This is a genomic window from Micromonospora aridisoli (assembly GCF_056150025.1).
The window spans coordinates 57,672-115,342 of sequence record NZ_JAXCFK010000004.1 but is presented as its reverse complement, the minus strand read 5'-3'; the positions used below and the strand labels follow the sequence as shown (position 1 = coordinate 115,342).

Genomic DNA, 57,671 nt, shown 5'->3' with positions numbered 1-57,671 from the left:
CTCGCCGTCGCGGACGCCCTGGGCGAGCAGCGGCTGCGCACCGGCCAGCACCCTGCCGTCGGCCCGCCGGAGCAGCCAGCCGCCGTGCCGTTCTCCGTCGTCGGCGAGCCCGTCACCGGCGTGGCGCAGCACGTCGGGCAGCAGTTCGGCGAGCGGCACCTGCTCGGGCAGCGCCACGTCGACCCGCCGTCGGGGAGTGCTGACGGTGACCCGGGCGAGCGGGACTGCCATCGACTGATCTCCATCCCGAGCGGGCCGGCTGCTGCGCAGACGACAGGACTTTACCTACCATGAGCCAGGCTCGGGTCACCGTGCGCTGTCGGGAGGTCGAGTGTCCACTGTCGTCATTCGGCGGCCGGCGCGACGCCCGGCGCCCGAGATTCCTGTCGGTGACCTGCCGGTGCAGGCGCCCCCGGAGATCCCGGCCAGCACCGGTGCCCGCTGGCACCAGCTGCTGATGGTGCTGCCGATGCTGGGCGGCACGGTCGCGATGGCGATGATGTTCGGCCGGGGCGGCGGGGCCTACGCGTACGTGGTCGGTGGCATGTTCGGCCTCTCCTCCCTGGCGATGCTGGTGACCACCTGGGGCAGCACCTCGGGCAGTCCGAAGAAGTCCGAGATGATGACCGCCCGCCGGGAGTACCTGCGGCACCTGTCGACGCTGCGCCGCCAGGTTCGACAGACCGCGGCGAGGCAGCGCGCCGGCCTGTGCTACCGACACCCCGACCCGTCGCTGCTCTGGTCGACGGTGGAGAGCCACCGGGTGTGGGAGCGACGCCCCACCGATCCGGACTTCGCGGTGGTCCGGGTCGCCGTCGGGCCGCAGACCCTGGCCACGCCGCTGGTGCCGCCGGTCACCCGGCCGCTGGAGGAACTGGAGCCGATGACCGCGGGGGCGCTGCGCCGCTTCCTCGACGCGTACTCCGTGGTGCCCGACCTGCCGGTGGCCCTGTCGCTGCGCAGCTTCGCCCGGGTCTTCGTTCGCGCCACCCCGGCCGGCCCTACCGGATCCCCGGCCGCGCAGGCACTGGCCAGGGCCATGCTCACCCAGCTCGCGGTCTTCCACGCGCCGGACGAACTGCTGGTCGCCGTCTGCGCCGGGCCGGAACGGCGCGGCCTCTGGGAGTGGATCAAGTGGCTGCCGCACGCCCAGCATCCCACCGCCACCGACGCCGTCGGGCCGGTGCGACTGGTGGCCAGCTCCGCGGTGGAGCTGGAACGACTGCTCGACCGGGTGCTGGCCAACCGGTCCCGGTTCAGCCCGACCGGGCCGGCGACCGACGGGCCGCACCTGGTGGTGGTGCTCGACGGCGGTGACCTCACCGGTGCCACCGAACTGACCGGGGACGGCGGCATCGACGCGGTGACCCTGGTCGACCTGGACACACCGCCGCCGCGCCTGCTCGACCGGTTCGCGCTGCTGTTGGAGCTGCGGGACGGCCGCCTGCACTCCCACCTCCCGGACGGGCCGGCCGAGGTGGGCACCGCCGACGGGCTGGAGATCGCCGAGGCGGAGGCGGTGGCCCGCCGGCTGGCACCGCTGCGGCTGGCCGCCGCCCGGGGGGCCGACGCGTCCCCCGGCGCCGAGCCGGGGCTACCGGAGCTGCTCGGTCTGGGTGATCCGGAGGGTTTCACCGCCGAGCAGGGTTGGGCCCCACGGTCGGCGCGGGACCGGTTGCGGGTGCCGATCGGTGTCGGCGTGGACGGCGGCGCGATCGAGCTGGACCTGAAGGAGTCGGCGCAGGGTGGCATGGGCCCGCACGGGTTGCTGATCGGTGCCACCGGCTCCGGCAAGTCCGAGCTGCTCCGTACGCTGGTGCTCGGGCTGGCCGCCACCCATTCCGCCGAACAGCTCAACTTCGTGCTGGTCGACTTCAAGGGCGGTGCCACGTTCGCCTCCTTCGACCGGTTGCCGCACACCGCCGCCGTGATCACCAACCTGGCCGACGCCCTGCCGCTGGTCGACCGGATGGTCGACGCGGTCAACGGGGAGCTGGTCCGCCGGCAGGAGCTGTTGCGGCGGGCCGGCAACTTCGCCAGCCTGCGCGACTACGAGCGGGCCCGGGCGGCCGGCAGCGCGCTGGCCCCGCTGCCGTCGCTGCTGCTGATCTGCGACGAGTTCTCCGAACTGCTGTCCGCGAAGCCGGACTTCATCGACCTGTTCGTCCAGATCGGTCGGCTGGGCCGGTCCCTCGGGGTGCACCTGCTGCTGGCGAGCCAGCGGCTGGAGGAGGGACGACTGCGCGGGCTGGACACCCACCTGTCGTACCGGATCGGTCTGCGGACCTTCTCCTCGCTGGAGTCCCGCACGGTGCTCGGCGTGCCGGACGCGCACCAGCTGCCGCCGTCGCCGGGTCACGGCTACCTGCGCTTCGGCACGGAGCCGCTGCTGCGGTTCAAGACCGCGTACGTCTCCGGACCGGTGCGGCGGCCCGGCCGGACGGCCGACGCGGCCGGGCCGGACCGTCCCCGCCTGCTCGTCTTCTCCACCCACGTCACACCCGTGCCGCAGCCGCCTGCCCCGCCGGTCGTCGAGGATCAGACAGGCGCTACCGAAACCCTGCTGGACCTGCTGGTCGGTCGGCTGGCCGGCCAGGGCGCGCCGGCGCACCAGGTGTGGCTTCCGCCGCTGGACGCGCCCCCGACGATGGACGAGCTGGTCGGTCCGCTCACGGTCGACCCGGTTCGTGGGTTGACCGTCGGCAATCCCGAGCTGCACGGTGCCCTGCAGGTGCCGGTGGCCGTCGTCGACCGCCCGTACGAGCAGCGCCGCGATCTGCTGTGGTTGGCGCTGGACGGCGCGGCCGGCCACGTCGCGGTGGTCGGCGGTACGCAGAGCGGCAAGTCCACCGCACTACGTACGCTGATCTGCGCACTGGCCCTCACCCACACGCCGTCCGAGGTGCAGGTCTACTGCCTCGACTTCGGTGGCGGTGCGCTGGCCTCGGTGCGCGACCTGCCGCACGTCGGCGGGGTGACCGGCCGGGCCGACCCCACCGCCGTACGACGCACGGTCGGCGAGATGTCCACCCTGCTCGCCGATCGGGAGCGGCACTTCGCCGAACTCGGCGTGGAGTCGATGGCCGCCTGGCGGCGACGACGCGTCGACCAGGACTCCACCGATACCGACCGGTTCGGTGACGTGTTCCTCGTCGTCGACGGGTGGACGACCCTGCGTGCCGAGTACGACGACCTGGAGCCGCTGATCACCGATCTGGCGACCCGGGGGCTCTCCTACGGCGTGCACGTGGTGGCCACCGCGGTGCGCTGGCTGGATTTCCGACCTGCCATCCGCGACCTCTTCGGCTCGCGGCTGGAACTGCGCCTCGGTGATCCGTCCGACTCGCTGGTCGCCCGGCGGGCGGCGGCGCACGTGCCGGAGCAGACCCCGGGACGTGGCATCACCTCGGAGAGCCTGCACTTCCTCACCGCGCTGCCCCAGGTGGCCGGTACCGACACCGCCGGGCTGGTGACGCGGGTCGGCGACGCCTGGTCGGGTCCGGCCGCACCCCCGGTGCGGCTGCTCCCGGCCGTGCTGCCGTACGTCGACCTCGACCTGGACGCCACGACCGGCCTGCGGATCCCGATCGGTGTCGCCGAGGCGGATCTGCGTCCGGTGGTCCTCGACTTCGGCACCGAACCGCACTTCCTGGTCTACGGCGACGCCGAGAGCGGCAAGTCGTCGTTCCTGCGCGCCCTGGCCACCTCGATCGTCGCCCGGTTCACACCCGAGCAGGCACGGGTGATCATCGTGGACTACCGGCGCAGCCTGCTCGGCACCATCTCCACCGCCCACCTGATCGGGTACGGCACCGCGGCGGCGCACACCGCCGACCTGGTCGAGTCGGCCGCCGGTTACCTCCAGGACCGCACGCCCGGCCCGCAGGTCAGCGCCGCCCAGTTGCGTGAGCGGTCGTGGTGGTCCGGCCCGGAGCTGTTCGTGCTCGTCGACGACTACGACCTGGTGGCGAGCGGGCCGGCGAACCCGCTGCGGGCGCTGGAGGAGCATCTGCCGCACGCCCGCGACGTCGGGCTGCACCTGGTGCTGGCCCGACGCTCCGGTGGCGCCGCCCGGGCCCAGTACGAGCCGCTGGTGCAGCGGTTACGCGAACTGTCCACCTCGGGCCTGGTGATGTCGGGCAGCCCGGAGGAGGGTGTTCTGGTCGGTCCGGTACGCCCTGGACCGCTGCCGCCCGGACGCGGCCGGCTGTTCACCCGACGCGAGGGCGTACGCCTGGTCCAGCTGGCTCACCTGCCGCCACAGTGACGTCGACTCCACGGAACGTCCCTGTAGGCGGGGTGGAACCGGTAATCTCCGATCGTCATGTGTCCCGCGACGAATGGCTGAGGATGTGACCAGGGTGCGGCACAGCGGCCGGCCAAGGGCCGGACGGTTCGCCAACCGGGCGCTGCTCGCGGCGGCCGCCACCGCGCTGTCGGCCGCCGTCGCGGTCATGCCCGCCGCCGCCGTGCCGGTTCACGCTCCCGTAACCGGCGTCCCGGTGGCCCACACCCCTGATGCGACGCAACGCGCCGACCAGGTCCGCGACGAGCAGTGGCAGCTCGACAAGCTGGGTGCGCAGATCGCGTGGCGTACCTCGACCGGGCGGGGTGTGGTCGTGGCGGTCATCGACTCCGGGGTGGACGGTTCCCACCCGGACCTGACCGGCCAGGTGCTGCCCGGGCTCGACCTGGTCGCACCCAACGGAGCGGCCGAACCGGATCCGGTCGGGCACGGCACGACGGTGGCCGGCCTGATCGCCGGGCGCAGGGACGACCGTCAGGGCGTGGTGGGGCTGGCCCCGGACGCCCGGATCCTGCCCGTGCGGGTCCTCGATGCGGAGAACCGCTACGACGACGCGTTGATCGTCGCCAAGGGTGTGCGGTGGGCGGTCGACAACGGCGCCAAGGTGATCAACCTGTCACTCGGCGGCAACGGCGACAGCGCCGCACTGGCCGCGGCGATCGACTACGCCTTCGCCAAGGACGTGGTGGTGGTCGCCTGCACCGGAAATCTCGCCACCTCACCCGAGGCGAAGGTGTGGTATCCGGCCCGGGAGCCCGGAGTCATCGCGGTCTCCGGTCTGGAACGCAACAGCGACAACCTGTGGAGCGGCGCGATCACCGGTAGGGCCACGGTCCTCACCGCTCCGGCCAGCGGGCTCGTGGGTGCGCGGCCCCCCACTGGTTACTGGCGGGTCCAGGGCACGAGTTTCGCGGCACCGCTGGTGGCCGCCACCGCCGCCCTGGTGCGGTCGCGCTACCCGCAGATGTCCGCCGGGGACGTGGTGAACCGGCTGCTGGCCACCGCCAAGGACATCGGCCCCACCGGTCGGGACGAGCGGTTCGGGTACGGCCTGGTCGATCCGATCGCGGCGCTGACCGCTGACGTGCCGCTGGTGTACGAGAACCCGCTGGACGACAACGACCCGCCCGGGCTCACCGGCTTCGGCTCGGCACCGGGATCGGTGACGGCGGGTGACCCGGACGCCGGGCAGCTCGGCCTGACCGGGACGCGGCAGGAGGCCCAGTGGCGGGCCCGCGCCGCCGGGTCGCAGGACGACGCCGGCTCGGAGCGGCTCTGGGTCGGTTCGGCCATCTTCGTGGCGCTGCTCACCGGGGCGGCGCTGATGGTGCGCCGGTTCCGGCAGTCGCACCGCTGACCGGCCGGCACCGGTCTCCCAGGACACGAATTCCGCGGATTCCGGCTACGTCTTCCCGGCCCGCGGGGTAAACCATCGCCGTGGACACCTTCGGTCGAGTCGGCTCGTCCCCGCCTTCCGGGCGGGGCCGTCGCGGACGGCCGGACGACCCGCAGCGAGCCCGAACCACCGTATCCGGGGTGCTGCTGCTCGTGCCGTTCGCACTCCTCGCCACGCTGGTGCTGGGTGACTGGCCGCCGCTGCGCCGGCTCGACCTGGCGATCACCAGTGAGCTGAACGGGTACGCCCTGGAGCACCCGGTCTGGGTCCGGGCGATGAGCTTCTGGACCGACGCCTTCGCGCCGATGCCCCTTCGAGCCGCGGCGCTGGTCCTGGTGATCTGGCTGGTCCGCGACGGTGCCCGGCGACTCGCCGGCTGGGTCGCCACGACCATGGTGCTCGGCGGCCTGCTCGGGCCGCTGCTCAAGCTGCTCGTCGGCCGGCGACGACCGGACCTGCCCGAACCGGTGGCGCAGGCGCCCGGCCTGGCCTTCCCGTCGGGCCACGCGCTGAACGCGGTGCTCGCCGCCGGAGTCCTCCTGGTGGTGTTCCTGCCCCGGACCCGGCCGCGCTCCGCCGCTCGGGTCGCGGTCTGGCTCGCCGCCTTGTCGATCGCCCTGGTGACCGGGTTCAGCCGGATCGCGCTCGGCGTCCACTGGAGCAGCGACGTGGTGGCCGGCTGGCTGCTCGGGGCGGCGGTCATCGCCGCCACCACCGCCGCCTTCTCAGTCTGGTCGGGACCGCGGTCCGGCTGGCCGCACCGCTCCGGGTGAGCCTCGTCAGGTGCAGTCGCCGGTGTCGACGCCCCGGGTGCGTTCGGCGCCGGCCAGGGCCACCGGGCGGGCCTCGGCGGCGGTGACCGCGAAGCCGGTGTTCGGGTCGTCGGCCGCGGCCGCGAAGATCACCCCGAGCACCAGGCCGTTCGAGGAGACCAGTGGGCCGCCGGAGTTGCCGCTGCGGACCAGGGCCCGGATCGTGTAGATCTCCCGGGTGACGTTCCCCGACGAGTAGATGTCCGGCCCGGTGATCCGATCCACGTCGCGGATCCGCGCCGACTGGGCGTTGTACGGCCCGTCCAGCGGGAAACCGAGCACGATGGCGTCGGCGCCGGTGGAGGCGTTGCCGGCGGCGAACCGCATCGACGGGCCGGGCAGCCCGGGCACGTAGAGCACGGCCAGGTCCCGGTCCGGGTCGTAGACCACCACCTCACCCTCGTACCGGTCCCCGCGCAGTTCCACGGCGACCGAGCGGGTGCCGGCGACCACGTGCGCGTTGGTCATCACCCGGTCGTCGGCGTACACGAAGCCGGACCCCTCGATCCGGCGCGAGCAGCTCGGTGCCGAGCCGAGCACCTTCACCACCGAGCGCTGACCGTTGCTCACCACCTCGGAGCCGGCGAGCGCCGGGTCGGGCGGCTCGACCTGCCGGGCCTGGGTGCGGCGCAGCCCGTCGAAGACGTCCGGGAAGCCGTTGGTGTCGACGGTGTCGCGCAGCGCGGTGGAGAGTTGCTGCGCCTGGTCGGGCAGCACCCGGTCGACCACGTTGAGCAGCGCGCTGCTGCGTACCGAGGCGGCGAGCCAGGGCAGTGAGGAGGAGCCGAGCGGCACGGCGACCAGCCAGGCGACCAGGAGCACCGCGAAGAGCGAGACGAACGCGCCGCCGATGTCGTCGGCCCGCCGCCCCACATCGCTGGCGATCGTGCGGCGCAGGTGGGATCCGAGCCAGCCGGCCAGTGCCTGTCCCACCACGGCGAGGCCGAAGATGGCGACCAGTGAGACCAGCACCCGGGTGCCGCTGTCCACGAACTGCTGGGCGAACATCGGCCCGACCTGCAGACCGATCAGGGCGCCCAGGAAGAACCCGGAGAACGAGAGCACGCCGATGACGAACCCCTGTCGGTATCCGCTGATCGCGAACACGAGCATGAGCAACAGCAGGACGAGATCCACGGCCGACACGGCTCAAGCGTACGGGCCCGGGGCTCGCGCGAAGACGATCGCTTGCGGAAGGTGACGGTCAGATCAGCGCAGGGCGCTCTCGTCGACGTCGTCGGTGCCGGCCGACGGGGCGGGCGAGGCACCGGTCGGCGGCAGGTCGATCACCCGGTTGCGGGGCCACGGGCGGCTCCACCCGCCCATCTCCAGCAGCGCGGCCAGCACACCGGCCGTGAAGCCCCAGACCAGCATCCCGCGTACGGAGAAGGCCGGGCCGACCCAGCCGCTCGGATGGCGTACCTTCACCCGGTTGTCCGGGTCGACCAGCTCGGCGATCGGCAGGCGGGCGACGTGCGCCACCTCGGCCGGTTCCCGGGAGTGCACCGGATGCGGTGCGTGCCACCAGGCGAGCACCGGGGTCACCACGAAATCGCTGACCGGTATCCACAGTCTCGGCAGTTGGGCCAGGACGGTGACGCTGGCCGGGTCGAGCCCGACCTCCTCGTTCGCCTCACGCAGCGCGGTGGCGGCGGCGTCGGCGTCCTCCGGGTCGGCCGCGCCACCGGGAAACGCCGGCTGGCCGGCGTGGTTACGCAGCGTCGCGGCCCGCTGGAGCACCAGCACGTCCGGGCCGGTGGTGACGTCCTCGCCGAGCAGCACCAGCACGGCACTCTCCCGGCCGCCGCGGTCCGGTGTACGCAGCTGGGTGAAGTCCTCGGTACGCGCGGTGTCGAGCCGACCCAGCAACGGCCCCAACCAGCCGGGCGGCTGACGATCCACCGACTCGGGCACGTTCACGCCGACACCGTGAGACCGAGATGCCGCCGGACGAGTTCGGCCAGGCGGGCGTCGTCCAGCGCGCCGGAGCTGTCGATGTGCCGGATGCGACCCTGGGCGTCCACGAAGACGGTCAGCGGGACGGCGTTGCGGCGCAGCGCCCGCTGCACCGCCTCACCCTGGTCGACCAGCATCGGGAACCGTACGCCGAAGTCCTCGCCGATCGCCTGGGCACCGTCCCGGCTGTCCCGGCTGTTCACCCCGACGACCCGCAGCCGCCCCTCGGTACGCTCGTGCAGCCGTTGGAAGGCGGGGAGTTCCTTGCGGCAGGGCGGGCACCAGGAGGCCCAGATGTTGACCACGGCCGGCCCGCGAACGTCCCGCAGCGCGACGGGTGCTCCGCCGGTGAAGCAGGTGAGGGTCAGCTCGGGCAGCGGCTCGCCCGCCGCCTCGTCGCCGCCCGGGCCGCGCGGACCGTCGGTGAGGCCGGTGCAGTCCTCGAACGGGGACGGACGGGCGGCGGCCGGGTCCTGCGGGGTCGGCGCGGGGGATTCGGAACCGGCGGTGCAGGCGGTGGCGACCAGTAGCAGCGGCAGGACCAGCAGCGCGAGTCGGCGGTTCATGGTGCTTCCGCCTGGACCGCCTGCGTCGGGACCAGTTCGGGATCGACTCCGGCGGCGGCCGCGAGGTCACGGGCGCGGGGGCCCTTGAGCAGCTTCGCCGCGGCGGCCGGCTCGGTGGGGCCGGTGCCGTAGGACGGGCAGAGCTTCGCCAGCGTGCAGGCGCCGCAGGCGGGCTTGCGCGCGTGGCACACCCGACGGCCGTGGAAGATGATCCGGTGCGACAGCATGGTCCAGTCGCGCTTCGGGAACATCGCCCCGATCTCGTGCTCGATCTTGACCGGGTCGGTCTCGGTGGTCAGCCCCCAGCGCCGCACCAGCCGTTGGAAGTGGGTGTCGACGGTGATGCCGGGCACGTCGAAGGCGTTGCCGAGGATGACGTTGGCCGTCTTACGACCGATCCCGGGCAGCGTTACCAGGTCGGCCAGCCGGCGGGGAACCTGGCCGTCGTACCGGTCGACCAGGGCCTGGCCCAGCTGGATCAGGGAGGTGGTCTTGTTGCGGTAGAAGCCGGTCGGTCTGATCATCTCCTCCACCTCGCCGCGATCCGCACCGGCGTAGTCGGCGGCGGTCGGGTAGCGGGCGAAGAGCTTCGGAGTGACCTCGTTGACCTTCTTGTCCGTGCACTGGGCCGAGAGGATGGTGGCGACGGCCAGCTCCAGCGGACTGCCGTGGTCGAGCTCACAGTGCGCGTCGGGGTGCGTCTCGGTCAGCAGGCGGCCGATCCGCCGTGCCCGGCGGGTGCGGCCCAGGTCGGTCTCGGTGGCGCTTCTGGTCACGACGGCCAGCCTACGTCGCCGGTACGACCGGTCCGGACGCCCGTGCCGCCGGTCAGTCCGCCTTGGGCGGGCTGATCTTGCCGGTCTCGGTGAACCGGGCGCCGGTCTCGGGGAAGTCGAGCGCGGTGAGGTCCCGCAGCAGGCCGAGACCACGGTCGTCGGGGTCGAGCGTCGGCTTGCGGGCGCCGTCCATGTAGGTGGAGGTGAAGGATCCCCCGGCCCAGGTGCCGTCCGCTTCGAGCGACACCTTCAGCACGCCGCCCCAGCCGAGACGGCCGGTGTTGCTGAGCGAGTTGCCGCCGCCGGCGAAGTTGCCCAGGCTGTACGCGATCAGTCGGCCCTTGTAGAACTCCATGCCGCGCAGCACGTGCGGGCCGTGCCCGACGATGAGGTCGGCACCGGCGTCGATCATCGCCCGGGAGAACTTGATCGGGTCGCCCCGGTTCTCACCGAGGAACATCTCGGTGCCCGGCCGCACCCGGGTCATCTCCGCGCCTTCGGCCCCCATGTGCACCTGCACCACGACGATGTCGGCCTGGTCGGCGGCCCTGGCGATGACCTTCTTCGCGGCCGGGATGTCGACCAGGCTGTTGGACCAGGGGTACGAGGAGAAGCCGGCGACCGCCACCTTGACGCCCTTGACCTCGACGACCGTGATCTGGTCCGGCGCGCCGGTGTGCGCCAGGCCGTGCTCCTCCAGCGCCTTCTGCGTGTTCTCGTACCCCTTCGGGCCGAAGTCGTTGCCGTGGTTGTTGGCCTGGTTGAGCAGGTCGAACCCGGCATCCGCGAGGTGGGCGGCGTACTCGGGGGGCGCCCGGAACTGGAAGCAGCGGGTGGAGTTCGCCCCGCACTTGCCGGTCCCGGTGTCCACGGTCAAGGGCTCTTCCAGGTTGCCCATCACCAGGTCGGCGGCGAGCGCCTTCTTCACCGAGTCGAAGAAGCCCTTGCCGTTGTTCGGCGGAAGTCGGTTGGGTGCCATGGCCATGACGATGTCGCCGGTGGCGGAGAGGGAGATCTTCTTGACCGCGGGGGCGCTCGACTCGACCGGAGCACCCGTGCCACCGCCACCCGTGCCGGGTTGCCAGAGCGGCCCCTCGTCGGTGCCGGCACAGCCGGCCAGCAGAACGATGGCGAGCAGCGCGCCGAGCACGGCCACGGGGCGGCGGCGTGGTCGGGGCGCGAGGGGGGCGGGAGCATACATCGTGCGCGACCCTACCGGGCGGACAACGCGACGACGACCGCCGATCGGGTGGCTGATTTCAGCCCGGGAGCCGATCCGACCATGGCACGACAGTGCCGGTGCCGATGGCCAGCACGGCGGCGTGCACCGCGCGGGCCAGCGGCGCGCCCCAGGCGGAGCGGGGACCACCGTAGGCGTAGACCGGCCCGTCCGTCGGGCAGAGCACGGCGACGGCGTCCGTCGGCGTGCCGGTGCCGGGCAGCCCCAGCTCCGCGATGGCCTGGGCCTTCGCCTCGGTGGCCGTGGCCACCGCGTTGACCAGCGCCGCGTCGCCGAGCCGCGCCGGAACGTACGCCACGATGTTGACGGTGCCGACCGGCTGCGCCGGTACCGCCACCGCGGGGGCCGCGGCCGGCACCGGGGTGCCCAGACCGACGGTCGCCCAGACCTGTACGCCGGTGTCGGTCCGGGCCACCACCTCGGCGACGTCGACCCCGGTCAAGAGGCCCACGCCGGGTCCGTCGAGGCCGAACTCCCGGGCCATCGCGGCCAGGTGGTCGGCGGGGTCGTCCCGGTCGTACGACATCGGCACCGTCGCGTTGAGTACCCACCGCCGTACGCCGATCCCACCGCCCAGTGGGGCGGAGCTGACCGCCCGCAGCGGTCGCCCGGAACGCCAGATGAGCAGCGGAATGTCTCGTCCGTCCTCACGCCGGGCGGTCAGCAGGGGCTCGTGCAGCACGCCGTGACCCTACGGCCGGGTGTACGCCCCGGCGACGCCGGCCCGACCAGGCGAGGATCCCTGAGGCGTACTGATGACGGGCGGGTTACGCCCAACGATCAAGATTCCAGGGGGGACCTCTGATTCCTGCTCACGTGCGCCTAGACTGGTCGGCGCGCGAGGGATCAGCGGACGGCGGACCCGGCCGAGCAGACGGCACGCGCAACCGGAGGTGCGCGATGGACGAGGTACTGGCCCGCAGCGGGATCTTCCAGGGTGTCGACCCGGAGGCGGCCGAGGCGCTCGCCAAGGAGATGGAGACGATCGAGGTCCGCAAGGGCGAGGTCGTCTTCAACGAGGGCGAGCCCGGCGACAGTCTCTACATTCTGCTGTCCGGCAAGATCAAGGTTGGCCGCCGGGCGGCGGACGGCCGGCAGAACCTGATCGCCGTGATGGGCCCGTCGGACATGGTCGGCGAGCTGTCGCTCTTCGACCCGGGTCCGCGTACAGCGACCGCCACCGCGGTCACCGACAGCCGACTGGCCCGGCTGCGCAAGCAGGCGCTGCGGCCGTGGCTGAACAACCGGCCGGAGATCGCCGAGCAGTTGCTGCGGGTGCTCGCCCGCCGGCTGCGGCGGACGAACGACGCGCTGGCTGACCTGATCTTCACCGACGTGCCCGGTCGCGTGGCCAAGAACCTGCTCCAGATGGCGGGGCGCTTCGGCACCCGCGACGGCGGTGTGCTGCGGGTGACGCACGACCTGACCCAGGAGGAGATCGCGCAGCTCGTCGGCGCCTCCCGGGAGACGGTCAACAAGGCCCTCGCGGACTTCGCCTCGCGCGGCTGGCTCCGGCTGGACGGCAAGAGCATCATCATCCTCGACCCGGAGCGCCTGGCCCGCCGCGCCCGGGTCTGACAGCCACGAACTCATCCGTCCTCCACCGCCCGGCCCGCCACCCGCGGTCCGGGCGGTGTCGGCTGCGGGTGGCCGCCAGCGCTGACGCGGGCGCGGCGAGGTCCCGGCCACCGCACGTGGTTCGTGAACGTCGGTCTGCCCGGCGCAGAATCGCTGGACCGGCCCCCGGCGACCGGCGACGCTTGGGCGATGTTCGAACGCATCGCCGTCCTCTCGGACATCCACGGCGTACTGCCGGCACTGGAGGCCGTCCTGGCCGAGCCGGACGTGGCCGCCGCCGACCTGATCGTGCTCACCGGCGACCTCGCCGCCGGCCCGCAACCGGTGGAGGTCCTGGACCTGCTCGCGTCCCTCGGCGACCGGGCCTGCTGGGTCCGGGGCAACGCCGATCGGGAACTGGTCGAGGCGCGGGCCGGCCGCCCGTCGCCGATCGAGGTGTCGAACTGGGCGGCCGGGCAGCTGCGGGAGGACCAGCTCGCCCGGCTGGCCGCGCTGCCGCTGACCGTCACACTGCCCGTGGCCGGTCTCGGCGAGGTGCTGTTCTGCCACGCGACTCCCCGTGATGACGAAGAGGTCGTGCTGGTCGACTCCCGGCTCGACCGCTGGGCCGAGGTCTTCGCCGGCCTACCGCCCGAGGTGGGCACCGTGGTCTGCGGACACACGCACATGCCGTTCACCCGACTCGTCGACCGGCGGCTGGTGGTCAATCCGGGCAGTGTCGGAATGCCGTACGGCGGGGCCGGCGCCTGGTGGGCCATGCTCGGGCCGTACGTCCAACTGCGCCGGACGGCGTTCGACGTCGAGGCAGCCTGCGCCCGGGTGTCCTCGGAGTCCGGCTTCCGCGAGGCCGCCGCCTGGGCGGACGAGTACCTGCGCTCCCGCAACAGTGACGTGGACGCCCTGATCGTCTTCGGCCCACGGGACGGGCGCTGGCCACTCGGCGGAAAAAGTCAGTCTTGACTGTTTGTTTTGTGGGCGGCAGGCTGGGCCCGTGCCCACCGCATCGACCCGCGTCCCTCAACAGGAGCGCAGCCGCGCCACCCGGGCCCGGCTGCTGGAGGCGACCGTCGACTGCCTGGTCGAGCACGGCTGGTCGGGCACCACCACCACGGTGGTGGCGGCCCGGGCCGGCGTCTCGCGTGGTGCGCAGCTGCACCACTACCCGACGCGGACCGCCCTGGTCACCGCCGCCGTCGGGCACCTCACCGAGCGGCGGGCGGTCGAGTTGCGGGCCGAGGCCGACGCCCTGCCCACCGGCTCCGGCCGGTTGGACGGGGTGGTGGACCTGCTGGCCGCCGCCTTCACCGGGCCGCTCTTCGTCGCCGCGCTCGAACTCTGGGTGGCCGCCCGCACCGACGCCGAACTGCGCGCCGCCCTGCTGCCTCTGGAAGCCCGGATCGGTCGCGAGATGCACCGGCTGACCGTCGAACTGCTCGGCGTCGACGAGCGGCGACCCGGCGTACGCGAGGCGGTGCAGGCCACCCTCGACCTGCTGCGCGGCCTCGGCGTGGCCAATCTGCTCAGCGACGACTCGGCGCGTCGGACGGTGCTGCTCCAGGCCTGGAAGACCCAGCTCGCGACGCTGCTCACCAACGCGGACCCCGCACCCTGACCACCCCAACCCCGCTCGGAGGCACCATGGTCGACCTGACCGCCCTGCTCACGGATCTGGCCACCGAGTCCGCGCAGCTCGACGCGCTGGTCGCGCCGCTGCCGGCGCCGGAGTGGGAGCGGTCGACGCCCGCCGCGGGCTGGACGATCGCCCACCAGATCGCCCACCTGGCCTGGACGGATCACGTGGCCCGGCTCGCCGCGACCGACGCCGACGCGTTCTACGCCTCGGTCACCTCCGCGCCGGACCCGGCCCGGCTGGTCGACGACGGCGCGGAGGCCTTCCTCGCTCCGCCCGACGTGCTGCTGACCCGCTGGCGGGCGGGACGCGCCGCGCTCGCGGCGGCCCTCGCCGCCGCCCCCGCCGGCGAGAAGCTGCCCTGGTACGGCACCCGGATGTCACCGGCCTCGATGGCCACCGCCCGGATCATGGAAACCTGGGCGCACGGCGAGGACGTGGCCGAGGCGCTCGGCGTCACGCGGCCCGCCACGGAACGGCTGCGGCACATCGCGTACCTCGGCTTCCGTACCGTCGGACACAGCTTCGCCGCGCACGGCCTGGCGGTTCCCACCGCGCCCGTCCGGGTGGAGCTGGCGGCACCCGGCGGACAGACCTGGACCTTCGGTCCGGCCGACGCGGCCGACCGGGTGACCGGACCGGCGCTCGACTTCTGCCTGCTGGTGACCCGGCGCCGACACCGCGCCGACACCGCCCTGGTCGCCACCGGACCGGTGGCCGACGGATGGCTGGACGTGGCCCAGGCCTTCGCCGGCCCGCCCGGCACCGCCCGCCCTCCACGGACGACCAGTCCGGGCGGGTCGGCGTGAGCGCGAGGAGTGCGGTGCTGCGGGTCGGTAACGCCTCCGGCTTCTACGGCGACCGGTTCTCCGCCTGGCGCGAGATGCTCGACGGTGGCGAGCTGGACGTGTTGACCGGCGACTACCTGGCCGAGTTGACCATGCTCATTCTGGGTCGGGACCGGATGCGGGACCCCGACCTGGGTTACGCGAAGACGTTCCTCCGGCAGTTGGAGGGTTGCCTCGGCACCGCGCTCGACCGCCGGGTCACGTTGGTCACCAACGCGGGCGGACTCAACCCGGCCGGGTTGGCCGCCGCGATCCGCGCCCTCGCCGACCGGCTCGGGCTTCCCGTCCGGGTCGGGTACGTCGAGGGCGACGCCCTGCCCCGGCCGGACGCGCTGACCGCGAACGCGTACCTCGGGGCGTTCGGGATCGCCGCCTGTGTCGACGCCGGGGCGGACGTGGTGGTGACCGGCCGGGTCACCGACGCGTCGCTGGCCGTGGGTCCGGCCATCGCCCGCTTCGGCTGGGGACGCGGCGACCTCGACGCACTGGCCGGGGCCACCGTCGCCGGGCATCTGATCGAGTGCGGGGCGCAGGTGACCGGGGGCAACTTCAGCTTCTTCACGGAACTGCCCGACGGCGGACAACGGCCGGGATTTCCCGTGGCGGAGCTGCGTGCGGACGGCTCGGCGGTGATCACGAAACATCCCGGCACCGGCGGCGCGGTCACCGTCGAAACGGTCACCGCGCAACTGTTGTACGAGGTGGGTGGGCCCGCGTACCTCGGCCCCGACGTGGTGACCCGGCTGGACTCGGTCCGACTGAGCCAGGACGGGCCGGACCGGGTGCTCGTCAGCGGCACCCGGGGCACCCCGCCGCCGGAGACGCTGAAGGTGGGCGTGAACAACCTCGGTGGCTTCCGCAACTCGATGACGTTCGTGCTCTGCGGGCTCGACATCCCGGCCAAGGCGGCCCTGGTCCGGGCGCAGTTGGAGGAGGCGGTCGGACGGGACGGGCTGGAGTTCACGCTGGCCCGTACCGACCACCCGGACGCCGCCGACACCGAGACGGCCAGCGCCCTGCTGCACGTACACCTGCGCGACGCCGACCGGGCGCGGGCCGGGCGGTCCTTCTCGGCGGCGGCGGTGGAGCTGGCACTCGCCTCCTACCCGGGCTGCACGCTGACCACCCTGCCCGGCGACGCCACCCCGTACGGGGTCTTCACCGTCGACACCGTGCCCCAGGACGCGGTCACCCACGTCGCCGTGCTGCCGGACGGCACCCGGCAGCCGATCGACCCGCCACCGGCGACGTGTTTGGAAGGGCCCCCTGTACCACACCAGGCGTTAACAAGGGGCCCTTCCTTGCAGTCGGGCCGGCCGATCCGAAGGGCGGCGCTGGGTGAGGTGGTGGGTGCGCGGTCGGGTGACAAGGGCGGCGACGCGAACCTCGGGGTGTGGGCGCGCACCGACGCGACCTGGGCCTGGTTGCGGGGCTGGCTCACGGTGGAGCGGCTGGCGGAGCTGCTGCCGGAGACCGCCCCGTTGACCGTCGAACGGTACGAACTGCCGAACCTGCGGGCCGTCAACTTCGTGATCCGGGGGCTGCTCGGAGCCGGGGTGGCCGCCTCCACCCGGTTCGACCCGCAGGCCAAGGCCCTCGGCGAGCTGCTCCGGTCCCGGATCGTCGACCTGCCCGCGGAGCTGCCGGTCGGACGGGCGGTCAGCGGCGAACCGGCGTCGACCACCCGACCGGCACCGACCGACGGGGAGGTACGGCGGTGACGATCGTCGACACGCCGGAGCGGCGGCAGTTGCGGGAGCTGACCCGCGCCTTCGTCAGCCGGGAGGTGCTGCCGCACCTGGCCGACTGGGAGCGCGCCGGCGAGGTGCCCCGCGAGCTGCACGCCACCGCCGCGAAGATCGGCCTGCTCGGCATCGGTTTTCCCGAGGCGGTCGGCGGCAGCGGTGGCGACCTGCTCGACTCGATCATCGTCACCGAGGAGATCATCCGGTCGGGTGGCTCGTCCGGGCTGGTGGCCGCCCTCTTCACGCACGGCATCGCGCTGCCGCACATGGTCGCGGCGGCCGGCGGCCGGCTGGGCGGCAAGCTCCCGGTGCGACACGTGGACCCCGCCGAGCCCGCCGACCGGGTGCACGACCTGGTCGACCGGTACGTCCGGCCGACGCTGGCCGGGTCGATGATCGGCGCTCTGGCGATCACGGAGCCCGACACCGGCTCCGACGTGGCGGGCATCCGCACCCACGCCCGCCTCGACGGCGACCACTACGTGGTCAACGGCGCGAAGACCTACATCACCAGCGGAGTCCGGGCGGACTTCGTGACCACCGCGGTCTGCACCGGTGTTCCGGGCGGCGGTGCGCTGAGCCTGCTGGTCATCGACAAGGACACGCCCGGCTTCACGGTCGGGCGGCGGCTGGAGAAGCTCGGCTGGCACTGCTCGGACACCGCCGAACTCTCCTTCGTCGACGTACGCGTGCCGGTGGCGAACCGAATCGGCGAGGAGGAGACCGGCTTCCTGGCGATCATGCAACAGTTCGCCGCCGAGCGTCTCTCACTTGCCACCCAGGCGTACGCCATCGCGCAGCGCTGCGTCGAACTGACCGTGGACTGGTGTCGCAACCGGTCCACCTTCGGCCGGCCGCTGGCGAGCCGGCAACTGGTCCGGCACCGGCTGGCCGAGATGCACACCCGCGCCGAGTCCGCCCGGGCGTACGTGCACGAGATGGCCGCCCGGGTGGCTGCGGGCGAGCCGGTGGTGACCGAGGTGGCGATGGCGAAGAACGTGGCGGTCTCGGCCGCCGACTGGGTCGTCGACCAGGCGCTGCAGCTGCACGGCGGCTTCGGTTACCTGCGCGACGCCGAGGTGGAACGGCACTACCGCGACGCCCGGATCCTCGGCATCGGCGGTGGCACCACCGAGATCATGAACGAGATCATCGCGAAGGGCATGGGCCTGTGAGCACACTCGACACGGCGATCGACCCGTCCTCGCCCGCTTTCCGGGCCAACCGGGACGCCCTGCTGGAGCGCCTCGCCGAGCTGGACGCCGCCCTCGACACCGCCCGGGCCGGCGGCGGTGGGAAGTACGTGGAGCGGCACCACCGGCGCGGCAAGCTGCTTCCCCGCGAGCGCATCGAGCTGCTCCTGGACCAGGACAGCCCGTTCCTCGAACTGTCTCCGGTCGCCGCGTACGGCACGGATTTTCCGGTGGGGGCCAGCGTGGTGACCGGCGTCGGCGTGGTCGAGGGCGTGGAGTGCCTGGTCGTGGCCAACGATCCGACGGTACGCGGCGGCGCGGTGAACCCCTGGTCGCTGGCGAAGACCCGGCGGGCCGGGGAGATCGCCCTGGCCAACCGGCTGCCGATGGTGAACCTGGTCGAGTCGGCCGGCGCTGACCTGCCCACCCAGGCGGAGATCTTCATTCCGGGGGGACGGGTGTTCCGCGACCTCACCCGGCTCTCGGCCGAGCGGATCCCCACGGTCAGCGTGGTCTTCGGCAACGCCACCGCCGGGGGCGCGTACGTGCCCGGCATGTCCGACTTCACCATCATGATCCGCGATCGCTCGCAGGTCTACCTGGCCGGGCCGCCGCTGGTGAAGATGGCCACCGGCGAGGACGCCGACGACGAGTCACTGGGCGGGGCGGCCATGCACGCCACGCAGTCGGGCCTGGCCGACTTCCTCGCCGCCGACGAGCGCGACGGCATCCGGCTGGCCCGTCAGTGCGTACGCCGGTTGAACTGGCGCAAGCACGGCCCGCCGCCGCGCACGGCCGTGCCCCGGCCGCCGAAGTACGACCCGGAGGAGCTGCTCGGCATCGCCAGCGCCGACCTCAAGGTGCCGTTCGATCCGCGCGAGGTGCTCGCCCGGGTGCTCGACGGCAGCGAGTTCGACGAGTTCAAGCCGGCGTACGGCACGGCGCTGGTCACCGGCTGGGGCGAGCTGCACGGGTACCCGGTCGGGGTGCTGGCCAACGCCCGGGGCGTGCTGTTCAGCGAGGAGGCGCAGAAGGCGACCCAGTTCATCCAGCTCGCCAACGCCGCCGACACCCCGCTGATCTTCCTGCAGAACACCACCGGCTACATGGTCGGCACCGAGTACGAGCAGCGCGGCATCATCAAGCACGGCGCTCTGATGATCAACGCGGTGTCGAACTCGACGGTGCCGCACCTGACGGTCAACCTGGGCGCCTCCTACGGCGCGGGCAACTACGGCATGTGCGGCCGGGCGTACGAGCCGAGGTTCCTGTTCACCTGGCCGAACGCCAAGTCGGCGGTGATGGGGCCGGCCCAGTTGGCCGGGGTGTTGTCCATCGTCGCCCGGCAGGCCGCCGCCGCCCGGGGTCGCGAGTTCGACGAGGACTCCGACGCGGCGATGCGGATGATGGTCGAGCAGCAGATCGAGTCCCAGTCCGGCGCGCTCTTCCTCTCCGGCCGGCTCTACGACGACGGCGTGATCGACCCTCGGGACACCCGTACCGTCCTCGGCCTCTGTCTGTCGGCCATCCACAACGGACCGGTGAAGGGCGCCGACGGCTTCGGCGTCTTCCGGATGTAGGAGTTGTCGTGATTTCGAAACTTCTGGTGGCGAACCGGGGGGAGATCGCCCGCCGGGTCTTCGCCACCTGCCGGGCGCTCGGCATCGAGACGGTCGCCGTGCACTCCGACGCGGACGCCGCCGCGCCCTTCGTCGCCGAGGCCGACCAGGCCGTCCGGCTCCCCGGGAACACGCCCGCCGAGACGTACCTGCGCATCGATCTCATCATGGACGCGGCCCGGCGCTGCGGCGCGGACGCCGTCCATCCCGGCTACGGCTTCCTCGCCGAGAACGCCGAGTTCGCCACGGCGGTCGCCGACGCCGGCCTGACCTGGGTCGGCCCACCCGCGAAGGCGATCGCCGCGATGGGCGACAAACTGGCCGCCAAGGCGCTGCTCGCCGAGGCCGGCGTGCCGATGCTGCCCAGTTGGACCGAGGCCGACCAGGTCACCGGCTTTCCGGTGCTGGTGAAGGCGTCCGCCGGTGGTGGCGGGCGCGGCATGCGGATCGTCCGCGACGCCGGGGAACTCGCCGAGGCCGTGGCCGGTGCGCGCCGCGAGGCGGCGTCGGCGTTCGGCGACGGCACGGTCTTCATCGAGCGGTACGTCGACCGTGGCCGGCACGTCGAGGTCCAGATCTTCGGTGACGGGTACGGGACGGTGGTCGCCCTCGGCGTGCGGGACTGCTCGATCCAGCGCCGGCACCAGAAGATCGTCGAGGAGGCACCCGGCGTCCTGCCCGACGGGGTACGTCAGCGTCTGCACGAGGCGGCGGTGGCCGCCGGCCGGGCGGTCGACTACGTCGGTGCGGGCACTGTCGAGTTCCTGCTCGCCCCGGACGGCGAGTTCCACTTCCTGGAGATGAACACCCGCCTCCAGGTGGAACATCCGGTCACCGAGGCGGTGACCGGGCTGGACCTGGTCCGGCTGCAACTGCTGGTCGCCGAGGGTCAGCCGCTGCCACTGTCCGCGTCCCCGCCGGCCGAGGGCCACGCGATCGAGGTACGCCTCTGCGCCGAGGACCCCGGCCACGGGTACCGGCCGGCGACCGGCGTCCTGCACCGGTTCCTCGTGCCGGGGACGGCCGTCGAGTTCGCGCCGACGCACGGCCTGCGGTTGGACTCCGGGGTGGTCGACGGTTCCGTGGTGGGCGTCCACTACGACTCGATGCTCGCCAAGGTGATCGCCTGGGCGCCCACCCGGGCCGAGGCGGCCCGCGCCCTGGCCGGTGCGCTGAGTCGGGCCGAGCTGCACGGTGTGGTGACCAACCGGGACCTGCTGGTCCGGGTGTTGCGTAGCCCGGAGTTCGGCACCGCCGAGGTCGACACCGGGTTCCTCGACCGGCGTCCCGAGGTCTTCGCCCCGCTGCTGCCGCCCACCGACCTCCCGCTGGTCGCCCTCGCCGCCGCGCTCGCCTCGGCCGCCGCCCGTCGGGCCGCCGCCCCGGTGCTGGCCGGGCTGCCGTCGGGCTGGCGCAACGTGCCCGCCTTCCCACAGGCCACCCGGTTCACCGGCCCCGACGGCGGCGAGATCGAGGTGCGCTACCGACTCGACCGCTCGGGCGGTCTCGCCGAGTGGTCCACGAACCCTGCCAGCGAGGGAACGGTGTCCCTGGTCGAGGCGTACCCGGAGCGGGTCGTGCTGGACGTGGACGGGGTGCGGCGGGCGTACCGCGTACACCGGGTGGGCTCGGAGGTCTTCGTGGACGGCCCGGACGGGTCGGCGAGCCTGACCGAGCTGCCACGCTTCCCGCTGCCCACCGCGGAGCTGGCCGCCGGGTCGCTGGTCGCGCCGCTGCCCGGCGCGGTGGCCCGGGTGCACGTCGAGGTCGGCCAGCGGGTCGCCGCCGGAGACCTGCTGCTGACCCTGGAAGCGATGAAGCTGGAACACCCCGTGCTCGCCCCCACCGACGGCCTGGTCACCGAGCTGCCGGTGCCGGCCGGCGGTCAGGTCGACACGGGCACCGTGCTGGCCGTGGTCACCCCCGATGAGGAGTCGCCGTGATGAACTTCGACCTCACCCCCGAGCAGGACCAGCTCCGTGACGCCGTGCGGTCGCTGGGCAAGCGGTACGGCCACCGGTACTTCGTGGCGAAGGCCAAGGCCGGCGAGCACACCACCGAGCTGTGGCACGAGGCCGGCCGGCTCGGCTACCTGGGCGTCAACATCCCCACCGAGTACGGCGGCGGGGGCGGCGGCATCACCGAGCTGGCCATCGTCTGCGAGGAACTGGCCGCCGCCGGCTCCCCGCTGCTGCTGCTCGTGGTCTCCCCCGCCATCGCGGCCACCGTCATCAACCGGCACGGCACCGAGGAACAGCGCAAACGCCACCTGCCCGGCCTGGCCGACGGCTCCCAGAAGATCGTCTTCGCGATCACCGAGCCGGACGCCGGCTCCAACTTCCACCGTCTCGCCACCGTGGCCCGCCGGGACGGCGACGACTGGGTGCTGTCGGGCCGCAAGTGCTACATCTCCGGCGTGGACGAGGCCGGCCACGTCCTCGTGGTGGCTCGCACCGAGGACTCCGCCACCGGGAAGTTGAAACCGGCGCTCTTCATCGTGCCGACCGACGCCGCCGGCCTGACCTGGTCCAAGCTGGACATGGAGATCGTCTCACCGGAGAACCAGTTCCTGCTCTACCTGGACGACGTACGCCTACCGGCCGACGCCCTGGTCGGCGAGTCGCTCGACGCCGGCCTGCCGGCGCTCTTCTCCGGGCTCAACCCGGAACGGATCACGGTCGCCGCGATGGGCGCGGGCACCGGCAGGTACGCGGTCGAACGCGCCTCCGAGTACACCGCGACCCGGGCGGTGTGGGGTGGCCGCACCATCGGCACCCACCAGGGAGTCTCACACCCCCTCGCGCACGCGGCCGTGCAGGTGGAACTGGCCCGGCTGATGATCCAGAAGGCGGCGGCGCTCTACGACGCCGGCCGCGACCTGGAGGCCGGGATCTCGGCCAACATGGCCAAGTACGCGGCCGGCGACGCCGCCGCGCTCGCCGTCGACACGGCCGTGCAGGCGCTCGGCGGCGCCGGCATGACCACCGAGTACGGCGTGGCCACGCTGCTCGGCGCGGTACGCGCCGGCCGGATCGCCCCGGTCAGCCGGGAGATGATCCTCAACTTCGTCGCCCAGCACGTCCTCGGCCAGGACAAGTCCTACTGAGGATCGTGGACGGCAGTGGCCCCGCCGAGGGCCGCCACCGTCCACGATCTACAAGTTCACCGGCAGGCGGCGTCCACCCGGTGCACGGGGCGCACCCGGCGGCCCAGTCCTTCCAGCAGCGAGTCCTCGACGTGGAATTTGTGGATGCGTAGCCGGTGCCGGGGCAGTTCCTCCTCCGAGGGGCAGAGCACCTGCCCGCGTACGTGATCCACCGGCACGTAGCGCACCCCGCCGCGCTCCTGGAGGATCACCATGTTGACGTCGTCGGTGGTCACCACGTGCCCACGGATCTCCTCCGTGGAGCCCGCGTCACCGACCGTGGTGACGGTCAGCGGCAGCACCGGCGTGCTGATCACGGGCAGCGCCGCCCAGACCAGCACCACCAGCACCGCGAGCTGGGTCACCGGCGCGAGCGGCCGGATCACCACCCCGGGCAGCGGCCCGGCGACGAAGAGGGCCAGCAGCGGCGGTACGACCAGCAGCACGATCGGCAGCGTGTCCCCCTCGCGCCAGGCGGTGCGCAAGGTCGGCACGAGCAGCCAGAGGTAGCCGGCGTACGCAGCCACGATGATCAGTACCCGCACGGCGGGACGCTCGTGCAGGCGCTCCGGTCGGAGTTGGAAGGCCGCCGCGAAGGCGGGCAGCAGCAGCGGTATGTACAGCAGCGGCCAGGTGACCAGAGCCATCAGGAAGCTCGCCGCCACGAACCAGCTCGGCGTGATCTCCATCCAGCGGACGAAGAGCGGCCGGCGGGCCGTCCCGCGCCCGCTGGCCGCCAGCACCCCGCCGAGCGCGAACACCGCGACCAGCACGGTGGCGAGCAGTCGGGCCGACGTGGTGAGGAAGCCGGCGAGCAGGTTGACCGGCCCTACGTTGGCCACCAGCAGCAACGTGGTCTGCAACTCTCCGCCGGCCTCGATGCCGAGCCGCAGCACCGAGAAGATCGCCGGCACGCCGACCACGGCGGTCCAGAACGACTGGCTGGCCCGCGCCCGGCGTTCGGTCTGATCCAGGCCACCGGTCATCGCACTGGTCGGCTCGGCGGACGGCGACCCGCCGTCGCTGATGGCCGAGGGCGGCGCGGGCACCGACACGGGAGGCGTCGGGGTGGTCGGGCGGTCGGCACCGGAGTCACTGGCGGTGGTCGCCGCCGTGCTCATTGCCGGGGCACCTTGTCGTCGAAGTCGACCAGCTTCGGCACGTCCAGCGGTTGCGGCTGCCGCTTCTCGGTGCGCAGCCACGGCCCCAACGTCCGGTTGTACGCGGTCTGCCACGGGCTGGCTTCCCCGTTACCCCCCTGCTTGTAACTCTTGTCGAGGAAGTAGGCCACCAGGTCGCGCAGCGCCGGATCACCGATCGGCACGCCGACGCCGAGCAGTTCGCTGGTGCCGAACGGCATGTCGACGATCTCGAACTCGGTCGGGTAGCGGGCCAGGAAGCCCGCGAGGATCGTCTCGTCGGAGCTGACCGCGTCGTACTTACCGGCCCGGATGCCCTTCACGCAGTCCCAGACATCCTTCACCACGAGCGTGGGAACCTGATGCTTCTCCAGCTCCGCCTCGGTGGTGGAGCCGCCGCTGGTACAGATCTTGTACTTCGGGTTCCGCAGGTCCTCGATGGTGCGGATCGCGCCGCGGTGCCGGGTCGGCACCAGCACCTCCTGCGTGGTGACGAAGTACGGCCCGGCGAAGCTGACCTGCTTCTTACGCTCCTCGGTGATGGAGAAGCTGGAGACCACGAGGTCGACGACGCCGCCCTGGAGGGCGGGGATCCGGTCCTCCGTGGACACGTTGACGAACTCGATGCGGTGTGCCCCCTCGTAGCCGAGGGAGGCCGCGATGTACCGGGCGATCTCGACATCGAAACCGACGTAGACGCCGTTGCGTACCTCGCCCATCAACGGCTCGTCATCGGCCACCCCGATCCGCAGGACGGGCTGGCCCCAGATGTGCGACTCGCGGAGCTTCTCCTGCACGGACGGCAGCTCCGGCTCCCGCTGACTGTCGCAGCCGGCAGCCGCGCCCAGCAGCAACGTCAGGGCAACGGCCGCGGTGGTTGCCACCGAGCGGAACCGGAACCCCGCTACGTTTTCGACCATTTACCACCTCACCACGTGTCGAAGTTGATACGACACCGACAGTAATAACTCCTGTCCAGGGGCGGCCTCAGGCAAGGGGCCGGGGTACGGCGGGCGATCGGTCGCCCGCCGTACCCCGGCGTCGTGGCGCGGAACCTCAGCGGACCGTCAGGGTGCCGACGGCCGGCAGTGGCGCGACGACCGGCGGCAGTTGCTTGGCCTCACCGCGACGCGGCGTACCCTGGGCGGCCAGGTCACTCTTGGACGTGTCCGCGCGCACGGCGGCCTCCGGCTCCGGCAGATCCTCGAATGGCTGGATGTCACCGCGGCAGACCTTGCCCTTCTTCGGCAGCGTCAGCCGCAGCAGGTACGCGTCGATGGCACCGGTCACGCAGGCCGACGTCCCGTACGCGGTGTGCCCCCAGTTGTCGCTGGCGAGCAGGCGACTGTTCGGCAGCAGCCTGGCCGCGGCGACCGCACCGTTGTAGTTGGTCGCCGGATCCCAGTAGTTGCCGACCACCAGCACCGGGTTGTAGGTGCGCCGGTTGAACGGGCCGGTGAAGCGGTCCTCGTCGCGCACGGTCCAGGTGTCGCGGGCGCACGGCGACGTGATCCAGGTCCAGAGCCGTCCGAAGTACGGGTCACGCTGGTCGGCCCGGGCCGCCCGGGCCGGCCAGGAGGCGGCGTCCCCGGGGTGGTTCGCGTCGGTGCAGTCGACGCCGAGGAAGGTCTCCAGGCCGTTGTCGTACGGGAAGTCGTAGGCGCGGGCCTGCTCGCGGGCCTTGACGGCGCGCTGGAGCACCGAGGCGCGGGCCTGCTCGCGGGTTGCCCGGGCCGCCGACGGGTCGGTCAGCATCAGCAGGTCGTAGGTGAGGTAGGCGACGTCGTAGTAGCCGTACGGGCCGTACAGCCCGCCGAGGATGCCACCGATGAAGTCGGCGTAGGTGAAGGTGAACGTGCCGAAGTCCGGGTCCTCGATGACCAGCGGGTTGGCCTTCAACCGCTTGGCGACCAGGTCGAACAGGGCGACCGGATCACCGGAGGCCAGCGGGCAGGCGTCGACCCCGGCGCTCTTGCACCGCTTGAGGATCTCGCGCAGCGCCTTGTGGGCGCCCTGCGCGCTGCGCATCCGCTCCTCCTGGACCACATCGCCCGACGTGCCGGTGCCGAACCACGCAGTGGCGTCCAGCACCCCGTCGATCACCACGGCGCGTACCCGGTCCGGGAACATGTTCGCGTAGTACTGGCCGAGGATGCTGCCGTAGCTGAAGCCCAGGTAGCTGAGCTTCTTGTCGCCGACCGCCCGGCGCAGCACGTCCATGTCGCGGGCGACCTCGGCGGTGGACATCGCCCCGCTGAGCGGCTTGCCCGTGGTCGAGCAGGCCTTGCCGACCGCGATCGAGGAGGCGACGTAGGCCTTCTCCTCGTCCTTCGTGTACGGGAAGGCCACGTTCAGACCCTCGTACGCCCGGGTCTGGTCCTTCACCGACTTGAAGCACTTGACCTGCTCGCTGGCGCCGACGCCACGCGGGTCCACCCCGACGACGTCGAAGCGGTCTAGGACGTCGTCACCGAGGAAGTACGGCGCGGCGAGCGCGATGCTGGTGCCCGAGCCACCCGGGCCGCCCGGGTTGAGGAAGAGACTGCCGATCTTGCGCTTCTGGTCACGGGCCTTGACCCGCAGCACCGCGATCTCGGTCGTCGCGCCCTTCGGCTGGTCGTAGTCCAGCGGCAACTGGACGGTGGCACACTCGGCGTAGTCGTAACACCGGTACCAGTCCAGTTTGGGGGTCGGCACCCGGTCGACCCGCAGCCGTTCGGCGAGACTGGTGCGATGCGTGACGATCGCCGCGCCTCCGCCGATCGTGGTGGACGCGGCAACGGGTGTGACCGCCGCCCCGGCGAGGAGTACGCCGATGAGCCCTGCTGTGGCCAGGGTCCGGAGTGGTCGTGGCATGTGGACGCCTTCCGGTGGGAATTGGGACACGACGAGCCGAGGCTCGACCACCGCCACTCTAGAGATGTCCGGCAATGCGTGTGGCGCCGATCAAGAGGCGCATTTCCGACTCCGTCGGCCCTGCCGCAGCAAGCTCCCCCTCCGGCAAGCTGTTGTTTGTCAGCTGTTCCGCGTGGCGAAGCCGGGCGCTGTTGACAGATCGGCGATCTCCGACATTCTGGACGGGTGAGACGGTTCCCAGGATCCGACGCACGGACCGTGGCGGTGGTCGCGGCGGTGGGGGCGTTCTGGCTGCTGGCGGCCCTGATCGCGGGTCGCCGGCAGGACCTGCTGGGGGTGGCGGGGGCGCTGCTGTGCGTTCTGCTCGCCACCGTCGCCGGGGTGGCCGTGACCGCCGCCCGGCAACACGAGGCCGACGTACGGACGGATCCGGGCCAGATGTCCGCGAGCGCGGAGATCGAGGCTTCCGGCATCGACGCCGACACGCTGGAGACCCTCGGCGACCGGGACGCGGTCCGCGCGATGCGGGACCGACATCGCCGCGACCAGCGGGGGCGGTGAGGCCGCGCAGCCGGCCGTACCCGCGTCGGGACGACTCAGCCGCTGGTGAGCGTGGGCGACGCCAGCCCGTTCAGGCCCCGCCCCGCCAGACAGCGGTAGGTCAGGTCGGTGTCCGCGTCAGCCGGCGGTAGCACCTCGAGATTCCATCCCGCCGCCTCGCGCAGCCCACTGACCAGACGGAAGGTCTCCTCGTTGCAGACCTTGCGCACCTGGGGATCCGCGACGACCTCGTCATGGCCGGCACCGGCCAGGCTGGCCGGCAACTGCCCCTGGGCGTAGCTCTCCCAGGTGTGCCGGGCGTCGCAGGGCACCCGACTCGCCTCGGCCCGCTGACCGCGTACCTGCACCGGACCGAAGCATTCCAGTTCCGTCGCGCACTGTGCGTCGGCGGGGAGCGCCTGCGGCTGGGTGGCGCAGCCCGGGCGGAGCAAACCGGTGGCCGCCGGTCGGGCCGGGAAGGTCGGCTGCGTTGACGGCACGGCACCGGCCGCCCAGGCCCCCACGCCGGCAGAGGCGGCGAGGGCGACCACCCCCGCGGCCCCCAGGAACCAGCGTCGCCGACGGCCACGGTCGGTGGAGCCGCCGGTGGTCGGCAGGACGGAGCGACCGACATCGTGGACGGCGGCGGAGCCTCCGCCGACCGGGGAGGCCGGACCGCTCGGCGCCGTCGAGCCACCCAGCGACAGGTTGGTCAGCAGGTCGCGCAGTTCCGCGGCGGACGGCCGGTCGCCCGGATCGTTGGCCATCCCGGCGCGCAGGACGTCGACCAGTTCCTCCGGGATGCCGGGCAGGCCGGGGACCGGCTGGTGGAACATCTCCAGCACCGTGACCAGGCTCGGGTTGCGCTCACTCTGCCAGCGGGGTGGCCGGCCGTGCATGACCGCGTAGAGCGTGGCGCAGAGCGCATACACATCGACGGCCGGCGACGGCGGGCTGTGGCTGAACATCTCCGGCGGCGCGTACGCCGGGGTGAGCACCTCCAGCGCGACCGAGGCGTCCCGCATCTCGGCGACCACGGCAAGCCCGAAGTCGGCCAGCACCGCCGAGTTGAAGTGCGAGTAGAGGATGTTGGCGGGCTTGACGTCACGGTGCAGCACACCGGCGGCGTGCGAATGGGCGATCGCATCCGCGATCTTGATGCCGAGATCACGAGCCTCGACGGCACCCAGCGGAGAGTTGCGCATCCGCTCGGCGTACGACCCGTCACAGAGTTCCATGATCAGGTATGGGTGTTGATCGATGGTGACGCCGACGTCGAAGAGGTCGACCACGTGCGGGTGGGACGACATCCGGCCGGCGGCCCGCGCCTCGCGCAGGAAGCGGGCCTGGTCGCGGTCGCTGGCCAGGGTCCGGTTCTCCACCTTGACCGCGACCTCGCGACCCACGGAGATCTGCGTCGCCCGGTAGACCGTGGCGTAACCACCTCGCGCAAATACCTGCAAATCAGTCAGACCAGGCACGATGGGCGTCGGCAGGGCGCCGGGCGGGGTGTCGGTCACAACTTCGAAAATACCGAACTGCGCCGGGCGCTCAGTGAACCGCATCGGCGGCCGGCCCCACATCCGATGTCCCAGCGCCACCCCGATCGCCCGGCGCCGGCGCGCCGGACGTCGATCCGCCTCCACCCGCCGCGGCGGTCACAGCCGGGCGCGCGCCCGAGTCGGCGGACCGGCGCGCATCCCACCAAAGGCCCGCGGCGGTGGCCAGGGCCCCCAGGCCCTCCCAGGCCGCCACCCCGAAGAACCGGCCCGGCGCGACGTCGGCCAGCACCGCGAGGGTGAAGACCGTGAACGTGACCAGGCGGAACACCACCGTGAAGCGGTAGAAGGCGCGCCACTCGGTGGCGGTGGCGAGCAGGTAGTAGACCCCCATGTTGAACGAGGCCATCGACGAGGCCGTCACGAAGACTCCCGTGTAGTCGCCCGGGGCGCGGGTCTGCGGAATCTCGAAGCCGAGCATTCGCAGCAACGCCTCCGGCCAGAGCAGGCCAACCGCCCCCATCACCAGCGCCAGCACGCCGAACACCGCGATCGTCCACCCCGCGATCGAACGCGGCAGCCTCATCTTCGCCCTCCCCCTCGACGGCCCGACCGACGACATCGACGATCGCGTGCACCGTCACGCTAGCGGCCCGCCCTGACCGACCACATCCCCGAAACCGCCAGATCCGCACCGGCCACCCATCGACCGGACGAATCGGGCCGGAACGCGAGACGACGCTGGGGACCGGCCGGGTCAGGCCGGGCTACGCAGGCGGCTGAGCAACGCCTCGGCGGCGGCCCGTTCGCTGCGCTGCTCGGTGGCGTACGCCAGTCGGACCGCGTCCTCGGCGCTGGCCTTCGCCTCCGCCGGCCGCCCGCACGCGGCCAGCGCCTCGGCCAGCACGCTTGCCGCGATCACCTGGCTGCGAACGTCCTCGGCCGGCGCGCGTACCGCCCGACGGGCCCAGTCCAGTGCCTGCTCGCGCTGACCATGGGCGAGCAGGGCCGAGGCGTAGCGCGCCATCGACTGCCGACGGCTGAAGAGCAGCGACGGCGTGGTGGCCGCCATCGTGGCGACCGGGGCCAGCAGGCCGACCGCGGTACCGGAGTCGCCGGCCGCCAGCCGGGCGGTCGCCAGCAGCACCCGGGGAGCGACCTGTGCCGGCGCCTGCGGGTTGTGCGGCTCCACGGTGGTCAGCACCGCTCGCGCGTCCCGCTCGGCGGCGGCCACGTCGCCCATCTCCAGTGCGACGAAGCCGCGCAGTGTGCCGGCCATCCCGGTGAGCAGCGGATGAGCCGTCCGATGGCCGTACGCGAGCGCGTCGGTGAGCAGGTCGGCGGCGTGCTCCGGCTCACCCAGCCCACGGGCGACCACGCCCCTGACCACCAGCGCGAAGCCCTGCCCCCAGTCGTCCGAGGCCGCGGCGAAGTCCCGGTACGCCCGGCGCGCCTCCCGGTCGGCGTCGACCAGCTCACCCAGTTCGGCGTTGGCGTACGCGTCGACCGCCCGCAGGGTGCCCACCGCCCAAGCCTCGCCGACCCGCTCACCGAACGGCAGGAAGACCCGGGCCAGCCGGCGCGCCTCCCGCAACCGGCCGGCGAGCAGTCGGGCGAAGGCGGTGGTACCGCGCAGCCACGCTCGCCCGTACGGGTCCTTCAGCTCGGCGAAGAGCCGGGCGGCCCGGCCGAGCACCGCGTCCGTACCGGCGAAGTCACCCCGGGTGGTGGTCACCCAGGCCAGGTTCTGCAGTGACCACGCCTGCCCCCGACGGTCCCGCACCGCCAGGCTGACCTGGTACGCGGCGGCGAGTCGGCTGCTGGCCTGCCCCAACCGCCCGGCCAGGAAGTCCGCCATGCCCAGTCGGCGCATCGCCGACGCGCGCAGGGTGGGCAGGTCGGCGTCACCCGCCACCTGCAACGCCTCCCGCCAGCAGGACTCGGCCCGCCGCAGGTCACCCATCGCCTGCTGGGCCTGCCCGGCGAGCAGCAGCGCGCTGACCCGCGTCGCCGCGTCCCCGGCGTTCGCGGCGATCTTCTCGGCCGAAGCCAACGCGTCGGCGGTCCGACCGACCTGGAGCAGCGCCCGGGCGTGCACCACCCGGTCGACCGCGGGTACGCCGTCGCGGGCCAGTTCGGCGGCGCGTTCGGCGTACTCGACGGCCAGCGCCGGCTCGCCCGCGTGCAGCGCCCGGCGGGTGGCCCGGCCGAGCGCCGCCACGCCCAGCGGTGCGACCGCCCGGGCCGGCGCGTCCGGACGCAGCGTGACCGCGTCGGCCAGTGCGGTGGCCCGCTCGACGTGCTCGGCCACGAAGTCGTCCCGGGCCGCCTCGGTGAAACCACCCGGGCCGCTCCCGGTGCCGGTCGGGCCGGCGGCCTCGGTCACCGGGGCCGCCCAGCGGGCCAGCGCGGCGTGTCGTTCCGCCAGTTCCGCCTTGCTGATCCCGGAGTACGCGGCCTCCCGCATCAGTGGCGTGGCGAAGGCGTACCCGCTGCGGGTGCGGTGCAGCATCCGGCGTTGCAGCAGTTCCTCCACGGCCCGTTCCAGCTCGACGGCGGCGACCGCCGCCGGGCGACCGTCCAGGCCGGTGCGCTGCTCCCGCAGCGCCTCCAGCGCGCCGTCGGGCACCGTGTCGCCGACCACCGCCGCGTCGCGCAGCACCGAGCGCGCCTCGGCGGGCAGGGCGTCGATCCGGGCGGCGAGCACCGCCGCGAGGTCACGGGAGAGCAGCCGGCTGCCGAGCGAGCCGGGCGCGAGTCGCCAACTGTTGCGTACCCCGGCGGTGAGCGCGCCGCGCTCCATCAGCAGCGTCACCAGTTCGGCCAGGTAGAACGCGTTGCCCTGGGCGGTGGCGAGCAGCCGGTCGGTGTCGGCCTGGGGCAGCCGCCCGCCGCCGAGGTAGCTGGTCAGCAGCCGGGCCGCGTCGGCGCCGCGCAGCGGCGGCAGCGGCTGTACCTCGGCGTCGGAGACCCGGGTCAGGGTGCCGGCGGCGCGCACCAGCTCGGGCCGGCCGAGCAGCAGCACCAGCACCGGCCCGGTGAGCCGGGACAGCGTGACCTCCAGCGCACGGATGGTCTCCGCCGTGGCGTCGTGCAGATCGTCCACGATCACCACCAGCGGCGCCTCCTCGGCGAGCGCGCTGAGCAGGCCGGCCACCGCGTTGGGTACCGCGTCGGCGTCGGCCGGCGGTTGCGCGCCACCCCACTCGCCCTGCTCCGTGGGGCCGCTGGTGGGCAGTTCGGCGTACCCGAGCAGGGCCAGCAGCTGGTCGACGGCGACCGGCGCGGGCTCCGACCGGGTGCGGCTGAGCCGTTGCCCGAGCCGGCGCAGCCGCTCCTCGACGGCCGCCCGGGTGACCGCGGTCGCGGCGTCGCTGGGCAGGCCCGTCGCGGCGCGCACCAGATCGGCGAGGGGAGCCAGCCGGCGTCGCTCACCGAAAGCCGCGCAACGCACCGAGAGGACCCGCGCCCCGGTGTGTGCGGCGTACCGCCCGGCGCCCACGTCGTAGCCGGCGGCGAGGCGTTCCACCTCGGCGGCGAAGCGGGACTTGCCGATGCCCGCCTCGGCGGTCATCAGCAGGACCCGGGGTTCGCTCCGGTCGATGACCTCGGCGAGTCGGCCGGCCACCCGTCCGATCTCGGTCTCCCGGCCGACGAACGGCGCCTCGTCACCCAGGCCGGAGCGGGTGCCGGGAGCATCCAGCAGGCCGAGCAGTTCGTACGCCTCGACCGGCTCGCGCTTGCCCTTGAGCCGCAACGGCCGCAGCGCCCGCCAGCTCGCGACATGCCGGGTGGCCGCGGCGGTACGCCCGCCGGCGTAGACCGCCCCGACGGCGGCGGCGTCGGCCAGCCGGGCGGCGGTGTTCACGGTGTCGCCGATGACGGTGTACTCGATGGCGGCCTGGATGCCGGCGATCACGTCGCCGGTGTTGAGCCCGACCCGCAGCCCCAACGGCGCGCCGCCGCCCCGCTCGTCGTCGAGCACCCGGCGGACGGCCCGCTGCATGGACAATGCGGCGCGTACCGCCCGCTCGGCGTCGTCCTCGTGCGCCACCGGGGCACCGAAGACCGCCATGATCCCGTCGCCGGTCAGCTTGTCGACGTGCCCGCCGAAGGTCTTGACCGCCCCGGCCAGGGCGGCCAGCACCCGGTCGGTGACCGCGCCGACACGTTCCGGATCCAGGTCCTCCGACCACGAGGTGAAATCGGACAGATCGCCGAAGAGAACGGTCACCACCCGGCGTTCGGCGGCGGGCAGGGTCGCGGCAGCCGGCAGCGCGGCGCCGCAGTTGTGGCAGAACCGGGCGCCGGGCACGGCGACGGTTCCGCACACCGGGCAGGTCACGCTGGATCCAACCTCGCGTCGCCACCATCCGATTCCCGGCCCAGGTATTCGAGCTGGGCGCGTACCGACCACTCCGCCGCCCACCACAGCGACCGGTCGACGTCCGCGTAGACCGTGGCGACCACGTCGGCCGCGGTCCGTGCGCCGCCGTCCAGCGCGGCCCGGACCTGGTCGAGGCGGGCGCGACGGTGGGCGAGGTAGAAGTCGGCGGCGGCGCCGCAGTCGGCGAGCGCCGGGCCGTGCCCGGGCAGCGCCGGGATCTGCCGGTACGCCGAGAGCAGCTCCAGGCTGGCCAGGTAGTCGCCGAGGTGTCCGTCCGGGTGCGCCACGACGGTGGTGCCCCGACCCAGAATGGTGTCGCCGGTGAGCACCAGCTGTCGGCCGCCGTGGCGGACGAGGAAGCAGACCGAGTCGGCGGTGTGACCGGGGGTCGGCACCAGCCGGATGTCGAGGCCGTGGCCGTCGAGGACCGACGCGTCCAGCGCCGGGCCGCCGATGCTGTGCTCGGGGTCGGCGGCCCGCACCGGCACCCCGTCGAGCAGCTCGTGCAGGCGCGGGGCGGCCTCGGTGTGGTCCGGGTGCCCGTGCGTGATCAGCACCAGGCCGATCGGGCCCCGAGCGACGATCGCCGCCAGGTGCGTCTCGTCATCCGGCCCCGGGTCGACCAGCACCGCGTGGGCGGCGCCGGGTGCGCGCAGCAGCCAGGTGTTGGTGCCGTCCAGCGTCATCGGCCCCGGGTTGGGTGCCCGCAGCAACGTCACCCAGTCCGGCAGTTCGCTGGCGAGGGCGGTCACCGCCCCCGTCACATGCCCTCCCATGGCTGCGATCGTACGACTCCGCCGACGCGCCCCCGCGATCTTGCAGTTCCGGTCCCCGATTCGCCCTCGTTAGGGGCCTTCGTCCCGACCGAAAGTGCAAGATCGCGGGAAGATTCGGTGCTGTCGTGGTCAGGAGACCTCGACGATGACCTCGACCTCGACCGGGGCGTCCAGGGGGAGTTCGGCGACGCCGACGGCTGAGCGGGCGTGTCGGCCCGCCTCGCCGAAGACGGTGCCGAACAGGTCCGAGGCGCCGTTGATGACACCGGGTTGGCCGGTGAACCCGGGTGCGCTGGCGACGAAGCCGGTCAGCTTCACCACCTTGACGACGTTCTCCAGACCAACCAGCGAGTCGATCGCGGCGAGGGCGTTGAGGGCGCACCGCTGGGCGAGCTGCTTGGCCTGCTCGGCCGAGACGCCGGCGCCGACCTTGCCGGTGGCCAGCAGCTTGCCCTCGGCCATCGGTAGCTGCCCGGACACGTACACGTGCTGCCCGGACTGCACCGCGGGCAGGTAGCTCGCCACCGGCGGCACCACCTCCGGCAGTTCCAACCCGAGTTCCGCCAGCCTGGCGTGCGGTCCGTTGGACACGACGCTCACGCCTTCGGGCGCTTCAGGTAGGCGACCAGTTGCTCCGGGTTCGGTCCGGGTACGACGGAGACGAGCTCCCAGCCGTCCTCACCCCAGTTGTCGAGGATCTGCTTGGTCGCGTGGACCAGCAGCGGGACCGTGGCGTATTCCCACTTCTGCATCGGTGGAGGGCTCCCTCGGTGACTTGGACACTTCGGGGCACAGCCTACGGTCCGCCGGCCGGCCGGGACGCGGGACGCTGCTCCCCGGCGGACCACTGTTCGGCGGCGGTCCGCTGCTCGGGGGCGGGCGGCAGCTCGCCACAGGGGCCGGCATGGTCGTAGGGCTGGGGACAGCGCGTGCGGTCCGGCAGCAGCAGGTCGCAGAAGACCCGGTGCCGGTTGTTCTGGTCGTCGGCGGTCGACACCTCGGTCTCACCGGCGTCCAGTTCGAGCAGGAAGTTCAGCGAGGTGGCCACCCGACCGGCCAGCGCGGTGGCGGCAGCCAGGTCGGTCACCCGGATGGGCAGGTGGATGACGTAACCCGGACCGTCCTCCTCGCGTGCGCCGGCCGGCTCGACACTGGTGACGGGGTCGGCGGGACGCCGGTACGACCGCTCGTTGACCGGCAGCCGGCCGGAGGAGTCTCCGCCAGCCGTCCGGCCGCCCCGCTGCGGCCCGGCGGGAAACTGGGCTCGGGGGGTGTTGTCCGTGTCGCGCATGCGCTGCCTCCGGGCGTCGTACCTGGTCACGGCCCCGCCCGCCGACCCGGGACCGATGCGTCCGGCCCGGCCGGGCGTGCCGGAGCGACCGTAGGACCGGCACGCCGGTCCCATCAACAGGACGCGCACGCCTGATGGCGTTCGGTCACATTTGCGACACGCGACCAGCGGAAAGCCGATCGCGATGTCGGTACGGGAGACACCAGGCCCTCCGCAGCGGGACCGGAGACCGCTACCCTTCCCGTCTGGACGGGCGCCCGGCCCGGCCACCCGATCCCACGCTCAGCGCCGGCACGCGGTGCTGTGCCGCACCCGGGGGGACCGATGACCCAGCCACCCGCCGGCGGCCCGACCGGCCCCAACGACCTCCCGCCAGCCGGTTCACCGACCCCGTCCGTGCCGCCGCCCACCGGGCACGGCGCGCCGCCGCCGGGGTCCGGATACCCGCCGTACCAGCCGCCAGCCAGCGCGCCGCGAAAGCGTGGGGCGCTGCTGGCCTCGCTCGCGCTGGTCGTGGTGCTGCTGCTCTGTGCCGGCGGCGGCGTGGCCGCGTTCCTCACGCTGCGGAACACCGAGTCGGGCGAAGGAGCGCCGGACCCGTCGGTGGCGGTCGACGATTTCCTCACCGCGGTCTACCAGGAGCGGGACGCCGCGAAGGCGGCGAGGCTGGTCTGCACCGCGGCCCGCGACCAGGAGAAGATCCGCAGCAAGGTGGCGGAGGTCGAGGAATATGTCTCGACCTACCAGAACCCCCGGTTCCGGTGGGACACGCCGACGGTGGACAACGAGACCGGCGACCGGGCGACGGTCACCACCACCGTTACCGTGACCACCGCCGACGAGAAGATCGCCGACCAGGATCTGCGCTTCACGGTGATCCGCAAGACCGGCTGGTGGGTCTGCGAGGTCGCCTGAGCCCGCCGGCTGGATAGGCTCGACGGGTGGGAGCAGCGCAGCGACCGACTGACCGGGTGGGCATCGACTGGCCCGCCCGCCTGCACGTGGTGACCGGCAAGGGCGGCACGGGCAAGACCAGCGTGGCCGCCGCGCTGGCCCTGGGCCTGGCCGCCGGTGGTCGGCGCACCCTGCTGGTGGAGGTGGAGGGGCGGCAGGGCATCGCCCAGCTCTTCGGCATCGAACCGCTGCCCTACGCCGAACGGCACCTGGCCGACGCGCCCGGCGGGGGCGAGGTGTCCGCGCTCGCGGTGGACGCCGAGGAGGCGCTGCTCGAATACCTCGACATGTTCTACAAGCTCGGCGCGGCCGGCCGGGCACTGCGCAAGTTCGGTGCTATCGACTTCGCCACCACGATCGCTCCCGGCCTGCGCGACGTGCTGCTCACCGGCAAGGTCAAGGAGGCCACCACCCGAACCGTCGACAAGCGGCGGGTGTACGACGCGGTGGTGCTGGACGCACCGCCGACCGGCCGGATCGGGCGCTTCCTGAACGTCACCGCCGAGACCGCCCGGCTGGCCAAGGTGGGGCCGATCAAGAACCAGAGCGAGGGGGTCTCCGCCCTGCTGCGCTCACCGATGACGGCCGTTCACGTGGTGACGCTGCTGGAGGAGATGCCGGTTCAGGAGACCGTCGATGCGATCGCCGAGCTGACCTCGCTGGGTTTCGGCGTGGGGCGGGTGATCGTCAACGCGACCCGGGCGCCGCTGCCGGCGGGGCGCCTGGTCACCGAGGCGGACCTGGAACAGGGACTGCGCGCGGCGGGGCTGCCGACCGACGGGCGGGTCGTCACCGGTCTGCACAACGAGGCACGCGACCTCATGATCCGCCGGGAGCTGGAGGACTCGCTCCGTACTGATCTGGTGGAGCTGGGCGTGCCCCTGGTGGAGCTGCCGCTGCTGCCCGACGGGGTGGACCGGGCCGGCCTGGACGCGCTGGCCGCCACGCTCGTTCGCGGCGATTGACTCACACCTCACCTCGGCCTGGCGCGCGGAGCCGGTCGGCCCGATACGCTCGATTGGTGCCTTCCGACAACGCCGCGCCGCCGCTGGACGTCGACCGGATCCTGGCCGACCCGGGCGTACGGATCGTGGTCTGCTGCGGTGCGGGCGGGGTGGGCAAGACGACCACGGCCGCCGCGCTCGCCCTGCGCGCCGCCGAGCAGCACGGCCGACGCACGGTGGTGCTCACCATCGACCCGGCGCGGCGGCTGGCCCAGTCCCTCGGCCTGACCGAGCTGGACAACACACCTCGGCAGGTCAAGGGGATCGACGTCGAGGACAGCGGCGGCGAACTGCACGCCATGATGCTCGACATGAAGCGCACCTTCGACGACGTGGTGCTGACGCACACCGACCCGGCGAAGGCGGCGGAAATCTTCGCCAACCCCTTCTACCAGGCCATGAGTTCCACCTTCGCCGGCACTCAGGAGTACATGGCGATGGAGAAGCTCGGCCAGTTGCACGCGCGGGGCGAGTGGGACCTGATCGTGGTGGACACTCCGCCGTCGCGCTCGGCGCTGGATTTCCTCGACGCACCGGCCCGGCTGTCGCGGTTCCTCGACGGGCGGATGCTGCGGCTGCTGCTCGCCCCGGCCCGAACCGGTGGCCGCAGCATGTTCAGCCTGGTCACCGCCTCCTTCGGGATGTTCTCCCGAGTGGTGCAGAAGGTGATCGGCACCCAGTTGCTGACCGACCTGTCCGGCTTCGTCGCCGCGCTCGACTCGATGTTCGGTGGCTTCCGGCAGCGCGCCGAGCAGACGTACCGCATCCTCCAGGCGCGGGAGACGGCCTTCCTGCTGGTCGCGGCGCCGGAACCGGACGCGGTCCGGGAGGCCGCCTATTTCGCCGGCCGGCTGCGCGCCGAGAAGATGCCGCTCGCCGGACTGGTGCTCAACCGGGTGCATCGTCCGGCGGTGCCCGAGCTGGGGGCGGCGGAGAGCCGCGCCGCCGCTGACCGACTGGCTTCGACCGGCGGCCACGAGGGCACCGTCGAGGTGCTGCGGGCGCACGCCACCCTGGCTGAGCAGGCGGTACGCGAGCAGCAGGTGGCGGCGCGGTTCACCGAGGAGTTTCCGCAGGTGCCGGCCGTGTCGGTGACGGCGCAGCCCGCCGACGTGCACGACGTCGACGGGCTGCGAACGATCGCGGCGGCGATCAGCCGCTCCTGAACGACGGCCGGTGCGGCGCGGAGACGCGACCGACCGGACCGGTCGCTCAGTTGCCGGCCGTGGCCAGGATCTTGTCCTTGCCGGCCTTGTCCTTGGCGTTCTTCTTCATCGCCGCCTCGAACATCTTGCGCCAGCTGGTGACCTGAGGGTGGCGACGCAGCAGCGCGCGGCGTTCCCGTTCGGTCATGCCACCCCACACACCGAACTCGATCCGGTTGTCCAGCGCGTCGGCCAGGCACTCGTACCGGACTGGGCAGCTCCGGCAGATCCGCTTGGCCACGTTCTGTTCGGCGCCCTGTACGAACAACGCGTCCGGGTCCCCGTTCTGACACGCCGCCAACGACGGCCAGTCAGTGATCATGCCCATCTGTACACGTCCCCCCTTGCAGTACTACCGACGCCGTCACGGGTCAGCCGGCAATCCCCCCGGATCGTCCGGCACGCCTTACCCCAAGGCGGCACGGACGACATGTGGCGCTGTCGCCGCAACCATCATGCTCTGTAGTCGCCCGATTACGCAACGTTGTCGGCTAAATCCATCATTCCGGACACTCCCGGCTTCTCGGGCTCGGGACCGCCCGCTTACCCCACCGAGGTCCGCGAAAACGCTGCGGGCCACCTCCACGAGGAGGAAACTCGGCACGGATCCACGCAACCGGACACCCGGTGCCACGCGTCTAGCACAACGAGGACGGCGCGCGCAGGAAATGGGGAAAAGACGCCCCAGCGCCCCTCATTACCTGTTCGCGTACCCTGTCGAGGTGACCTGGATGCGGAAACGTGACCACAACGTCCTGACCAACGCCGCATCGCTGCTCATCTGTGGGCTGTTGGCCGGCGTGGTGGTCGCCGCTGCGGCCTTCCCCGCGGTGGCGATGTCGGGCCTGGCCGCGAAGGCCGGCGCGGAGACCTTCGGCGCGCTGCCGAAGGAACTGACCGTGGCCCGCGCACCCCAGATCAGCTATCTGCTCGCCTCCGACGGCAAGACACCGCTGGCCACCATGTACGACGAGAACCGCCGGGACGTGAAGCTCAGCGACATCTCGGAGAACATGCGCAACGCGATCATCGCCGCCGAGGACCACGACTTCTACAAGCACAACGGGGTCGACCTCAACGGTGTGGCCCGGGCCTTCGTCAACAACAGCCAGGCCGGCGCCGACCGGCAGGGCGCCTCGACGCTGACCATGCAGTACGTCCGGATGGGCATCGCGTACTCGGCCACCCACCCCGCCGACGTGATCGCCGCGACCGAGGACACCAGCGCCCGCAAGCTCCGCGAGATGCGGTACGCGATCCAGCTGGACAAGGAGATGTCCAAGGACGAGATCCTGGAGCGCTACCTCAACCTCGCCGCCTTCGGCAACGGCGCGTACGGCGTCTACGCCGCCAGCCAGGTCTACTTCAACAAGCCCCCGAAGGACCTGAAGATCGAAGAGGCCGCCATGCTGGCCGGCCTGGTGAAGGCGCCGACCTCGTTCGACCCGACCACCAAGAGCGGCTACCCGCAGGCGGTCGCCCGGCGCGACTACGTCATCGACAACATGGTCAAGACCGGCGCGATCACCCAGCAGCAGGCCGACGAGGCCAAGGCCGTCAAGCTGGTGGTCAAGGGCAAGCGGGCACCGAACGGCTGCGTCGCCACCAACAAGAACGCCTGGGGCTTCTTCTGCGACTACTTCTACCGCTGGTGGATGTCGCAGGAGACGTTCGGCTCCACCACGTACGACCGGGAGCGGCGGCTCAAGAGCGGCGGCTACACCATCATCACCACGCTGGACAAGCAGGCCCAGAACGGCGCCGACAAAGCGGTCCGCAAGGCCAAGTCGGTGACCGCCAAGGAGGCCGCGATGGTCGCGGTGGTCGAGCCGGGCACCGGCCGGGTCCGGGCGCTGTCGGTGAACCGGAACTTCAAGCTCGACAACCCGAAGAACCCGAAGAACCTGCCGCACAGCGACCCGAAGCTACGCGAGAACGGCAAACGGGGCAACTACCCGAACACGGTGAACCCGCTGCTGACCGGTGGCGACGGCATCACCGGTTACCAGGGCGGCTCGACGTTCAAGATCTTCACCATCGTGGCCGCGTTGGAGAAGGGCATCCCGCTCAGCTACACCATCAACGCGCCGCAGCAGTTCAAGTCGGAATACATCATCAGTAGCAGCAGCCCGGCCGCCTGCCCGGGCACCAACCTCTACTGCCCGACCAACTCGGGGCTCAAGGCCGGTGGCGTGCAGAACATGTGGAGCGCCTTCTCCGCCTCGATCAACACCTACTTCGTGCCGTTGCAGCAGCAGGTCGGCGCGGAGAACGTGGTGGACGTGGCCAAGCGTCTGGGCATCCAGTTCCGGCAGAGCGAGGACGCCAGGTTCGCCAACAACAAGGAGGCCGCGCACCAGTGGGGCGCGTTCACCCTGGGCGTCTCGCAGGTCACCCCGCTGGAGCTGGCCAACGCGTACGCCACTCTGGCCGCCGACGGCAAGTACTGCGAGCCGATCCCGGTGCAGGAGATCCGCGACCTGGACGGCAACAAGCTGGACGTGGCCAACCCGCGCTGTGAGAAGCGGCTCAGCACCGAGGTGGCCCGGGCCGCTGTGGACGCGGCCCGCTGCCCGGTCGGCGACAACTCCTCCACCAGCAAGTGCGGCGGCAGCCGGACGGCCGCCCAGACGAAGTACATCGTCAACGCCCCGGTGGCCGGCAAGTCCGGCACCACCGACTCCGAGAAGAGCGCCGCCCTGGTCGCGATGACCAAGCAGTACGCGGTGGCCGGCATCATGGCCGACCCGGACTGGCCGCAGACCAACGCCAAGATGAAGCACAACCAGCCGGACGGTATCAACCCCCCGGTCTGGGAGACGCTGCGCGACGCCATGAAGGGCAAGAAGCGAATCAACTTCGACCCGCCCGGTCAGAAGATCTCCCTGGGTGACCAGCGCACCATCCCGGGCGTCGGCTGCCTGGACATCGAGCGGGCCAAGTCACGCCTCTCCGGTGCCGGCTTCCAGCCGATCGTCTCCACCAGCCGGATCGCCTCCGAGTGCCCCGCCGGCACCGCCGCCGGGACCAGCCCCAGTGGCCGCACCATCAAGGGCGGTTACGTGACGATCATGGTCAGCTCGGGTGGCGGCGGCAACAGCGACAACGACGGCGGTAACGGCCGGCCCAGCAACGGCCCGTCCTCCGGTCCGCCCAGCAACCCCGGCCGTCCACCGGGCGACCGACCCGGCGGCTGAGCACCGCTGGTAACGCCGATGGGCGGGCACCCCTGGTCGGGGTTGCCCGCCCATTTCGTGCTGGCAGAGCTGCGCGAATCCGGCAGGAGGCGAGTCGGCAGGACGGTTCAGAGGCCGAGCTGACGGCGTACCTCGGCGGCCACCCGGCCGCCCTCGGCCTGGCCGGCCACCGCGGCCTGGGCCGCCTTCATCGCCGGGCCCATCTGGGCCTTGCCGGTGAAGCCGCCCGCGGCGAGCGCCCCCGCCACCAGCTCGGACAGCTCGGCGTCGGAGAGCTGCCGCGGCAGGTAGCGGTCCAGCACCTCCCCCTCGGCGGTCTCCCGGGCGGCCTGCTCGGTACGGCCTGCGTCGGCGAAGGCGGTGGCCGCCTCGCGGCGCTTCTTGGCCTCCTTGGTCAGCACGGCCAGCACCTCGTCGTCGCTGAGTTCCCGCTTGGCCTTGCCGGAGACCTCGGCGTTGCCCACGGCGGCCAGGGCCATCCGCAGGGTGGAGGTGGTCAGCTCGTCGCGGGCCTTCAAGGCGGCGCGCATGTCGGCGGTGAGGCGGTCCTTCAGCGTGCTCATGGACGGTCAAACTACCCTGATCGGCATGCGAAAGCGCACACTATTCCGGCTCGCGACCGCGACCGTCGCGACGGGTGCCGCCGCCCTGGCGTACGCCTCCCTCGTCGAACGCAACATGTTCACCCTCCGCCGCTTCGACGTGCCGGTGCTGCCGACGGGCACCGAGCCGCTGCGCGTGCTGCACCTGTCAGATCTGCACATGACCCCCAACCAGGTACGCAAGCAGCAGTGGGTCGCCTCGCTGGCCGCCCTCGACCCCGACCTGGTCGTGGTGACCGGGGACAACATGGCGGACCCGGGGGCGGTGCCGGGCGTGCTGCGGGCGCTGCAACCCCTGCTCGACTACCCGGGCGCGTTCGTCTTCGGTTCGAACGACTACACCGGGCCGGTCTGGAAGAACCCGTTCAGCTACTTCCTGCCCGACCGGGAGTACACCGAAGGCGTCGAGCTGCCCTCCGAGGAACTTCGTGACGTGCTCACCGGAGCCGGCTGGGTGGACCTGAACAACCGGCGTACCACCGTCAAGGCCGGCGGCCGGACGATCGACATGGCCGGCGTGGACGACCCCCACGTCGAGCGGGACGACTACGCCTCGGTCGCCGGCCCGATCTCCCCCGACGCCGACCTTTCCATCGCGCTCACCCACTCTCCCGAGCCGGCGCTGCTCGACGAGATGGCCGCCGACGGCTTCGGTCTGCTGCTCGCCGGTCACACCCACGGTGGCCAGGTCTGCGTACCGGGAGTGGGTGCGCTGGTGACCAACTGCGGCCTGCCCCGGTCGATGGCGAAGGGCCTGCACCGCTGGCCCGGGTCGGACGCCTGGCTGCACGTCTCCGCGGGGCTCGGCACCCACCCGACCGCCCCCGTCCGGTTCGCCTGCCCGCCGGAGGCCAGCCTGCTCACCCTGATCCCACGCTGACCGCCGCCCCCGGGGTACCGAGTTTGACCGTCGGGAGGGGTGGGCTACTATTTGTCGGCACGCCTCGGGGTGTGGCGCAGCTTGGTAGCGCGCTTCGTTCGGGACGAAGAGGTCGTCGGTTCGAATCCGGCCACCCCGACCAGGTGAGAGGGCACATCCCATTGAGGGATGTGCCCTCTACCATTTCGCAGCACGCCGGCCGGGACGTAGCGAGGTTTGGCCCGTCGACAGTCGGGGATGCGCAATCATGCGCATCGACATAGACGAGCCGGATGCCCGCGAACGGTTCTGGGAGGGAATGCGGGAGGTGGCCGCGGCCGCCGCACGGCACCGGGACGACTCTCTCTACCAGGCAATTGTCAAGCTCGGCCGAGCGGCCCTCGCGCAAGGCGTCGAGCTGGTGCCATCGGGCGGACTGTTTCTGCAGTGCCCGGTCTGCGCCGCGCTACCGGGCCAGGGCTGCATCAACGTGGCCGGCCATCCGTTGGGCGGTAATGCGTGCCACCCCGAACGCACCGAACTGGCGGAGCGGGCGTTGCGGGGAGAGGTGCCCCTCCCCGCCCCGCTGCGCTGACCTTCTCGGCCGGCCCACCGACGACGTACCACTCACAACCGCCGCGACCGGCCAGCCACCGGTCAGCAGGTCGTGTAGCCGTTGCCCTTCTTCGTCCAGGCGCACTTGTCGATCAGCTTGCCGCTGGCGTTGCGCAGGTACGCGGTGTCGCCGGTGTTGTTCCAGATGTAGTTGCCGGAACCCCAGTAGCGGGTACCGGCCGTGTTCTTGCCCTTCCCGGTACGGATGATGACGCTCTTGCCCTTGGCGAGCTTGAAGTCGCCGCTGAACGTGTAGACGTGGTTCGCCTTGTCGCGCAGCGTCCAGTTCTTCAGGTTGATGGTGCGGGCCCGCCGGTTGGTCAGCTTCACGTACTCGGCGTTGAGGCTGGCGTTGGAACGGTTGTCAGTACCCGGCGAGTCGTAGTAGACCTTCGTGATCTCGATGGCCGGGGTGGCGGCCTGCGCCGGAGCGGCGACGGTGAGCGAACCGGCCACCGCCACGGCGAACGCGGCCACGATCCCGATGAACCTTCTCGTCATGCGTGTCAACCCCCACGTACGGCACCATGAATTCGGCGCGGATGCGTCACGCCGACGCGTGACGGAGCGAGGCTAACGACGCGTCACGGCACAGTGAACACCCACGCACGGTCTGCCACCGATTAGGGCCGACCGGCGGTTCCGGGCCGTCCGGCCGGCGTTCCCGGAGGACCTGGCCGGCTCGGTGGCACCGCCCGGTACGGTTGCCCGGCACCGGCCCGCGACCGATGATCATCCGGCCGAACGGCGCACCGGGCAACGCTTTCGGTGCCCACTCCGGGCCGTCCGACATGGACGTCGCCCGACCCGCCGATCTCCTACCCGCCCTCCCCGGGAGGCTGGTCAGAAGCCGCAGGTCATGCCGGCCGTGTGGCTCACCTGGACGGTGTGCGTGACACAGCCCGCCCCGGACACCAGGTGCAGCAGCAACGCGGTCGGCTCGGCGACCCAGCCGATCCGCTCGTCGTCGCTCATCGTCAGCGTCGTCTGTCGCCAGGTGCTCGGAGCGACCGACAGCACCGTTCCGGCGAACGTCGCGGTCACCGGACGGTGCAGGTGCCCGGCGGCGACGCGTACCACGTGGGGGTGCCGGAGCAGCACCTCGGCGAGTTCGTCGCCGTCGGCGAGCCGGATCGAGTCGGCGACCGGGATGCCGACCTCGACCGGTGGATGGTGCAGGCAGACCACGGCCGGCACGTCAGGACGCGCGGCCAGCACCCCGTCCAGCCAGGCGAGCTGCTCGCCGCCGAGCCGCCCGCCGTCGGAGCCGGGCACGAGGGAGTCGAGCACCACAACGGTCGCCCCCGGGTGGTCGACCTGGTAGTACGCGGAGAAGCCGCCGCCCAGCCAGGGTGTGCCACCGAAGGCGTCGAGCAGCGACTCCCGGTCGTCGTGGTTACCGGTGGTCAGGTGCACCGGCAACGGAAACCGCCCGAGCACCTCCCGCAGCACCGCGTACTCGTCGGGACGCCCATGATCGGCCAGGTCTCCGGTGATCACCACGCAGTCGGGCCGCGGGGTCAGCGCCAGCACCCGGCCGAGCGCCCGGTGCAGGCCGGCGGCGGGCTCGGCACCGAGGACGCCGGTGGTCAGGTGCGGATCGCTGAGGTGGGCGATGAGCATCGGGCCTCCACTCGACCGGAAAACCCAACGCTATCGTCGCGACGCCCCGCGCGGGGGGCCACAGGCCGTGTCCACAACCTGTGGATAGAACATGTGTACGACCAGCTGACTCCCAGCTCAGCGTGAGTACGCTTGATCCGCGACCCGGCGCCACCGGGAACAGAGCCCCACCTGGAACGACGTGCGAGTGGATCACCAGAGAGTCATCCGTGACGTCACGGTCCGCCTGCCCATGGCGTCGACCGTCGCCGAGGCCTGCGAGGCGGCAGTCGACACCCTCGCCCGGTACACCCCCGCCACCATCGCTGTCCTGTTGCACGTGCACGGCCGGCTCCGCTGCGTCGCCGCCACCGGATCCTGGCAGGTGTTCGCCACCGTCGCGCCGGACGCCGGGATCGTCGGGCGGGTCTACACCTCCGGACGTCCGTCCGTCGTCCCGGACGTCGCCACCGACGCCGCCCACATCCCGGTACGCCCCGACGTCACCGCTGAGGTGTGCGTACCGGTGCTGGATCCGGCGGGTCGGACCATCGGGGTGCTCGACCTCCAGTGGACCGACCCGGCCGACCTCGTCGCGTGGCGGGCGGTCGCCGAGCGCGTGGCCGCGCGCCTGGGTGCCCGGATCGCGGCGCTCGGCGGGCCGGCGGAGAGCCGCAGCGAGAAGCTGCTCCGGCACGCCTCCGCGATGACCGCCGCCGCCACCGAGTGGGACCTGATGACTGCCGCGATCGCCGCAGCCCGGGACGTGTCCACCCTCGCCGCGGCCGTCCTGCTGCTCGGGGGACGGGGCGGCCCACGACTCGGCGCCCCGACGGTCGCCCCCGGCGAGCTGGAGGCGCGGATGCGTGCCGAGCTGACCGAGGTGGAGTCTTCGGCACTGGCCCGCATCATCGGGCGGGCCCATCGCTACGGTGCCGGCTACACCCTCGGCGAGGCCGGTCACCCACCCACCGACGAGCACCAGCCGCTGGTCCGCGCCGGGGTACGCACCCTGATCGCGGTGCCGTTCGGGCCGCCCGAGCGCGGCGGGGTGCTGCTGGTCGCCGACGAGCGGCTGCTGCGACCGGACCCGACCACGGTCAACCTGATGGAGCTGCTGGCCGGGCAGGCATGGAGCTGCCTGGACCGGCTGCGCACCCTGGACCGGCTGCGCGAGCAGGCCAGCTCGGACCCGCTGACCGGGCTGCGGCACACCGGCCCGTTCGGGCAACGGATCGCCGCCGCGAACCCCGGCCGCACCGCCCTGCTGGCGATCGACGTGGACGGCTTCAAGAGCATCAACGACACGTACGGCCACCAGGCGGGCGACCGGGTGCTGGTCGGCCTGGCCCGGGCACTGGAGGGCGCGCTGCGTCAGGGCGACGAGTTGTACCGGATCGGCGGGGACGAGTTCGTCGCGGTGATCGAGGTGAACCGTCCCGAGGAGGCGGTACGCGTCGCCGAACGGCTCACCGAGGCGGCCCGCCGGGTCGGCCGCACCATCAGCGTCGGAGTGGCGCTCCCCCATCCGGGCGAGTCACCCGAGCTGACCCTGCGCCGCGCCGACCAGGCCCTCTACGCGGTGAAACGACAGGGCCGCGACGGCGTCCACCTCTCCGCCGCCTGACCCCGCCCTCACCCCGCCCTCCCCCACCTCGTCCCGTTGATCATGAGGTTATTGCCCAGGAGAGCGCTCCCGGCAGACAACAACTTCATGATCGACGCGCCGAGGAGGCCGGGGCGGGGCGGGTCAGGGGCGGGTTAGGGGCGGGTTAGGTCTCGGGCTAGGAGTTCGGCGATCTGGGCGGTGTTGAGGGCGGCGCCCTTGCGGAGGTTGTCGCCGGTGACGAAGAAGTCCAGGGCGCGGGGATCGTCGACGGCGCGACGGATCCGGCCGACCCAGGACGGGTCGGTGCCCACCGCGTCGATCGGCATCGGGAACTCGCCGGCCGCCGGGTCGTCGACCACGATCACACCGGGGGCGTTGCGCAGCACGCCCCGGGCACCCTCGGCGTCGATCTCGGTGGCGAAGACGGCGTGCACCGCGACCGAGTGGCCGGTCACCACGGGCACCCGTACGCAGGTGGCGGAGACCTTGAGGTCGCGCAACCCGAGGATCTTGCGCGACTCGTTGCGCAGCTTCATCTCCTCGGACGACCAGCCGCCATCGACCAGCGAGCCCGCCCAGGGCACCACGTTGAGTGCGAGCGGAGCCGGGAACGGGCCGAGGTCGTCGCCGACCGCCTGCCGCACGTCGCCGGTACGCGAACCGAGCAGCCGGTCACCGGCCACCTTGACCAACTGGTCGTGCAGGGCGTCCGCGCCGAGCTGACCGGCTCCGGAGACCGCCTGGTACGACGCGAGCACCAGCTCACGCAGGCCGTACTCGCGGTGCAGCGGGGCGATCGCGATGATCATTGCGAGGGTGGTGCAGTTGGCGTTGGCGACGATGCCCCGGGGGCGGTTGCGCAGCTGCTCCGGATTGATCTCGGGCACCACCAGCGGCACGTCCGGATCCATCCGGAAGGCACCGGAGTTGTCCACCACGATGGCACCACGGCTCACCGCGATGGGTGCCCAGTGGGCGGAGACCTCGTCCGGTACGTCGAACATCGCCACGTCGACGCCGTCGAGCGACTCCTCGCTGAGCACCTGGACGGTCAGGTCCTCGCCCCGGCACCGGACCTTGCGCCCGGCGGACCGCTCGGAGGCCAGCAGCCGGATCTCGCCCCAGACGTTGCGCCGCCCGGTGAGCAGCTCACACATCACCGTGCCGACGGCCCCCGTCGCCCCGACCACGGCCAGGGTGGGCAGCCCGGCCACGCGCGCTACCGCCCCGTCCCCGCGTACACCACCGCTTCGGTGTCGCCCCCGAGGTCGAACGCCTCGTGGATGGCGCGGACCGCCGCGTCGAGGTCGGTGTCCCGGCAGACCACCGAGACGCGGATCTCCGAAGTCGAGATCATCTCGATGTTCACCCCGGCCTGGCCGAGCGCGGCGAAGAAGCCGGCGGCGACGCCGGGGTGGGAGCGCATGCCCGCGCCGATCAGGGAGACCTTGCCGACGTGGTCGTCGTAGAGCAGGCCCTTGAAGTTGACCGTTTCCTGGATCTTGCTCAGCGCGGCCATCGCGGTCGGGCCGTCGGTCTTCGGCAGCGTGAAGGAGATGTCCGTGCGGCCGGTACCCTCGGTGGAGACGTTCTGCACGATCATGTCGATGTTGATCTCGGCGCCCGCGACGGTGTCGAAGATCCGCGCGGCGGCGCCGGGCTCGTCGGGCACCCCGACGATCGTGATCTTGGCCTCGCTGCGGTCGTGGGCGACCCCGGTGATCAGTGCCTGCTCCACAGAGAGCTCCTCCATCGATCCGGTGACCATGGTGCCGGTGTTGGTCGAGTATGACGAACGGACATGGATCGGCAGCCCAGCCCGGCGGGCGTACTCCACGCTACGCAGGTGCAGCACCTTGGCGCCGCAGGCGGCCAGCTCCAGCATCTCCTCGTAGGTGATCTCCCTGATGTGCCGGGCGTTGGGCACGATCCGCGGGTCGGCGGTGAAGACCCCGTCGACGTCGGTGTAGATCTCACAGACATCCGCGCGCAGCGCGGCGGCCAGCGCCACCGCGGTGGTGTCCGAGCCGCCCCGCCCGAGGGTGGTGACGTCCTTCGTGTCCTGCGACACGCCCTGGAAACCGGCGACGATGACCACGGCGCCCTCGTCCAGCGCGCCCTTGAGGCGCCCCGGCGTGACATCGATGATCCGCGCCCGGCCGTGTACCGACGTGGTGATCACGCCCGCCTGGGAGCCGGTGAAGGACCGGGCCTCGTACCCCAGGTTGTGGATCGCCATGGCGAGCAACGCCATGGAGATCCGCTCGCCGGCGGTGAGCAGCATGTCCAGCTCCCGCCCGGGCGGCAGCGGGCTGACCTGGTTGGCCAGGTCGAGCAGCTCGTCAGTGGTGTCGCCCATCGCGGAGACGACCACGACCACGTCGTCGCCGGCCTTGCGGGCCGCGACGATGCGCTCGGCCACCCGCTTGATCCGCTCGGCGTTGGCGACGGAGGACCCGCCGTACTTCTGCACCACGAGTGCCACGACGGCGCACTCCCTCCCGGTTGCCTGAGCGTGCCGACGCCGCCGGCACCGGGGCCGGCGGCGCGGGTCGGACGGACTCAGGGTATCGGTCGGCTCTGACCGCCTGGTCAGGTGATCCCACGATCCGGCCTGCGCCAGCGCCGGCAGTGGCCTGCGACACGCCGGAAACGCCAGCCTTTCCGGGGGTGTCCCGAACCCTGCTCAACACCCAGAATGACCGGGTGCACGCCGTCCACCACCCGATCCGCCGGCTGACCGTTCCGCTCGCGCTCGCCCTGCCCGCGCTGCTTGCCGCCTGCTCGCCGGACCCGCCCGCCGAACCTGCACCGCCGCCGACCTCCGCGCCCCGCCCGGCCGGTCCGGACGCGGCGCGCGACGAGCTGGCGGCCCTCGCGGCCGCCGCCCAGGACCGGCACCTGGTCGCCCGGTACACGTTGCGGGTGGCGGGGGTCGCCGACCGTCTGATCGTCTTCACCAGCGCGAACGACGGCAGCTGGCGGGTGGACGTGCCGGGAGGCGCACTCGGCGGCACGGCCGACATCTCGCTCGCGGCCACCCCGGACGGCCTGTTCCAGTGCGGACTGCCTTCGGCCGCCCGGCCCGAGCCGGCGAGCTGCGTACGCCTCGGCGAGCGGGACGACACCCTGCCGCGCCGTCTGGATCCCCGGGTGCAGCACCCCTTCACCGACTGGCTGGACGTGCTGACCGACCGGCGCGCCCCGCTGTCGGTGTCGCCCGCCATGGCGCCGCCCGAGGCGACCGGCAGCTGCTACTCGGTGGAGACCACCGCGGCGTCGATCAACCCACCACTCGATGTGGGGATCTACTGCTTCGACGCCGACGGCACCCCGACGGCGGTACGGGCCGCGTTCGGCACCCTGACGCTGGCCGCCCCGCCCGAGCCGGCCCCGGGCACGGTGCAGTTGCCCGGTCCGGTGGTCGAGGGCGAGCCGCTGGGCATGGAAGCGCCCCTTCCCGACACCGACCCGGACGGTCCGGACGAGCACGCGGGAACGCCCTGACGGCCCGTCCCGTTACGGGTGTTTTAGCCCACATTCGTCCCACCCGACCCGACGGCCAAAACGCCCATACGGGACGCTCTTCGCATGACCGACCTCACTCCGCTGCTCGCCTTCCGCTGGAGCCCCCGCTCCTTCGACCCGATCGCGGAGCTGACTCCGGCCGAAACGACGACGCTGCTGGAGGCCGCGCGGTGGGCGCCGTCGGTCGACAACCGGCAGCCCTGGAGGTTCGCCGTCGGACACCGCGAGGACGAGACCTTCAAGCGGATCCTGGTCAACCTGCCGGTGACCGAGCAGCGGTGGGCGGGGCGGGCCAGCGTCCTACTGCTCGCCGCGCACCACGCCACCGACGACCCGTTCGCGACATACGACCTGGGCCAGGCGATCGCCCACCTGACCGTGCAGGCCACCGCGCTGGGGCTGCACGTACGCCAGGTGACCGAGCTTGACCGCGACGGCCTGGTCGCCGATCTCGACCTGCCCGTCGACGTGCGACCGTACGTGGTGACGGCGGTCGGGCAACTGGGCGATCCATTCAGCCTCCCGGCCGACCTGCTGGCCCATGAGACCTCGCTCCGCCACCGACGACCGCTGGCCGAACTCGTTCTGAGCTGCGCAGACACCTCGGGCTGAGCGGCGCACTGCGAGTTGCGTCCCAAATTCCGGACGCGCCTTCCCAGACCCGACTCCATCACGTAGTGTCACTCTGTCATGTGGCAGGCGCACCTTCTCCTTGGTCGCCGCGACGGGGCCTGACGGCCGGCACCTCGTCGCGGAGTCGAACCGCGCCGCCAGCTTCTCTTCCGGATCTTTCCTCGGCAGCACTGCCGACATCCACCGCTGACGTCACATGACCACGGGAGAACTCCGCCATGGCTCACCCAGCCGGCACCACCGACGTTGACTCCGATCCGATCGCCCGGCAGCGTCCGAGCCGGATGCCGTACCACCGGTACCAGCCGTACCGGCAGCAGTTCCGGATCGATCTGCCGGACCGCGCCTGGCCGACCCGACACGTCGAGACCGCCCCGCGCTGGTGCGCGGTCGACCTGCGGGACGGCAACCAGGCACTGATCGACCCGATGTCGCCCGAGCGCAAGCGCCGGATGTTCCAGCTCCTGGTGCAGATGGGCTACAAGGAGATCGAGGTCGGATTCCCGTCGGCCAGCCAGACCGACTACGACTTCGTCCGACAGCTGATCGAGCAGGACCTGATCCCCGAGGACGTCACCATCCAGGTGCTGACCCAGTGCCGGGAGCACCTGATCGACCGCACCTTCGAGTCGCTGCGGGGGGCCCGCCGGGCGATCGTGCACTTCTACAACTCGACCTCCACGCTGCAACGTCGCGTGGTGTTCGGGCTGGACCGCGACGGCATCACCGACATCGCCACCACCGGCGCCCGGCTCTGCCAGAAGTACGCCGAGATCCACACCCCGGACACCGAGATCCACTACGAGTACTCACCCGAGTCGTACACCGGCACCGAGCTGGAGTACGCGCTGGAGGTGTGCGCGAAGGTCATCGAGGTGATCGACCCCACCCCGGACCGCAAGCTGATCATCAACCTGCCGGCCACGGTCGAGATGGCCATGCCGAACGTGTACGCCGACTCGATCGAGTGGATGCACCGGCACCTGCCCCGGCGCGACAGCCTGATCCTCAGCCTGCACCCGCACAACGACCGGGGCACCGGGGTGGCCGCCGCCGAACTGGGTCTGCTGGCCGGCGCCGACCGGATCGAGGGCTGCCTGTTCGGCAACGGTGAGCGCACCGGCAACGTCGACCTGGTGACGCTGGGGCTGAACCTGTTCTCCCAGGGCATCGACCCGATGATCGATTTCTCCGACATCGACGAGATCAAGCGAGCCGTCGAGTACTGCAACCAGCTGCCCGTCCACGAGCGGCACCCGTACGCCGGCGACCTGGTCTACACCGCCTTCTCCGGCTCCCACCAGGACGCCATCAACAAGGGGTTCACCGCGCTGGAGGCCGACGCGACGGCGGCCGGGGTACCGGTCGACGAGTTCACCTGGGCGGTGCCCTACCTGCCGATCGACCCGAAGGACCTGGGCCGCAGCTACGAGGCGGTGATCCGGGTCAACTCGCAGTCCGGCAAGGGCGGCGTCGCGTACATCATGAAGACCGAGCACCAGCTCGACCTGCCCCGCCGGCTCCAGATCGAGTTCTCCGGCGTGGTGCAGCAGGTAACCGACCACGACGGCGGCGAGGTCGACCCGGCCACCATGTGGCAGATCTTCGCCGGGCAGTACCTGCTCGACCACCAGCGCGACCCCGCGGTGGCCCTGTCCGAGTACACGATCGGCACCGCCGACGGCAAGGTCGAGATCACCGCCGAGATCCGTACGGACGGGGAGGCCCGCTCGATCACCGCGATCGGCAACGGCCCGATCGACGCGTACGTCAACGCGCTCGGCTCGGCCGGCGTGAGCGTACGCGTGCTCGACTACCACGAGCACGCGCTCTCCTCCGGTGGGGACGCGCAGGCCGCCGCGTACGTCGAGTGCGAGGTGCAGGGACGCACGGTCTGGGGTGTCGGGATGGACGCCAACATCGTCACCGCCTCCATCAAGGCGGTCACCAGCGCCGTCAACCGCGCCCGCAGCTGAGGTGCAAGGAAGGGCCCCCTGTTAACGGATTTTGTATAGGAAGGGCCCCTTGTTAACGCCCAGGCCGCCGGCCGGTGTTAACAAGGGGCCCTTCCTTGCACGCCGGGCACGCTGGGCACATCGGGCACGCTGGCACGCCGCGTTATCTCGGCGTGGAGACCGGCATCGAATGGCAGGGCTGCGCCGGTGGCGGCCGGCGGGGCGGTCGGTGGACCAGCAGGGCGGCGATCAGAGCGCCGGCCACCAACAGGCCGGCACACCAGAGCAACGCGCCACGGTAGGCGGCGGTGAGTTCGGCGGGTTGTTCGTACCCGGTGCCGGTCAGCCCGACCAGCAACGGCAGGGCAGCCACCGCCAGCAACCCACCCACCCGGGAGGCGGCGTTGTTGAAGCCGCTGGCCACGCCCGCGAAACGGTCCTCGACAGCGGCCAGCACCGAGGCGGTCAGCGGCGCCACGACCAGGGTCAACCCGGTCCCGAAGACCGCCACCCCGGGCAGCACCTGCCGCCAGTACGACGCCCCCGGTTCGACTTCCCGGAGCATCAACAGCCCGACCGCGGCCAGCACCGGGCCGACGGTCAACGGCAGCCGCGGCCCGATCCTCGTCGACAGCGCACCGGTGACCGGCGAGCCGACCAGCAGCAGCACGGTCATCGGCAGCAACGCCAGACCGGTGAGCAGGGCCGACCAGCCGAGCACGTTCTGCAGGTAGACGGCGATGAAGAAGGTGAAGCCGCCGAGGGCGGCGTAGACCAGCACGGTGAAGATGTTCAACACCGAGAACAACCGGCTGCCGAACAGCCCGGTGGGCAGCATGGCGGACTCCCCGCGACGCCGCTCCAGAAGCACGAACGCCACCGCGGCGAGCACGCCGGTCAGGGCCGCCGCCACCACCGCCGGCGAGTGCAGCCCCCGACCGGGCGCGTCGACCAGGGCGTACGTGACGCCGGCCAGCGCGAGTGCGCCGAGCAGGGCCCCGGCGACGTCGAACTGGCGGGTGCCCCGTTTCCGGGACGCGTTCTCGTCCCGGCTCTCCGGAACCCAACGGAGGGTCGCCAGCACCACGAGCACCGCCAGTGGCACGTTCAGAAAGAAGATCCACCGCCAGGAGAGCGCGTCGATCAACCAACCGCCGACGAACGGGCCGAGCGCGGTGGAGACGCCGGAAAGTCCGGACCACGCCCCAATGGTCTTCGCCCGGTCGTCCGGATGGAAGCTGGCCTGAAGCAGCGCCAGCGAGCCCGGGGTGAGCAGGGCTCCCCCCGCGCCCTGAAGAAACCGCGCCGCCACCAGCCAGTCGGTCCGCAGGGCCAGCCCGCAGAGTACGGAGGCGGCGGTGAACCAGACGACACCGAGCAGGAACACCCGGCGTCGTCCGAACCGGTCGCCCAGCGCCCCACCGAGCAGGACGAAGGCGGCGAGCGTCAGCAGGTAGCCGTTGACCGTCCACTGTAGGCCAGCCACCGAGGCGTTCAGGTCGGCACCGAGGCGCGGCAGCGCCACGTTGACCACGGTGCTGTCCAGGAAGACCATGCCGGAGGCGAGCACGGCGGCGGCGAGGGTGCCCCGGCCGGCGTTGCTTCGTAGCCGGAGGACGGGCGCGGGTTCAGGCATGGTTACCAATCTGCCGTGCGCCATCTGTCAGACACCACGAAACGCCGAAACCCCGCCCGGGTACTGTGCGGGATCGCCGGAAGCCCGCAAGCTGGAGAGGTGTCGTCTGTGCGTACCAGATCAGGACCGCGTGCCCGGGGGGCGCTCGCGCTCGCCGCGGCGCTGACCCTCGGCGTCGCCGGTTGCGTGCCGCTGGAGGAGCCGGAGATACAGCCGAGCGGTGACGCTGGCAGCGCCACCCAGATGCTGGCCCAGCTCACCGTCGCCGAGGCCAACTCGATGCGGGGCTACAGCCGCAACCGCTTCCCGCACTGGCGCAAGACCGGCCAGAACTGCGACGTCCGCGACACCGTCCTGGAGCGCGACGGCAAGGACATCCAGCACTCCGGCTGCAACGTGGTCGGCGGCCGCTGGGAGAGCGTCTACGACGGACGCACCTTCAGCGACCCGTCCAGCGTGGACATCGACCACATGGTTCCGCTGGCCAACGCCTGGCGTTCCGGTGCCGACGACTGGGACGACTCGAAGCGCGGCGATTTCGCCAACGACCTCGACCGACCGCAGCTCATCGCGGTTTCCGCGTCCTCCAACCGGGCAAAGGGTGACCAGGATCCGTCCCAGTGGAAACCACCAAACCGGTCATACTGGTGCCAGTATGCCGGGGACTGGGTGGCGGTCAAGCACCACTGGCGGCTAACGGTGACCAGTGCCGAGAAGGCCGCGCTGGCCGACATGTTGGAGGGCTGCACATGGGAGAGCAAGCCGTAACCGGTGCCGGCGGCGCCCCGGCGCCCGAGGGTGCGCCGGATTCGGGCGGGGAGGACGCGGCAGCTGCCACCGGCAGCCCGTCGCCGGGTCCAGCCACGGCCGGCATGACCGCCGACGGTGCCGCGGCCGGCGAGGTGGAGGTGCCCGGCGCGGGGATGACCGCCGACGCCGGGGGTGCCACCGGCCCGCAGAGCCGGAGCACCGACATCGTGCCGGGTCCGGGCGGGGTGATGACCGACGAGGTCGGCGTGGTCACCGGCGAGTTGACCCTGCGCACCGACTTCGCCGACGGACGGGTCACCCTGCACGTGCAGTACAAGGACGCCGACGAGTGGTACGCCGTAACCGGCGGCAGCGCGCCGCTGGCCGACGCCGCCGGGCTGGACGCGGTGCACGGCATCGCCGTCGGCCTGCTGAACCGCCCGGAGGGCTGATTCGCCTGCGCGCTCACGGACGAGCGTGTTAACAGGGGCCCCTTCCTATACCGGAGGCGTTAGGAAGGGGCCCTTCCTTGCACGAAACGCAGAGCTACACGAAGGAGCCGGGCTCGTGGGGCGCGGAGACGACGGACGGGTCCTCGCCCTCGCCCTCCGGCCGGACGATCTCCACACTGACCTTGTGCGGACGCAGCTCACCGCTGGCGATCTGCTCGGCCCAGTGGCAGGCGACCCGGCTGCCGCCGATCTCCCGCAGTTCGGGCCGCTCGTCGGCGCAGCGGGTCGGCTGCGCCCACGGGCACCGGGTGTGGAAGCGGCAGCCCGACGGCGGGTTGGCCGGCGACGGCAGGTCACCGGCGAGCAGGATCCGCTCGCGGCGGTCCTCGACGTCCGGGTCGGGCACCGGCACCGCCGACATCAGCGCCCGGGTGTACGGGTGCAGCGGTTCGGTGTAGAGCCGGTCGCTGGGTGCCTCCTCGACCAGTGCGCCCAGGTACATCACGCCGACGGTGTCGGAGATGTGCCGGACCACCGCCAGGTCGTGCGCGATGACCAGGTAGGTCAGGCCGAGGTTGTCCTGGAGTTCGTCGAGGAGGTTGACCACCTGGGCCTGGATCGACACGTCGAGCGCGGAGACCGGCTCGTCCGCGACGATCAGCTCCGGCCCCAGCACCAGCGCCCGGGCGATGCCGATGCGCTGCCGTTGACCGCCGGAGAACTCGTGCGGGTAACGGGAGAGCGCCCAACGCGGCAAGCCGACCTGGTCCAACGTCTCAGCGATGATCTTGCGACGGCCGTTCCGGTCACCGCCGATGCCGTGCGTCTCCAGGCCCTCGGTGAGGATCGACTCGACGTTCTGCCGCGGGTCGAGGCTGGACATCGGGTCCTGGAAGATCATCTGCATCCGCCTGCGCATCGCGCGCAGCTTGTTCGATGCCAGCGTGGTCAGCTCGACACCGTCGAAGCTGACCTCCCCGGCGGTGGGCGGGGTGAGCTGGAGCAGCGCCCGCCCGAGCGTGGACTTGCCGCAGCCCGACTCGCCGACCAGGCCGTACGTCCTGCCGCGCGAGATGCTCAGGTCGACGCCGTCGACCGCCTTGACGTGGCCGACCGTACGGTCGAACAGCACTCCCCGCTTGATCGGAAAGTGCACCTTCAGATCCCGTACCTCGACGAGGATGTCATTCCCGGTCACGACGTCTCCTCCTCGCTGGGGGCGGCGGCCAGGCCCGGCACGGCCGGCGGGTCGTCCGGCACCGCCTGCGCGGGCACCGAGCCCGGCGTGGCCTGTCCCGGTACCGCCTCCCGAACCTCCTCGCCGGGCGTCATACCGGGCAGCGGAGCCGGGTTGACGCATCGGTAGCTGCGACCGTCGTGGGTGAGCACCAGCTCCGGCGGCTCGCCGACACAGGCGTCCACCCGCCGGGTGCAGCGCGGGGCGAAGGCGCAGCCGTCCGGCCACGGCAGCAGGTCACGCACCGAGCCCGGGATGGGGTTCAGCCGCTCGCCACGCCCCGCGTCCAGACGCGGCACCGAACCGAGCAACCCCACGGTGTACGGATGCCGAGGCTGACGGAACAGCGGACGCCGCCGCGCGGTCTCCACCACCCGGCCGCCGTAAAGCACGTTGATGGTGTCGCACATGCCGGCCACCACGCCCAGGTCATGCGTGATCATCACCAGCGCGGTGCCCGAGTCGCGGACCAGGTCCTTCAGCAGTTCCAGGATCTGCGCCTGAATGGTGACGTCCAGGGCGGTCGTCGGCTCGT

50 protein-coding genes, 1 tRNA gene and 1 pseudogene (2 of these 52 cut by a window edge) are annotated in these 57,671 nt (G+C 72.1%); 26 read left to right on the top strand and 26 right to left on the bottom strand.

Going from position 1 to position 57,671, the window contains the following annotated elements; genetic code table 11:
* On the bottom strand, window positions 1-231 hold the beginning of the coding sequence (gene eccD, locus SM447_RS09945) for a type VII secretion integral membrane protein EccD (protein ID WP_474572472.1). The gene continues 1,170 nt to the left of window position 1, outside the view; 231 of the gene's 1,401 nt are visible here — the first part of the coding sequence; its start codon is at window positions 229-231; the stop codon falls past the left edge of the window.
* Between the two features lie 100 nt (window positions 232-331).
* Between eccD and eccCa the strand changes: the two genes are divergently transcribed.
* From eccCa to SM447_RS09930, 3 genes are all read left to right on the top strand, one after another.
* The gene (gene eccCa, locus SM447_RS09940; RefSeq protein WP_474572471.1) at window positions 332-4,267 is read left to right on the top strand and encodes a type VII secretion protein EccCa; all 3,936 of its coding nucleotides are present in this window, start codon (window positions 332-334) and stop codon (window positions 4,265-4,267) included.
* Window positions 4,268-4,340: 73 nt separating this feature from the next.
* Window positions 4,341-5,663 carry a type VII secretion-associated serine protease mycosin gene (gene mycP / locus SM447_RS09935; protein WP_474572470.1) on the top strand — a complete coding sequence of 441 codons (1,323 nt, stop codon included), beginning with the start codon at window positions 4,341-4,343 and terminating at the stop codon, window positions 5,661-5,663.
* A gap of 80 nt (window positions 5,664-5,743) precedes the next feature.
* Entirely contained in the window at window positions 5,744-6,475 is a 732-nt protein-coding gene (locus SM447_RS09930) for a phosphatase PAP2 family protein (protein WP_474572469.1), read from the top strand.
* Between the two features lie 6 nt (window positions 6,476-6,481).
* Here SM447_RS09930 and SM447_RS09925 read toward each other — a convergent pair whose 3' ends face one another.
* The 6 genes from SM447_RS09925 to SM447_RS09900 form a co-directional block, all read right to left on the bottom strand.
* The gene (locus tag SM447_RS09925; protein ID WP_474572468.1) at window positions 6,482-7,660 is read right to left on the bottom strand and encodes a MarP family serine protease; all 1,179 of its coding nucleotides are present in this window, start codon (window positions 7,658-7,660) and stop codon (window positions 6,482-6,484) included.
* Window positions 7,661-7,723: 63 nt separating this feature from the next.
* Window positions 7,724-8,416, bottom strand: a complete 693-nt coding sequence (locus SM447_RS09920) for an NUDIX hydrolase (RefSeq protein ID WP_474572797.1) — start codon at window positions 8,414-8,416, stop codon at window positions 7,724-7,726.
* A 14-nt stretch (window positions 8,417-8,430) separates the two neighbouring features.
* Entirely contained in the window at window positions 8,431-9,036 is a 606-nt protein-coding gene (locus tag SM447_RS09915; protein ID WP_474572467.1) for a TlpA family protein disulfide reductase, read from the bottom strand.
* Window positions 9,033-9,812, bottom strand: a complete 780-nt coding sequence (gene nth, locus SM447_RS09910) for an endonuclease III (RefSeq protein WP_474572466.1) — start codon at window positions 9,810-9,812, stop codon at window positions 9,033-9,035. The genes SM447_RS09915 and nth overlap by 4 nt, the downstream gene beginning before the upstream one ends.
* A 52-nt stretch (window positions 9,813-9,864) precedes the next feature.
* Window positions 9,865-11,013 carry a CapA family protein gene (locus SM447_RS09905; RefSeq protein WP_474572465.1) on the bottom strand — a complete coding sequence of 383 codons (1,149 nt, stop codon included), beginning with the start codon at window positions 11,011-11,013 and terminating at the stop codon, window positions 9,865-9,867.
* Window positions 11,014-11,071: 58 nt separating this feature from the next.
* The gene (locus SM447_RS09900; protein WP_474572464.1) at window positions 11,072-11,734 is read right to left on the bottom strand and encodes an adenosylcobinamide amidohydrolase; all 663 of its coding nucleotides are present in this window, start codon (window positions 11,732-11,734) and stop codon (window positions 11,072-11,074) included.
* Between the two features lie 218 nt (window positions 11,735-11,952).
* Here SM447_RS09900 and SM447_RS09895 point away from each other — a divergent pair, with 218 nt between their 5' ends.
* The 9 genes and pseudogenes from SM447_RS09895 to SM447_RS09855 all read left to right on the top strand — a co-directional run bounded on the left by SM447_RS09895 (window position 11,953) and on the right by SM447_RS09855 (window position 22,771).
* Entirely contained in the window at window positions 11,953-12,630 is a 678-nt protein-coding gene (locus SM447_RS09895) for a Crp/Fnr family transcriptional regulator (protein ID WP_013736306.1), read from the top strand.
* A gap of 189 nt (window positions 12,631-12,819) precedes the next feature.
* On the top strand, window positions 12,820-13,590 hold the full coding sequence (locus tag SM447_RS09890; RefSeq protein WP_474572463.1) for a metallophosphoesterase family protein: 771 nt from the start codon (window positions 12,820-12,822) through the stop codon (window positions 13,588-13,590).
* Window positions 13,591-13,621: 31 nt separating this feature from the next.
* Window positions 13,622-14,242 carry a TetR/AcrR family transcriptional regulator gene (locus tag SM447_RS09885; protein WP_474572462.1) on the top strand — a complete coding sequence of 207 codons (621 nt, stop codon included), beginning with the start codon at window positions 13,622-13,624 and terminating at the stop codon, window positions 14,240-14,242.
* A 26-nt stretch (window positions 14,243-14,268) separates the two neighbouring features.
* Window positions 14,269-15,069, top strand: a complete 801-nt coding sequence (locus tag SM447_RS09880) for a TIGR03084 family metal-binding protein (RefSeq protein ID WP_474572461.1) — start codon at window positions 14,269-14,271, stop codon at window positions 15,067-15,069.
* Window positions 15,070-15,143: 74 nt separating this feature from the next.
* A pseudogene (locus SM447_RS09875) lies at window positions 15,144-16,751 on the top strand (acyclic terpene utilization AtuA family protein); the annotation flags it as partial.
* 74 nt (window positions 16,752-16,825) lie between these two features.
* Window positions 16,826-18,028, top strand: coding sequence for an acyl-CoA dehydrogenase family protein (locus tag SM447_RS09870; RefSeq protein ID WP_474572460.1), 1,203 nt, complete (start codon window positions 16,826-16,828; stop codon window positions 18,026-18,028).
* A complete protein-coding gene (locus SM447_RS09865) occupies window positions 18,025-19,626 on the top strand; it encodes an acyl-CoA carboxylase subunit beta (protein ID WP_474572459.1) in 1,602 nt (533 codons plus the stop codon). The genes SM447_RS09870 and SM447_RS09865 overlap by 4 nt, the downstream gene beginning before the upstream one ends.
* A gap of 8 nt (window positions 19,627-19,634) precedes the next feature.
* Complete coding sequence (locus SM447_RS09860; RefSeq protein ID WP_474572458.1) at window positions 19,635-21,608, top strand: acetyl/propionyl/methylcrotonyl-CoA carboxylase subunit alpha; 1,974 nt, start codon at window positions 19,635-19,637, stop codon at window positions 21,606-21,608.
* A complete protein-coding gene (locus SM447_RS09855) occupies window positions 21,608-22,771 on the top strand; it encodes an acyl-CoA dehydrogenase family protein (RefSeq protein ID WP_474572796.1) in 1,164 nt (387 codons plus the stop codon). The genes SM447_RS09860 and SM447_RS09855 overlap by 1 nt, the downstream gene beginning before the upstream one ends.
* Before the next feature lie 56 nt (window positions 22,772-22,827).
* On the opposite strand, the gene SM447_RS09850 is transcribed toward SM447_RS09855, so the two are convergent.
* The 3 genes from SM447_RS09850 to SM447_RS09840 all read right to left on the bottom strand — a co-directional run bounded on the left by SM447_RS09850 (window position 22,828) and on the right by SM447_RS09840 (window position 26,805).
* On the bottom strand, window positions 22,828-23,931 hold the full coding sequence (locus SM447_RS09850; RefSeq protein WP_474572457.1) for a hypothetical protein: 1,104 nt from the start codon (window positions 23,929-23,931) through the stop codon (window positions 22,828-22,830).
* The gene (locus SM447_RS09845; protein ID WP_474572456.1) at window positions 23,928-24,869 is read right to left on the bottom strand and encodes a transporter substrate-binding domain-containing protein; all 942 of its coding nucleotides are present in this window, start codon (window positions 24,867-24,869) and stop codon (window positions 23,928-23,930) included. Before SM447_RS09845 ends, SM447_RS09850 begins: the two co-directional genes overlap by 4 nt.
* Before the next feature lie 136 nt (window positions 24,870-25,005).
* Window positions 25,006-26,805: an alpha/beta hydrolase gene (locus SM447_RS09840; RefSeq protein WP_474572455.1), complete on the bottom strand. Its 1,800-nt coding sequence runs from the start codon at window positions 26,803-26,805 to the stop codon at window positions 25,006-25,008.
* A 225-nt stretch (window positions 26,806-27,030) separates the two neighbouring features.
* On the opposite strand from SM447_RS09840, the gene SM447_RS09835 reads away from it, so the two are divergent.
* Window positions 27,031-27,366 carry a hypothetical protein gene (locus SM447_RS09835; protein ID WP_474572454.1) on the top strand — a complete coding sequence of 112 codons (336 nt, stop codon included), beginning with the start codon at window positions 27,031-27,033 and terminating at the stop codon, window positions 27,364-27,366.
* A gap of 35 nt (window positions 27,367-27,401) precedes the next feature.
* On the opposite strand, the gene SM447_RS09830 is transcribed toward SM447_RS09835, so the two are convergent.
* The 7 genes from SM447_RS09830 to SM447_RS09800 form a co-directional block, all read right to left on the bottom strand.
* A complete protein-coding gene (locus SM447_RS09830; RefSeq protein WP_474572453.1) occupies window positions 27,402-28,865 on the bottom strand; it encodes a serine/threonine-protein kinase in 1,464 nt (487 codons plus the stop codon).
* Between the two features lie 31 nt (window positions 28,866-28,896).
* Window positions 28,897-29,430, bottom strand: a complete 534-nt coding sequence (locus tag SM447_RS09825; RefSeq protein WP_474572452.1) for a hypothetical protein — start codon at window positions 29,428-29,430, stop codon at window positions 28,897-28,899.
* Window positions 29,431-29,601: 171 nt separating this feature from the next.
* Complete coding sequence (locus SM447_RS09820) at window positions 29,602-33,189, bottom strand: adenylate/guanylate cyclase domain-containing protein (protein ID WP_474572451.1); 3,588 nt, start codon at window positions 33,187-33,189, stop codon at window positions 29,602-29,604.
* Window positions 33,186-34,007, bottom strand: coding sequence for an MBL fold metallo-hydrolase (locus tag SM447_RS09815; RefSeq protein WP_474572450.1), 822 nt, complete (start codon window positions 34,005-34,007; stop codon window positions 33,186-33,188). Before SM447_RS09815 ends, SM447_RS09820 begins: the two co-directional genes overlap by 4 nt.
* Before the next feature lie 129 nt (window positions 34,008-34,136).
* Complete coding sequence (locus SM447_RS09810) at window positions 34,137-34,598, bottom strand: RidA family protein (protein WP_474572449.1); 462 nt, start codon at window positions 34,596-34,598, stop codon at window positions 34,137-34,139.
* Between the two features lie 5 nt (window positions 34,599-34,603).
* Complete coding sequence (locus SM447_RS09805; protein ID WP_013736319.1) at window positions 34,604-34,759, bottom strand: DUF4177 domain-containing protein; 156 nt, start codon at window positions 34,757-34,759, stop codon at window positions 34,604-34,606.
* 44 nt (window positions 34,760-34,803) lie between these two features.
* Window positions 34,804-35,298, bottom strand: a complete 495-nt coding sequence (locus tag SM447_RS09800; protein WP_474572448.1) for a hypothetical protein — start codon at window positions 35,296-35,298, stop codon at window positions 34,804-34,806.
* 324 nt (window positions 35,299-35,622) lie between these two features.
* Here SM447_RS09800 and SM447_RS09795 point away from each other — a divergent pair, with 324 nt between their 5' ends.
* The 3 genes from SM447_RS09795 to bagB are packed head-to-tail and all read left to right on the top strand — an operon-like array spanning window position 35,623 to window position 38,422.
* Entirely contained in the window at window positions 35,623-36,213 is a 591-nt protein-coding gene (locus tag SM447_RS09795) for an Rv0361 family membrane protein (protein ID WP_474572447.1), read from the top strand.
* Window positions 36,214-36,239: 26 nt separating this feature from the next.
* On the top strand, window positions 36,240-37,217 hold the full coding sequence (gene bagA / locus SM447_RS09790; RefSeq protein ID WP_474572446.1) for an ATPase BagA: 978 nt from the start codon (window positions 36,240-36,242) through the stop codon (window positions 37,215-37,217).
* 53 nt (window positions 37,218-37,270) lie between these two features.
* Window positions 37,271-38,422, top strand: a complete 1,152-nt coding sequence (gene bagB / locus SM447_RS09785; protein ID WP_474572445.1) for an ATPase BagB — start codon at window positions 37,271-37,273, stop codon at window positions 38,420-38,422.
* 46 nt (window positions 38,423-38,468) lie between these two features.
* On the opposite strand, the gene SM447_RS09780 is transcribed toward bagB, so the two are convergent.
* Window positions 38,469-38,789, bottom strand: a complete 321-nt coding sequence (locus SM447_RS09780) for a WhiB family transcriptional regulator (protein WP_278177330.1) — start codon at window positions 38,787-38,789, stop codon at window positions 38,469-38,471.
* Window positions 38,790-39,192: 403 nt separating this feature from the next.
* On the opposite strand from SM447_RS09780, the gene SM447_RS09775 reads away from it, so the two are divergent.
* The gene (locus tag SM447_RS09775; RefSeq protein WP_474572444.1) at window positions 39,193-41,658 is read left to right on the top strand and encodes a transglycosylase domain-containing protein; all 2,466 of its coding nucleotides are present in this window, start codon (window positions 39,193-39,195) and stop codon (window positions 41,656-41,658) included.
* A gap of 107 nt (window positions 41,659-41,765) precedes the next feature.
* On the opposite strand, the gene SM447_RS09770 is transcribed toward SM447_RS09775, so the two are convergent.
* On the bottom strand, window positions 41,766-42,221 hold the full coding sequence (locus SM447_RS09770; protein ID WP_474572443.1) for a GatB/YqeY domain-containing protein: 456 nt from the start codon (window positions 42,219-42,221) through the stop codon (window positions 41,766-41,768).
* A 25-nt stretch (window positions 42,222-42,246) separates the two neighbouring features.
* Between SM447_RS09770 and SM447_RS09765 the strand changes: the two genes are divergently transcribed.
* From SM447_RS09765 to SM447_RS09755, 3 genes are all read left to right on the top strand, one after another.
* Complete coding sequence (locus tag SM447_RS09765; protein WP_474572442.1) at window positions 42,247-43,140, top strand: metallophosphoesterase; 894 nt, start codon at window positions 42,247-42,249, stop codon at window positions 43,138-43,140.
* A 65-nt stretch (window positions 43,141-43,205) separates the two neighbouring features.
* Window positions 43,206-43,282 (top strand) — tRNA-Pro (locus SM447_RS09760).
* A gap of 105 nt (window positions 43,283-43,387) precedes the next feature.
* Window positions 43,388-43,714, top strand: a complete 327-nt coding sequence (locus SM447_RS09755) for a zinc finger domain-containing protein (protein ID WP_474572441.1) — start codon at window positions 43,388-43,390, stop codon at window positions 43,712-43,714.
* 62 nt (window positions 43,715-43,776) lie between these two features.
* Here SM447_RS09755 and SM447_RS09750 read toward each other — a convergent pair whose 3' ends face one another.
* On the bottom strand, window positions 43,777-44,235 hold the full coding sequence (locus tag SM447_RS09750) for a lamin tail domain-containing protein (RefSeq protein ID WP_474572440.1): 459 nt from the start codon (window positions 44,233-44,235) through the stop codon (window positions 43,777-43,779).
* 342 nt (window positions 44,236-44,577) lie between these two features.
* On the bottom strand, window positions 44,578-45,357 hold the full coding sequence (locus SM447_RS09745) for a phosphodiesterase (protein WP_474572439.1): 780 nt from the start codon (window positions 45,355-45,357) through the stop codon (window positions 44,578-44,580).
* A gap of 232 nt (window positions 45,358-45,589) precedes the next feature.
* Between SM447_RS09745 and SM447_RS09740 the strand changes: the two genes are divergently transcribed.
* Window positions 45,590-46,963: a diguanylate cyclase gene (locus SM447_RS09740; RefSeq protein WP_474572795.1), complete on the top strand. Its 1,374-nt coding sequence runs from the start codon at window positions 45,590-45,592 to the stop codon at window positions 46,961-46,963.
* Between the two features lie 134 nt (window positions 46,964-47,097).
* On the opposite strand, the gene SM447_RS09735 is transcribed toward SM447_RS09740, so the two are convergent.
* Window positions 47,098-48,159: an aspartate-semialdehyde dehydrogenase gene (locus tag SM447_RS09735; protein WP_474572438.1), complete on the bottom strand. Its 1,062-nt coding sequence runs from the start codon at window positions 48,157-48,159 to the stop codon at window positions 47,098-47,100.
* Between the two features lie 5 nt (window positions 48,160-48,164).
* Entirely contained in the window at window positions 48,165-49,430 is a 1,266-nt protein-coding gene (locus SM447_RS09730; protein ID WP_474572437.1) for an aspartate kinase, read from the bottom strand.
* A gap of 185 nt (window positions 49,431-49,615) precedes the next feature.
* Between SM447_RS09730 and SM447_RS09725 the strand changes: the two genes are divergently transcribed.
* From SM447_RS09725 to leuA, 3 genes are all read left to right on the top strand, one after another.
* A complete protein-coding gene (locus SM447_RS09725) occupies window positions 49,616-50,452 on the top strand; it encodes a hypothetical protein (protein ID WP_474572436.1) in 837 nt (278 codons plus the stop codon).
* Window positions 50,453-50,536: 84 nt separating this feature from the next.
* Window positions 50,537-51,085 carry a nitroreductase family protein gene (locus SM447_RS09720; protein ID WP_474572435.1) on the top strand — a complete coding sequence of 183 codons (549 nt, stop codon included), beginning with the start codon at window positions 50,537-50,539 and terminating at the stop codon, window positions 51,083-51,085.
* Between the two features lie 239 nt (window positions 51,086-51,324).
* A complete protein-coding gene (leuA, locus tag SM447_RS09715) occupies window positions 51,325-53,082 on the top strand; it encodes a 2-isopropylmalate synthase (protein WP_474572434.1) in 1,758 nt (585 codons plus the stop codon).
* Window positions 53,083-53,224: 142 nt separating this feature from the next.
* On the opposite strand, the gene SM447_RS09710 is transcribed toward leuA, so the two are convergent.
* Window positions 53,225-54,697, bottom strand: coding sequence for an MFS transporter (locus SM447_RS09710; RefSeq protein WP_474572433.1), 1,473 nt, complete (start codon window positions 54,695-54,697; stop codon window positions 53,225-53,227).
* A gap of 108 nt (window positions 54,698-54,805) precedes the next feature.
* On the opposite strand from SM447_RS09710, the gene SM447_RS09705 reads away from it, so the two are divergent.
* Together SM447_RS09705 and SM447_RS09700 are read left to right on the top strand one after the other, a co-directional pair.
* Window positions 54,806-55,465, top strand: a complete 660-nt coding sequence (locus SM447_RS09705; protein WP_474572432.1) for an HNH endonuclease family protein — start codon at window positions 54,806-54,808, stop codon at window positions 55,463-55,465.
* Window positions 55,447-55,899 carry a hypothetical protein gene (locus SM447_RS09700; protein ID WP_474572431.1) on the top strand — a complete coding sequence of 151 codons (453 nt, stop codon included), beginning with the start codon at window positions 55,447-55,449 and terminating at the stop codon, window positions 55,897-55,899. Before SM447_RS09705 ends, SM447_RS09700 begins: the two co-directional genes overlap by 19 nt.
* 94 nt (window positions 55,900-55,993) lie before the next feature.
* Here the strand turns inward: SM447_RS09700 and SM447_RS09695 are convergent, their stop codons facing one another.
* Both SM447_RS09695 and SM447_RS09690 read right to left on the bottom strand, forming a co-directional pair.
* Entirely contained in the window at window positions 55,994-57,097 is a 1,104-nt protein-coding gene (locus SM447_RS09695) for an ABC transporter ATP-binding protein (RefSeq protein WP_474572430.1), read from the bottom strand.
* On the bottom strand, window positions 57,094-57,671 hold the 3' portion of the coding sequence (locus tag SM447_RS09690; protein ID WP_474572429.1) for an ABC transporter ATP-binding protein. Its footprint extends 538 nt past the window's final position; 578 of the gene's 1,116 nt are visible here — the last part of the coding sequence; its start codon lies beyond the right edge, outside the window — the gene reads right to left on this strand; the stop codon is at window positions 57,094-57,096. Before SM447_RS09690 ends, SM447_RS09695 begins: the two co-directional genes overlap by 4 nt.

Coding starts and splice junctions, on each gene's coding strand:
- SM447_RS09775 (WP_474572444.1), top strand. CDS start 39,193: ATGCGGAAACGTGACCACAACGTCCTGACCAACGCCGCATCGCTGCTC.
- SM447_RS09840 (WP_474572455.1), bottom strand. CDS start 26,805: ATGCCACGACCACTCCGGACCCTGGCCACAGCAGGGCTCATCGGCGTA.
- SM447_RS09770 (WP_474572443.1), bottom strand. CDS start 42,221: ATGAGCACGCTGAAGGACCGCCTCACCGCCGACATGCGCGCCGCCTTG.
- SM447_RS09740 (WP_474572795.1), top strand. CDS start 45,590: ATGGCGTCGACCGTCGCCGAGGCCTGCGAGGCGGCAGTCGACACCCTC.
- SM447_RS09905 (WP_474572465.1), bottom strand. CDS start 11,013: ATGTATGCTCCCGCCCCCCTCGCGCCCCGACCACGCCGCCGCCCCGTG.
- SM447_RS09915 (WP_474572467.1), bottom strand. CDS start 9,036: ATGAACCGCCGACTCGCGCTGCTGGTCCTGCCGCTGCTACTGGTCGCC.
- SM447_RS09720 (WP_474572435.1), top strand. CDS start 50,537: ATGACCGACCTCACTCCGCTGCTCGCCTTCCGCTGGAGCCCCCGCTCC.
- SM447_RS09780 (WP_278177330.1), bottom strand. CDS start 38,789: ATGGGCATGATCACTGACTGGCCGTCGTTGGCGGCGTGTCAGAACGGG.
- SM447_RS09880 (WP_474572461.1), top strand. CDS start 14,269: ATGGTCGACCTGACCGCCCTGCTCACGGATCTGGCCACCGAGTCCGCG.
- leuA (WP_474572434.1), top strand. CDS start 51,325: ATGGCTCACCCAGCCGGCACCACCGACGTTGACTCCGATCCGATCGCC.
- SM447_RS09750 (WP_474572440.1), bottom strand. CDS start 44,235: ATGACGAGAAGGTTCATCGGGATCGTGGCCGCGTTCGCCGTGGCGGTG.
- SM447_RS09800 (WP_474572448.1), bottom strand. CDS start 35,298: ATGCGCGACACGGACAACACCCCCCGAGCCCAGTTTCCCGCCGGGCCG.
- SM447_RS09845 (WP_474572456.1), bottom strand. CDS start 24,869: ATGGTCGAAAACGTAGCGGGGTTCCGGTTCCGCTCGGTGGCAACCACC.
- SM447_RS09825 (WP_474572452.1), bottom strand. CDS start 29,430: ATGAGGCTGCCGCGTTCGATCGCGGGGTGGACGATCGCGGTGTTCGGC.
- SM447_RS09755 (WP_474572441.1), top strand. CDS start 43,388: ATGCGCATCGACATAGACGAGCCGGATGCCCGCGAACGGTTCTGGGAG.
- SM447_RS09855 (WP_474572796.1), top strand. CDS start 21,608: ATGAACTTCGACCTCACCCCCGAGCAGGACCAGCTCCGTGACGCCGTG.
- SM447_RS09895 (WP_013736306.1), top strand. CDS start 11,953: ATGGACGAGGTACTGGCCCGCAGCGGGATCTTCCAGGGTGTCGACCCG.
- SM447_RS09795 (WP_474572447.1), top strand. CDS start 35,623: ATGACCCAGCCACCCGCCGGCGGCCCGACCGGCCCCAACGACCTCCCG.
- SM447_RS09700 (WP_474572431.1), top strand. CDS start 55,447: ATGGGAGAGCAAGCCGTAACCGGTGCCGGCGGCGCCCCGGCGCCCGAG.
- SM447_RS09815 (WP_474572450.1), bottom strand. CDS start 34,007: ATGGGAGGGCATGTGACGGGGGCGGTGACCGCCCTCGCCAGCGAACTG.
- mycP (WP_474572470.1), top strand. CDS start 4,341: ATGGCTGAGGATGTGACCAGGGTGCGGCACAGCGGCCGGCCAAGGGCC.
- SM447_RS09850 (WP_474572457.1), bottom strand. CDS start 23,931: ATGAGCACGGCGGCGACCACCGCCAGTGACTCCGGTGCCGACCGCCCG.
- SM447_RS09710 (WP_474572433.1), bottom strand. CDS start 54,697: ATGCCTGAACCCGCGCCCGTCCTCCGGCTACGAAGCAACGCCGGCCGG.
- SM447_RS09745 (WP_474572439.1), bottom strand. CDS start 45,357: ATGCTCATCGCCCACCTCAGCGATCCGCACCTGACCACCGGCGTCCTC.
- SM447_RS09890 (WP_474572463.1), top strand. CDS start 12,820: ATGTTCGAACGCATCGCCGTCCTCTCGGACATCCACGGCGTACTGCCG.
- SM447_RS09805 (WP_013736319.1), bottom strand. CDS start 34,759: ATGCAGAAGTGGGAATACGCCACGGTCCCGCTGCTGGTCCACGCGACC.
- SM447_RS09765 (WP_474572442.1), top strand. CDS start 42,247: ATGCGAAAGCGCACACTATTCCGGCTCGCGACCGCGACCGTCGCGACG.